At 55.1% G+C, this 57,671-nt stretch carries 48 protein-coding genes and 1 pseudogene (1 of these 49 running past the window's edge); 34 read left to right on the forward strand and 15 right to left on the reverse strand.

Going from position 1 to position 57,671, the window contains the following annotated elements; translation table 11 throughout:
• The 5 genes and pseudogenes from FEF65_RS13415 to FEF65_RS10435 form a co-directional block, all read left to right on the forward strand.
• Nucleotides 1-173: pseudogene (locus FEF65_RS13415) on the forward strand (IS256 family transposase); the annotation flags it as partial.
• 219 nt (nucleotides 174-392) lie between these two features.
• On the forward strand, nucleotides 393-638 hold the full coding sequence (locus FEF65_RS10420) for a hypothetical protein (RefSeq protein ID WP_161595229.1): 246 nt from the start codon (nucleotides 393-395) through the stop codon (nucleotides 636-638).
• 539 nt (nucleotides 639-1,177) lie between these two features.
• The gene (locus FEF65_RS10425; RefSeq protein WP_138239762.1) at nucleotides 1,178-1,672 is read left to right on the forward strand and encodes a MarR family winged helix-turn-helix transcriptional regulator; all 495 of its coding nucleotides are present in this window, start codon (nucleotides 1,178-1,180) and stop codon (nucleotides 1,670-1,672) included.
• Complete coding sequence (locus tag FEF65_RS10430; RefSeq protein ID WP_138239763.1) at nucleotides 1,642-2,697, forward strand: HlyD family secretion protein; 1,056 nt, start codon at nucleotides 1,642-1,644, stop codon at nucleotides 2,695-2,697. Before FEF65_RS10425 ends, FEF65_RS10430 begins: the two co-directional genes overlap by 31 nt.
• 22 nt (nucleotides 2,698-2,719) lie before the next feature.
• Nucleotides 2,720-4,231 carry a DHA2 family efflux MFS transporter permease subunit gene (locus FEF65_RS10435; RefSeq protein WP_138239764.1) on the forward strand — a complete coding sequence of 504 codons (1,512 nt, stop codon included), beginning with the start codon at nucleotides 2,720-2,722 and terminating at the stop codon, nucleotides 4,229-4,231.
• Between the two features lie 592 nt (nucleotides 4,232-4,823).
• On the opposite strand, the gene FEF65_RS10440 is transcribed toward FEF65_RS10435, so the two are convergent.
• The 4 genes from FEF65_RS10440 to glgC form a co-directional block, all read right to left on the reverse strand.
• Complete coding sequence (locus FEF65_RS10440; protein ID WP_238701342.1) at nucleotides 4,824-5,954, reverse strand: lytic transglycosylase domain-containing protein; 1,131 nt, start codon at nucleotides 5,952-5,954, stop codon at nucleotides 4,824-4,826.
• 209 nt (nucleotides 5,955-6,163) lie between these two features.
• Complete coding sequence (gene malQ / locus FEF65_RS10445; RefSeq protein WP_138239765.1) at nucleotides 6,164-7,654, reverse strand: 4-alpha-glucanotransferase; 1,491 nt, start codon at nucleotides 7,652-7,654, stop codon at nucleotides 6,164-6,166.
• 111 nt (nucleotides 7,655-7,765) lie between these two features.
• On the reverse strand, nucleotides 7,766-9,463 hold the full coding sequence (locus FEF65_RS10450) for a glycoside hydrolase family 57 protein (protein ID WP_138239854.1): 1,698 nt from the start codon (nucleotides 9,461-9,463) through the stop codon (nucleotides 7,766-7,768).
• 93 nt (nucleotides 9,464-9,556) lie between these two features.
• Nucleotides 9,557-10,843 carry a glucose-1-phosphate adenylyltransferase gene (glgC, locus tag FEF65_RS10455; RefSeq protein ID WP_138239766.1) on the reverse strand — a complete coding sequence of 429 codons (1,287 nt, stop codon included), beginning with the start codon at nucleotides 10,841-10,843 and terminating at the stop codon, nucleotides 9,557-9,559.
• 134 nt (nucleotides 10,844-10,977) lie between these two features.
• Between glgC and FEF65_RS10460 the strand changes: the two genes are divergently transcribed.
• Entirely contained in the window at nucleotides 10,978-12,609 is a 1,632-nt protein-coding gene (locus tag FEF65_RS10460; RefSeq protein ID WP_138239767.1) for an alpha-D-glucose phosphate-specific phosphoglucomutase, read from the forward strand.
• 61 nt (nucleotides 12,610-12,670) lie between these two features.
• Nucleotides 12,671-14,863 carry a 1,4-alpha-glucan branching protein GlgB gene (gene glgB, locus FEF65_RS10465; RefSeq protein ID WP_138239768.1) on the forward strand — a complete coding sequence of 731 codons (2,193 nt, stop codon included), beginning with the start codon at nucleotides 12,671-12,673 and terminating at the stop codon, nucleotides 14,861-14,863.
• A gap of 356 nt (nucleotides 14,864-15,219) precedes the next feature.
• Here the strand turns inward: glgB and FEF65_RS13420 are convergent, their stop codons facing one another.
• Nucleotides 15,220-15,369: a hydrogenase maturation nickel metallochaperone HypA gene (locus tag FEF65_RS13420; protein ID WP_138239769.1), complete on the reverse strand. Its 150-nt coding sequence runs from the start codon at nucleotides 15,367-15,369 to the stop codon at nucleotides 15,220-15,222.
• A 328-nt stretch (nucleotides 15,370-15,697) separates the two neighbouring features.
• On the opposite strand from FEF65_RS13420, the gene ectA reads away from it, so the two are divergent.
• The 5 genes from ectA to ubiA are packed head-to-tail and all read left to right on the forward strand — an operon-like array spanning nucleotide 15,698 to nucleotide 20,165.
• A complete protein-coding gene (gene ectA, locus FEF65_RS10475) occupies nucleotides 15,698-16,201 on the forward strand; it encodes a diaminobutyrate acetyltransferase (protein ID WP_238701344.1) in 504 nt (167 codons plus the stop codon).
• Nucleotide 16,202: 1 nt separating this feature from the next.
• Nucleotides 16,203-17,480: a diaminobutyrate--2-oxoglutarate transaminase gene (gene ectB, locus FEF65_RS10480; RefSeq protein WP_138239771.1), complete on the forward strand. Its 1,278-nt coding sequence runs from the start codon at nucleotides 16,203-16,205 to the stop codon at nucleotides 17,478-17,480.
• On the forward strand, nucleotides 17,477-17,878 hold the full coding sequence (locus FEF65_RS10485) for an ectoine synthase (RefSeq protein ID WP_138239772.1): 402 nt from the start codon (nucleotides 17,477-17,479) through the stop codon (nucleotides 17,876-17,878). The genes ectB and FEF65_RS10485 overlap by 4 nt, the downstream gene beginning before the upstream one ends.
• A 33-nt stretch (nucleotides 17,879-17,911) precedes the next feature.
• Nucleotides 17,912-19,288, forward strand: a complete 1,377-nt coding sequence (locus tag FEF65_RS10490) for a sodium/proline symporter (protein WP_238701345.1) — start codon at nucleotides 17,912-17,914, stop codon at nucleotides 19,286-19,288.
• Nucleotides 19,278-20,165, forward strand: coding sequence for a 4-hydroxybenzoate octaprenyltransferase (gene ubiA, locus FEF65_RS10495; protein WP_238701346.1), 888 nt, complete (start codon nucleotides 19,278-19,280; stop codon nucleotides 20,163-20,165). Before FEF65_RS10490 ends, ubiA begins: the two co-directional genes overlap by 11 nt.
• Before the next feature lie 54 nt (nucleotides 20,166-20,219).
• Here ubiA and FEF65_RS10500 read toward each other — a convergent pair whose 3' ends face one another.
• The 5 genes from FEF65_RS10500 to panB form a co-directional block, all read right to left on the reverse strand.
• Nucleotides 20,220-20,819: an HD-GYP domain-containing protein gene (locus FEF65_RS10500; protein WP_138239774.1), complete on the reverse strand. Its 600-nt coding sequence runs from the start codon at nucleotides 20,817-20,819 to the stop codon at nucleotides 20,220-20,222.
• A 113-nt stretch (nucleotides 20,820-20,932) separates the two neighbouring features.
• Complete coding sequence (locus FEF65_RS10505) at nucleotides 20,933-22,543, reverse strand: NAD(P)/FAD-dependent oxidoreductase (protein ID WP_138239775.1); 1,611 nt, start codon at nucleotides 22,541-22,543, stop codon at nucleotides 20,933-20,935.
• Nucleotides 22,544-22,555: 12 nt separating this feature from the next.
• Entirely contained in the window at nucleotides 22,556-22,933 is a 378-nt protein-coding gene (gene panD, locus FEF65_RS10510) for an aspartate 1-decarboxylase (protein ID WP_138239776.1), read from the reverse strand.
• A complete protein-coding gene (gene panC / locus FEF65_RS10515) occupies nucleotides 22,930-23,781 on the reverse strand; it encodes a pantoate--beta-alanine ligase (RefSeq protein WP_138239777.1) in 852 nt (283 codons plus the stop codon). The genes panD and panC overlap by 4 nt, the downstream gene beginning before the upstream one ends.
• The gene (panB, locus tag FEF65_RS10520) at nucleotides 23,778-24,566 is read right to left on the reverse strand and encodes a 3-methyl-2-oxobutanoate hydroxymethyltransferase (protein ID WP_138239778.1); all 789 of its coding nucleotides are present in this window, start codon (nucleotides 24,564-24,566) and stop codon (nucleotides 23,778-23,780) included. The genes panC and panB overlap by 4 nt, the downstream gene beginning before the upstream one ends.
• 175 nt (nucleotides 24,567-24,741) lie before the next feature.
• On the opposite strand from panB, the gene FEF65_RS10525 reads away from it, so the two are divergent.
• From FEF65_RS10525 to FEF65_RS10580, 12 genes are all read left to right on the forward strand, one after another.
• Entirely contained in the window at nucleotides 24,742-26,028 is a 1,287-nt protein-coding gene (locus FEF65_RS10525; protein ID WP_161595230.1) for a PAS domain S-box protein, read from the forward strand.
• 63 nt (nucleotides 26,029-26,091) lie between these two features.
• Entirely contained in the window at nucleotides 26,092-26,766 is a 675-nt protein-coding gene (locus FEF65_RS10530; protein WP_138239780.1) for a winged helix-turn-helix domain-containing protein, read from the forward strand.
• A gap of 89 nt (nucleotides 26,767-26,855) precedes the next feature.
• Nucleotides 26,856-28,232 (forward strand): sensor histidine kinase, encoded by a 1,377-nt coding sequence (locus FEF65_RS10535; protein WP_138239781.1) that lies wholly within the window; start codon nucleotides 26,856-26,858, stop codon nucleotides 28,230-28,232.
• A 225-nt stretch (nucleotides 28,233-28,457) separates the two neighbouring features.
• Nucleotides 28,458-29,093, forward strand: coding sequence for a lysophospholipid acyltransferase family protein (locus tag FEF65_RS10540; protein ID WP_170304444.1), 636 nt, complete (start codon nucleotides 28,458-28,460; stop codon nucleotides 29,091-29,093).
• Nucleotides 29,090-30,655 (forward strand): PHP domain-containing protein, encoded by a 1,566-nt coding sequence (locus tag FEF65_RS10545; RefSeq protein ID WP_138239782.1) that lies wholly within the window; start codon nucleotides 29,090-29,092, stop codon nucleotides 30,653-30,655. Before FEF65_RS10540 ends, FEF65_RS10545 begins: the two co-directional genes overlap by 4 nt.
• The gene (locus tag FEF65_RS10550; RefSeq protein WP_138239783.1) at nucleotides 30,645-31,751 is read left to right on the forward strand and encodes an LptF/LptG family permease; all 1,107 of its coding nucleotides are present in this window, start codon (nucleotides 30,645-30,647) and stop codon (nucleotides 31,749-31,751) included. Before FEF65_RS10545 ends, FEF65_RS10550 begins: the two co-directional genes overlap by 11 nt.
• 74 nt (nucleotides 31,752-31,825) lie before the next feature.
• Nucleotides 31,826-32,491: a hypothetical protein gene (locus FEF65_RS10555; protein ID WP_138239784.1), complete on the forward strand. Its 666-nt coding sequence runs from the start codon at nucleotides 31,826-31,828 to the stop codon at nucleotides 32,489-32,491.
• Nucleotides 32,492-32,712: 221 nt separating this feature from the next.
• The gene (locus tag FEF65_RS10560) at nucleotides 32,713-33,402 is read left to right on the forward strand and encodes a hypothetical protein (RefSeq protein WP_138239785.1); all 690 of its coding nucleotides are present in this window, start codon (nucleotides 32,713-32,715) and stop codon (nucleotides 33,400-33,402) included.
• Between the two features lie 35 nt (nucleotides 33,403-33,437).
• Nucleotides 33,438-34,829 (forward strand): TolC family protein, encoded by a 1,392-nt coding sequence (locus tag FEF65_RS10565; RefSeq protein WP_238701347.1) that lies wholly within the window; start codon nucleotides 33,438-33,440, stop codon nucleotides 34,827-34,829.
• Nucleotides 34,826-35,890, forward strand: coding sequence for an efflux RND transporter periplasmic adaptor subunit (locus FEF65_RS10570; RefSeq protein ID WP_138239786.1), 1,065 nt, complete (start codon nucleotides 34,826-34,828; stop codon nucleotides 35,888-35,890). Before FEF65_RS10565 ends, FEF65_RS10570 begins: the two co-directional genes overlap by 4 nt.
• The gene (locus FEF65_RS10575) at nucleotides 35,887-38,961 is read left to right on the forward strand and encodes an efflux RND transporter permease subunit (protein WP_138239787.1); all 3,075 of its coding nucleotides are present in this window, start codon (nucleotides 35,887-35,889) and stop codon (nucleotides 38,959-38,961) included. The genes FEF65_RS10570 and FEF65_RS10575 overlap by 4 nt, the downstream gene beginning before the upstream one ends.
• A gap of 293 nt (nucleotides 38,962-39,254) precedes the next feature.
• Complete coding sequence (locus tag FEF65_RS10580) at nucleotides 39,255-41,762, forward strand: plasma-membrane proton-efflux P-type ATPase (RefSeq protein ID WP_138239858.1); 2,508 nt, start codon at nucleotides 39,255-39,257, stop codon at nucleotides 41,760-41,762.
• A gap of 144 nt (nucleotides 41,763-41,906) precedes the next feature.
• Here the strand turns inward: FEF65_RS10580 and FEF65_RS10585 are convergent, their stop codons facing one another.
• Nucleotides 41,907-42,491: a transglutaminase-like domain-containing protein gene (locus FEF65_RS10585; protein ID WP_138239859.1), complete on the reverse strand. Its 585-nt coding sequence runs from the start codon at nucleotides 42,489-42,491 to the stop codon at nucleotides 41,907-41,909.
• Nucleotides 42,492-42,693: 202 nt separating this feature from the next.
• Here FEF65_RS10585 and FEF65_RS10590 point away from each other — a divergent pair, with 202 nt between their 5' ends.
• The 9 genes from FEF65_RS10590 (at nucleotide 42,694) to sucB (ending at nucleotide 51,697) form a co-directional block, all read left to right on the forward strand.
• Entirely contained in the window at nucleotides 42,694-43,611 is a 918-nt protein-coding gene (locus FEF65_RS10590) for a transposase (RefSeq protein WP_274595452.1), read from the forward strand.
• Between the two features lie 312 nt (nucleotides 43,612-43,923).
• Nucleotides 43,924-44,673, forward strand: coding sequence for a DUF1538 domain-containing protein (locus tag FEF65_RS10595; RefSeq protein WP_138239788.1), 750 nt, complete (start codon nucleotides 43,924-43,926; stop codon nucleotides 44,671-44,673).
• Nucleotides 44,670-45,455, forward strand: a complete 786-nt coding sequence (locus tag FEF65_RS10600; RefSeq protein ID WP_138239789.1) for a DUF1538 domain-containing protein — start codon at nucleotides 44,670-44,672, stop codon at nucleotides 45,453-45,455. Before FEF65_RS10595 ends, FEF65_RS10600 begins: the two co-directional genes overlap by 4 nt.
• Before the next feature lies 1 nt (nucleotide 45,456).
• Nucleotides 45,457-45,807: a P-II family nitrogen regulator gene (locus tag FEF65_RS10605; RefSeq protein WP_138239790.1), complete on the forward strand. Its 351-nt coding sequence runs from the start codon at nucleotides 45,457-45,459 to the stop codon at nucleotides 45,805-45,807.
• Nucleotides 45,804-46,211 carry a CBS domain-containing protein gene (locus tag FEF65_RS10610; protein ID WP_138239791.1) on the forward strand — a complete coding sequence of 136 codons (408 nt, stop codon included), beginning with the start codon at nucleotides 45,804-45,806 and terminating at the stop codon, nucleotides 46,209-46,211. The genes FEF65_RS10605 and FEF65_RS10610 overlap by 4 nt, the downstream gene beginning before the upstream one ends.
• Before the next feature lie 165 nt (nucleotides 46,212-46,376).
• Complete coding sequence (locus FEF65_RS13500; RefSeq protein ID WP_170304445.1) at nucleotides 46,377-46,535, forward strand: hypothetical protein; 159 nt, start codon at nucleotides 46,377-46,379, stop codon at nucleotides 46,533-46,535.
• A gap of 215 nt (nucleotides 46,536-46,750) precedes the next feature.
• A complete protein-coding gene (locus FEF65_RS10615) occupies nucleotides 46,751-47,530 on the forward strand; it encodes a YdcF family protein (protein WP_138239792.1) in 780 nt (259 codons plus the stop codon).
• A 177-nt stretch (nucleotides 47,531-47,707) separates the two neighbouring features.
• Nucleotides 47,708-50,527 carry a 2-oxoglutarate dehydrogenase E1 component gene (locus FEF65_RS10620; protein WP_138239793.1) on the forward strand — a complete coding sequence of 940 codons (2,820 nt, stop codon included), beginning with the start codon at nucleotides 47,708-47,710 and terminating at the stop codon, nucleotides 50,525-50,527.
• Nucleotides 50,528-50,560: 33 nt separating this feature from the next.
• On the forward strand, nucleotides 50,561-51,697 hold the full coding sequence (gene sucB / locus FEF65_RS10625) for a dihydrolipoyllysine-residue succinyltransferase (RefSeq protein WP_138239794.1): 1,137 nt from the start codon (nucleotides 50,561-50,563) through the stop codon (nucleotides 51,695-51,697).
• Nucleotides 51,698-51,773: 76 nt separating this feature from the next.
• On the opposite strand, the gene FEF65_RS10630 is transcribed toward sucB, so the two are convergent.
• The 4 genes from FEF65_RS10630 to FEF65_RS10645 all read right to left on the reverse strand — a co-directional run bounded on the left by FEF65_RS10630 (nucleotide 51,774) and on the right by FEF65_RS10645 (nucleotide 56,573).
• Nucleotides 51,774-52,940, reverse strand: a complete 1,167-nt coding sequence (locus FEF65_RS10630; protein ID WP_138259899.1) for a hypothetical protein — start codon at nucleotides 52,938-52,940, stop codon at nucleotides 51,774-51,776.
• 242 nt (nucleotides 52,941-53,182) lie between these two features.
• Nucleotides 53,183-54,073: a transglutaminase family protein gene (locus FEF65_RS10635; protein ID WP_138239796.1), complete on the reverse strand. Its 891-nt coding sequence runs from the start codon at nucleotides 54,071-54,073 to the stop codon at nucleotides 53,183-53,185.
• Between the two features lie 15 nt (nucleotides 54,074-54,088).
• Nucleotides 54,089-55,087 (reverse strand): alpha-E domain-containing protein, encoded by a 999-nt coding sequence (locus tag FEF65_RS10640; protein WP_138239797.1) that lies wholly within the window; start codon nucleotides 55,085-55,087, stop codon nucleotides 54,089-54,091.
• Nucleotides 55,080-56,573, reverse strand: a complete 1,494-nt coding sequence (locus tag FEF65_RS10645; protein ID WP_238701350.1) for a circularly permuted type 2 ATP-grasp protein — start codon at nucleotides 56,571-56,573, stop codon at nucleotides 55,080-55,082. Before FEF65_RS10645 ends, FEF65_RS10640 begins: the two co-directional genes overlap by 8 nt.
• Before the next feature lie 424 nt (nucleotides 56,574-56,997).
• On the opposite strand from FEF65_RS10645, the gene FEF65_RS10650 reads away from it, so the two are divergent.
• On the forward strand, nucleotides 56,998-57,671 hold the 5' portion of the coding sequence (locus FEF65_RS10650) for a GFA family protein (protein WP_161595231.1). It continues 145 nt past the right edge of the window; only the first 674 of its 819 coding nucleotides appear in the window; its start codon is at nucleotides 56,998-57,000; its stop codon lies off the right edge, out of view.

The raw sequence follows: 57,671 nt of genomic DNA on the forward strand, positions 1-57,671 counted from the left end.
TGCGTAAAATCACCAAGAACCGGGGCTCATTTCCAAGCGATGATGCATTGACCAAGCTCTTCTATCTGGCGCTGAGAAACATCAGCAAGAAATGGACGATGCCAATCCGGGATTGGAAATCGGCACTAAACCGCTTTAGCATTCAATTTGACGACAGAATGCCAAGGCATTGAACCAAACTCCGTTTACACAAAAATTCTTACACCCTCGACTTGTCTGGTCTTTTGATACACTTATCGGAGCTAATGTTTGAAAATGCAGCTAAATAGTATTTCCCCCAAAATAGTGATTGCGACAGGGGTCGTATGCATGCTGCTTGGTGCTTATATGTATAAATTGCTGGTTGGCCAGACAATGTGGGGGATTCTGCTAATGCTGGCGGGGGGGCAAATATGTCGTATCGGTTGGGAAAATTCATGACTTTATCTGAAAAGAAATCGCTGTATCGGAGCATATTTGGCGTTGTGTTAATTTTAATAGCCTTTTATTTATTAACCAGTGTTGTGTTTATGTGTCATGAAAATGGCCTGTGTATTCCTCTGGTTGGCGGCACAGGTTTTGTCCTTATGCTTACTGGCATCAAACTGGTGTTTTCTTACTTGGAGTATTTAGAAGGCCAAGACCCTACTAGGCTGTAGTGCTGCCCGCCTACCATTCAAGCCGGGTCCACGCATATATCGTCAAAAAGGTCCGGCCTGATGTATGCTGATGCCCTGGTTGGCCACAGCAGGTAGCTTCGTCGCTTTTTTGATCGTGCCTCCTGAATGATTTCAGTCCTGAATGTACTCTTCGGCACGCATCTTTTTTTGGTCGTACCTTTCATCTTTACGCTCTTTCATGCGCGCCATAAGCGAAGCATCCATGCTACCAGACGTTGAACGCTATTTATAAAAATGTCGGACTGCTTATACCAATGTTCAGGGTATAGCTCAGGCAAGGGAATGCACCTTCAGCTTGCATGTGAAAATGCCGGAATTTGACAGTCGCTGAATTTCAATCGCTCCATTTGAATCTGCTGCGTAAGTTTTACGAGAATGTGATGTGCTATTTGCTGGCGGCATGATGAAAGCATGGCCGGTGAAAGGTCTGTATGGGGGAGTCGATGCGTCACGAGTGCAATTAGGATGCGGGCTTAATATAAGCTTGCTTATGATTGTTTGGGCATGAGTATGGCGCCATGCCCCATGATCCCTATGCCCGAACATTTGGTTTTTTATTGCATGACGTGGCTCGTCTGCTGCGTCGGCGCTTTGATCGCCGTGCCGGTACACTCGGTTTGACGCGGGCGCAGTGGTCGGTGTTATTCCATATACACCGTAATGAGGGCGTGACGCAATCCTGTCTGGCCCAATTGATGGAGCTGCAACCGATTACCCTGGCGCGACTGGTGGATCGGCTTGAGCAGGATGAGTGGGCCGAGCGCCGTGCTCATCCTACCGATCGGCGAGCTAAATGCCTTTATTTGAAGGAGAAAGCCATGCCGGTGCTTGAGCAGATGCAGACGATTTCTGCCGGTATCCGGGCCGAGGCCATGCATGGGCTTTCACCGGAAGCATGCGATGCACTGCTCGATGCGCTGCTGCATATCAAGGGCAATCTGCTGTCGCTTGAAGGGGCAGAGCGTGATCAGGACGGGGCGGCATGTCCGAAATCAATGATACCAGGGGAGTGATGACTTCGATGAAGCGGATTGTGTTGCTGTTTATGATACCACTGCTGGCCACTGCGATTGCCGTATGGTTTTATCTGCAGAGCAGTCGTTATGTCAGCACCGATGATGCGTATGTTCGGGCCGACAGGCTTTATGTCGCTGCGGAGGTGAGTGGACGCATCAGCTCATTGCCGGTGCATGAGCACCAGCAGGTGCATGCCGGCGATCTTCTTTTCACCATTGATGAGCAGCCATACCGTTTGGCGCTGGATGCAGCTGAGGCCAATCTCGCACAGGTTGCCAATGATATTGAGGTGCTTAAAGCCTCATACCGGCAAAAACAGGCATTGATTGCCCAGGCAGCTGATGATGTCAGCTATTTTCAGCGGGCCTATGAGCGCGCACGCAAATTTGCCCGTAGCGGTGCCTCTTCCGAAACAGCACTCGATGATGCGCAGCACCGCCTTGATGGCGCCCGTTTGCGTCAGCAGGTTGTGCAGCGTGAGCTGGACCAGTTGATGGTACAGATGGGAGCCCCGGATCGCCCGGTTGAGAGCTATTTCCGTTATCGCAAGGCAAAGGCGGATCGGGATCGGGCTGCACTTGAATTGCAGCACACGCGGGTATACGCCGGTTGTGATGGCGTCATCGGGCCGCTGAATGTGGTGGATGGAGATTATGTGCAGGCGGGTAAATCGCTGTTTGCTGTGGTCTCTGCCGATTACTATATCGTGGCCCACCTGAAAGAGACGGCACTGACCCATGTACAGGCAGGGCAGTTGGCGGAGCTCCGTATCGATACCTATCCGGACAGAATTTTTCAGGGGAGGGTCGAGAGTATCAGTCCGGCAACAGGGGCTGAATTCAGTCTTCTTCCGGCAGAAAACAGCTCCGGTAACTGGGTGAAAGTGGTGCAGCGGGTCACGGTAAGGCTTGCTTTTGACAAGAGTGAAAAGCTGCCTGCACTTCGCAGTGGTTTGAGTGTGGATGCCCGCATTTTTATTGCACCGGTTGCTGATGCCTTGTCGGCGTCAGGCAGTCACTGACCGCTTGTAGCCGGACAGCGACATGGCAGATCATGGCGAGTCCAGGGTTGCGCATCCGGGCCTGATTACCTTTTCGGTGATGCTGGCCACGGTGATGCAGGTGCTGGACACCACGATTGTGAATGTTGCCCTGCCTCACATGCAGGGTGCTCTCAGTGCAACGCAGGATCAGATCGCCTGGTTGCTGACCTCCTATATCGTGGCGACAGCGATTGCCACACCGCTGACCGGATGGGCCAGCGGTCGGCTGGGGCGCAAGCGGGTATTTATGTGGTCGGTGGCAGTCTTTACGCTGATGTCACTGTTCTGCGGTATTGCAGGCTCGCTGAGCGAGATGGTGCTTTTCCGTGTTCTACAGGGGATTGCCGGGGCGGCGCTTGTGCCACTGTCACAGTCGATTTTACTGGATGCCTATCCGCGCGAAAAGCATGGCAGTGCGATGGCTCTCTGGGGTGTCGGTATTATGATTGGCCCGATTCTCGGGCCGACGCTGGGTGGTTACCTGACTGAATATGCCAACTGGCGCTGGGTCTTTTTTATCAATCTTCCGGTCGGTGTGCTTGCATGGGTTATGATCGGTTCATTTGTATCTGAGACCCGTCGCCATCGGGATATTCCGTTTGATATGATCGGCTTCGCCTTCCTCAGTCTCGGTATAGGTGCATTGCAACTGATGCTTGATCGCGGGGAGCGGCTGGACTGGTTTGATTCCGGTGAGATTGTTGTCGAAGCAGCACTTGCTCTGCTGGGATTTTATATTTTTACCGCTCATGCGGCCACCACTCAGCATCCGTTTTTGAGCCTGAGGCTGCTGGCTGACCGCAACTATGCCACTTCACTGCTGTTTATTTTTATTGTCGGGATCATTCTTTTTGCGACGCTGGCGCTGATGCCCCCCTTTATGGAGCAGCTGTTGGGGTATCCGGTGTTGATGACCGGTTTGCTGCTGGCTCCACGCGGACTTGGTACCATGATTTCGATGATGGTGGTGGGGCGGCTGATGGCCCGTATCGATCCGCGCTGGATTATCATCACCGGTTTTCTGCTGACGGCCGAATCGTTGTGGGAGATGAGCGGCTTTAACCTCGATGTCAGTGACTGGGACCTTGTGCGCACGGGGATTGTGCAGGGGCTTGGGCTTGGGGCGATTTTTGTGCCGCTCAGTGCTATTGCCTATGCCACCCTCGAACCGGAATATCGTAATGAGGCAGCATCGGTGTTCAGTCTGTTGCGTAATCTGGGCAGCAGTGTCGGTATCTCCATCATGGTCGCCCAGATCTCGCGCAGCATGCAGGAAAATCATCTGACGATTGCTGAATCGATCAACCCGTTCAATCCATGGTTCTGGCAGCAAGGCATGCAACCGGTGCTGGACCCGGCCAGTCAGAGTGGGCTGGCGGTGCTCAATGCCATGGTGGTACGGCAGGCAGGCTTGATTGCCTATACCAATGATTTTGTAGTGATGATGTGGCTGGCGCTTCTGACTGCGCCGCTGGTGCTGATGCTGAAGGGACGCCCGGCTGGCGGTAAGTAGAGAAGAAAAAAGCAGGCGCCTTCAGGGAGGAGGGAGGAAGGCGCCTGCTTTTGCTCCCGTCTGCTTTCGGAAGCTTCTTTCTGCTATATGGATATAAGCAATGGGTGTGCCAAAAAAAGGTCTGGCGCAGGATGGTGTGTGTTCCTTCGTTGCTGCCGCCCTGTACGGAGAGGCGCAATGATTCAGGATTGCCTTGTTTTTCTATGGAGATGCTGATTGATAGCTCTGGCAAAAACAGCCCGCAAAGGAAAAAACGTGACAAAGTGGCAGGAAGCCGATTGGACGGCCAACGGCCGCCGCAGGGCGAGGGCATGATGTCCGAGTCATTTTAACTTTGCTTACAAATCAGATGCTTGCGTGTCTGATTTGACTCGCTGCATCCTGCCGCTCACCGGGCTGAAAGGCTGCCCAATCCGGCTATCCTGCCGGATTGGGGTGGCCGTCCATGGCCCGCACGGAAGCACTGACACTTCAGCGTGTCCCAATTTATGCCGGAGATCTCTCCTGTTCACACGAGGTCATAGCATGATTTGCTTGATATCCGGGGATGTGGCGGTGTCATGCTGTCGGCTATCCATCGACTGCCTGTCGTTTAATCGTTGTATGCCTGTAATATCGGCATTTCGTCCTGTTGTTCTGTGCCGGTAGATGTGCGGGTAAGCAGTGGGTTGTCGCTTACCTTGATGCGGGTAAGTGCGCGCAGGGGGATTTGCAATACCATGCCGGGTTTGATGTCACGATTCATGTTCGGGTTGGTCCGCTTCAGTTCGTTGACGGACACCTGATAGTGCCTGCTGATATCGCGGATGGTTTCACCCTGGCCGACGCGAATGGTCAGATGATCGGCGGAATCCTGCACCATGGCCTGGCGCAGGCGATCGATGCGTTTCTGGCTGATGCGCAGTGATATGGTTGCCGGACTGTTTTGAAAGTACTGCATTTTTCCCAGTTTCGGATTAAGCAGGAAGAGCTGGTTTTTTGGCAAGGCGACGACTGTGTGAAGGCGCTCAAGATCAACAGGGGTTTGAACCTCGATGGTTTCTGTCGGATACGGGGCGGGAAAGTTGATGCGCCCCTCCTGTTGCAAGGCGATCAAACCGAGAATATGGCGTATATAGGTTTTGGTGACAGGCGGCAGGGGGAGTCTTTTCAGGCCATCGCCATCATGCCACGGGCGACGCTGGAGCCGTCTCTGCACAGCGTTGGGGCCCAGGTGATAGGCGGCAAGCGCCAGTGGCCAGCTGCCGAAACGCTGATGCTGTTTTTTCAGAAACTGTGCCGCACCGTGTGTACTGCGGCTGACATCCCGGCGCCCGTCAAACTGATGATTGCTGACAATGTGTAGGTCGGCAGCCGTTTCCGGCATCAGTTGCCACAAGCCGGTGGCCCCCACATCCGATTGCGCATAGGGATCATAACCGGACTCCACGGCCGGGATAAGCTGCAGCTCAAGCGGGGCATCCGCCTGACTCAGTGCCTCAAGCACGGTCTGTCGCACATAGCGGGAACGTTTGGCAATGCCGGGCCAGCGCGGCTGGTAGGCACGCAGTGCTTCGGCCTTTACCGCGCTCAGCTCTTCTGCGGATAAGCCGGCAAGCAATGGCGTGGCTGGTGCAGCCGGTACTGCGGCAGCCTGTTCATGATCGGTAGCGGTGTGATGTGAAAACAGTGAAGGGATGTCTGTATGAAGAAGGGAGCAGCCATTCAGCAGGCTCAGCAACATGACAACCATGAGAAGGCTGTGGCGTGGTATGGTGGGGGTGGGGGTGGGGTGCATGCGGCCAAGTATGCAGGGGCGTAAAGATCAAACTATGACAGGTGTCACGTCTTGTGAAGGAGAGGCTGATGGATTGCCATCCTGGCAGAAATCAGTTGATTGCGGGTGATTCGTTGGCAGTGAAAGAGGCCTCATTCATTGCCAACGAACCATATTCACGCTGCCGTGGTAAGAGTCCGCCGATGTTTTTGATTCAATAGCAGTGCCTTGTGCCAGCACGGAGCCTGTGGATCGGGTAGTCGCTCCAGTCGCCAGCACCAGTTACCGACGGCCGTGCCGGGGGTATTGAATTTTGCTACGCTGCCGAGCTCAAGAAGATCCTGCATCGGGATGACCGCGAGCATGGCCGGAGATTGCAGGGCTGCCTCGATCATCGCCCATGGCATGTCCTCAGCTTGTGCCTGCAGTACAAACAGGGCATGTGCTTTCGTGTGCTCATCCAGTGCGCTGAACCAGCCTGCTGTCGTATCGTTATCATGGGTGCCGGTGTAAACCACACTGTCCTCCTCATGATTGCAGGGGAGGTAGGGGTTGCTGTTATCGCCGCCAAAGGCAAATTGCAGAATCTTCATGCCAGGAAGCGCGAAGGTCTTGCGCAGCCGATTGACCTCATCGGTGATGATGCCGAGATCTTCTGCAACCAGTCGCAGTGAGCCAAGCTCCTGTTGCAGTGTTTGCAGCAGCTGCTCACCGGGCGCCTTGCGCCACTCACCGATAATGCCATCCGTGCTTTCACCCGGAATGGCCCAGTAGGCCTCAAGGCCACGGAAATGGTCGATACGCAGGATGTCCATGCGCTCCATCTGATGGCGTACACGTCGAACCCACCATTCGAAGTCGTTTTTCGCCATGCGATTCCAGCGATAAAGGGGGTTGCCCCAGCGTTGACCGGTGGCAGAGAAGTAGTCGGGCGGTACGCCGGCAACCTCGTTGCACAGGCCATTGTCGGTGACGGTGAAATAGCGGCGGGCTGCCCAGACATCGGCGGAGTCATGAGCCACATAGATCGGAAGGTCGCCGAACAGCTGTACCTGACGATTTCTCGCATGGGACTGAATGGCTGACCACTGCCGCTCAAACATGAACTGCTCGAAAATTGCCTGTTTGATGCGATCCTGGTTATAGCTGCGGGCTGTTTCCAGTGAGCTGGCATCACGATCACGCAGAGGATGTGGCCACTGCCACCAGGCGCGGTTGGCGAACAGCGATTTCAGGGTGGAGAAGAGGGCGTAGTCCTCAAGCCAGCTGATGTGATGTTGCTCGAACAGTTCGACGGCTCGTCTCAGGGATTCATCGGTTGCCACCTGTTGCCAGAACAGGTGGGAAGCCTTCGCCCGCAGTGAAGCATGGCTGGCGGCGCTATGCGGGCCGGCCAGATCTGTAATATCGAGCCAGCCATGGCTGACAAAGTCACGCAGATCGAGCAGTTCCGGGTTACCGGCAAATGAAGAGAGGGATTCGTAAGGGGAGCCATGTCCATGGGTGGGGCCCAGTGGCAGAAACTGCCAGACACTGAAGCCAGCTGCTGCAATCCTGTCGATGAATGCAAATGCCTCTTCGCCAAGAACGCCTTTGTGGAACGGGCCGGGGAGCGATGTGATATGCAGCAGAACCGCCGCCGAGCGACGACTAATCCAAGAAGACATGGGGATTTCCTTTATAAATGTTTACCGAACCCGTTGGGTGCAGATGATGAGCGCGACGGTAGAAAGACATGGCCCCGTGTATGCAAGCACGGGGCCAAATGTTGTGTCAGTTTACGAGCCAGCGCCGCCTCTGCGCATGGTGCCGCCGCCTTCCGCATCGCCACCGCCGGTTGAGATGGAGATGTTCAGCGATGGCGGTACCGGACAGCAGAGAAGCTGATAGAGCTTGCCCAGATGATGACGATAAAGGTTGTCAAAATCACGCACTGCTTCGCCCGGGTTATAGTCACCAAACCACCAGCACCAGTCAGAACCTTCACAGATGCGCAGCTGTTCCCTGGCGGCTTCCTGCTGGTTAGGTGCCAGTTTGCCGATATGGGCGTCAAAGGCGTGTTTCGCCTCGATCAACAGCTCCCAGCCGCGGGTCTTGGCCTTGTCGCCGATCCAGGTGGAAAGGTTGCCGTAAACCCATGAGCCGGGTACCAGATGTCCGAGTTTCGAGCTGGCCGGATGCTCAGCCAGATAGTCGCTGAAGGTGGTCAGGTTGTAATCATCATGCTCGGCAATGGATTGATAGAGCCGGGTCAGGAACGGCAGGGCATTCTGATGGTAGTGTTCCCATGCATTTTCACCATCCATGATGATGGCGACAACCGGTGCCTCCATGCCCTGGGTGCGGTGATGGATGCCGGCCAGCTCATGCATGAAGTTGTTGACTGCATCACGGGTTTGCCAGCGCGAATACTCAAAGCCGATCAGGTCGGAAAGGCGGTCGTCACGGAAGAAGCAGGTGATCTGCTCATCGCCTTCCCCGACCAGCCATGGCCGATAGAGATCGCGATTTCCCTGTTGTTCACGGACATTGTATTGCAGGGAGTGATGCAGGACCGCTTCACCGGTCGCACACCACTTGAAGCCGGCCTTGCCCATAAGAGCCAGTGTTTCATCGGATACGGCACCTTCAGCCGGCCAGCAGCCGGCCGGTGTTTCGCCGAACAGACGTTCATGGTTGCTGCGTGAGAGGGCAATGTGTTCCTCTGCCCGCTCACGTCCGCCCGGATATGGCTCTTTCGGCAACTCGGCATCGTGCACGGTGGCACGGGCTGAGTTGAAATCAAGCATGAGCGGGATGATCGGATGCGCATATGGCGTAGTCGTCAGTTCGATTTTTCCATCGGCAACCAGTTTGCGGTAAGTGGATGGGATATGATCGAGCAGGGAAGCGATCAGCGTCAGCAAATCGCGCCTGTCCTGATAGGAGAAGCCCTTGCCTTTTTCGATCAGGCGGCGGGCAACAAAGTTGTGTTCGCGTACCGTTTCACCAAGCCATGCCAGATGATACCAGGTGACGAGATCGGTGAAGTAGCTGTCTCCGAGGTATTCAACGGCATGGTGGTGCTTGGCATGTTCGGCCATGGTCCACAGCAATGAATAGGAGGGGTAGCGGTGCATGTTGCGTTCATGATTCAGGCGGAAGCAGGACTCCAGTAAAAACTGGCGCTCACTTTTGGTGAATTGTCCGCTTTTTTCCGCCAGTGATGCCAGCAGCGGATCATTGATCTGCTTGTGCTTGCCATCAAGAAAGTCACGTAAATGCTCGGCGTAATCCTCGATCTGGGCCGTCAGGGAGGGGACATAGTTGACGACAGCGCGGGCACCCGGCAACTGGGAGATGATCTCGGCCATATCGGTGTAATCCTTGATGGCATGTAGATACACCCAGGGCAGATGATAGCGCCCTGTATCGGCCTCACAGTAGAATGGCTGGTGCATGTGCCAGTAAAAGATAACGGAAAGGGGACGGGTCATTGATTCTCCTTTGGTAGCCGACTGATCGGCAGTTGCATTGTGGGTGTCATCCGGGTGGTCGGGTTTCAACATGTCCTCCTCCGGAGTGACGCTTTACAGTTCATGCAGGCTCTGGCCAAGCATTTCAGGGGTAACGAGGACAATGCCGCCTTCGGAAAGGTGGAAGCGCCTTGCATCCTCGACCGGATCCTCGCCGATAATCATGCCATCGGGTACAACAGAGCCCTTGTCGATGACGCAGCGTTTAATCCGGCAGTTGTGGCCGATTTCAACATCCGGCAATACAACGGAATCTTCAACCAGGGTGTGTGAGTGTACGCGTACGCTGGAGAAGAGTACCGAGTGACGAATGGTGGCGCCGGTGATCAGGCAGCCGCCTGAAATCAGTGAGTCAATGGCATGGCCACGGCGATCATCGTCATCGAATGCAAACTTGGCCGGTGGCAGCTGCTCCTGATAGGTCCAGATCGGCCAGTTTTTGTCATACAGATTCAGGTCCGGTGCGATGTCGGCCAGATTGATATTGGCTTCCCAGTAGGCATCAATGGTTCCGACGTCACGCCAGTAACCGGATACACTGGTGTTACCTGCCATGAACGGGAAGGCGAAGGCATTATCATTGGCAATGGCATGCGGGATGATGTCATGGCCGAAATCATGCGAGGAGTCACCGTTGGCAGCATCGGCGACAAGGCGGTCGCGCAGGTATGAGGCGCTGAATACATAGATGCCCATTGAGGCAAGTGCCTGCGACTCATCAGCCGGCATCGGCTTCGGATTTTTCGGCTTCTCGGCAAACTCAACGATGCGGGAGTTGCCATCAATGGCCATGACACCGAATGCTCTGGCATCGGCAATCGGAACAGGGATACAACCGACGGTGATGTCGGCACCCTTGGCAACATGGGCGGCAATCATTTTGCCGTAATCCATCTTGTAGATGTGATCACCGGCCAGAATGATGACATACTTAGGGTCGTAATAACGGATAATATCGAGGTTCTGGTAAACAGCATCGGCAGTGCCTGAGTACCATCCTTCGCCCATACGCTGCTGAGCCGGCAGCACTTCAACAAACTCACCGAACTGACCGGACATGAAGCTCCATCCGCGCTGGAGGTGGCGCTGCAGGGAGTGTGATTTGTACTGGGTGATCACAGAGATACGGCGAATGCCCGAATTGATGCAGTTGGACATCGGGAAGTCGATGATGCGGAACTTGCCGCCGAATGGTACGGCCGGTTTTGCACGCCAGTCGGTAAGCTGTTTCAGACGGGTTCCGCGTCCGCCTGCCAGCACCAGAGCCACTGTATTGGACGTCAACTTACTGATGTTGCGTTCCATTTGCGGGCCCATTGAATCATCAATATGTGGAGCCATTTTCTTATCCCCCCTCGTTGGCGATGTGATATTCCAAAACGCATGCTATCATCTTGCTTATCGTTCTGCCATGTAGTGATTTAAGGGTACATTAACGCTAGTATGGCCGCGCACCAGGGGGGATATAAGCCATTATGCGAATTCAAACTGTTTCAACAGAACCCTTTGAGGGACAGCAGCCGGGTACATCCGGACTGCGTAAAAAGGTAAAGGTTTTCCAGCAGCCACACTATCTGGCCAATTTTGTGCAGGCTGTTTTCGACTCGATTGGCGACTTTGCCGGTCAGACACTGGTGGTCGGTGGTGACGGGCGCTTTTTTAACCGCGAGGCGATTCAGATGATTCTGAAGATGGCCGCGGCCAATGGCTTCGGCCGAGTGCTGGTAGGTCAGGGCGGTATTCTCTCCACACCGGCGGCCTCCTGTGTGATTCGTAAAAATAAGGCATTCGGCGGCCTGATCCTCTCCGCCAGTCATAATCCCGCCGGTCCGGATGAAGATTTCGGTATCAAGTATAACATCGGTAATGGCGGGCCTGCTCCTGAAGGGGTAACCGAAGCGGTGTTTGCGCACACGCGCAATATCGAGTTCTATAACATCGTCGATTGTGCAGATCTGGATCTGGATCATGTCGGCTCATTTGAACTGGCGGGTATGCAGGTCGAAGTCATCGATCCGGTCAGCGATTATGCGGAGCTGATGGAGTCACTGTTTGATTTCACCGCCATTCGTGCGTTGCTCGCTTCCGGCTTCACCATGAAATTCGATGCCATGCATGCGGTGACCGGCCCTTATGCGAAAGCCATTCTCGAAGGTTGTCTTGGTGCACCTGCCGGTACAGTGATGAATGGCGAGCCGAAAGAGGATTTCGGTGGCGGTCATCCCGATCCGAACCTGACCTATGCCCATGATCTTGTTGAGATTATGTATGGCGATGATGCCCCCGATTTTGGCGCGGCCTCCGACGGTGATGGCGATCGTAATATGATTCTTGGAAATCACTTCTTTGTCACACCGAGTGATTCACTGGCTGTACTTGCCGCCAATGCCACACGGGTGCCGGGCTATGCCGGCGGGATTGCAGGTGTGGCGCGCTCGATGCCGACCTCGGCGGCTGTCGATCGGGTGGCTGCCTCTCTGGGGCTGGATTGCTATGAAACACCGACCGGATGGAAGTTTTTCGGTAATCTGATGGATGCCGGCCGGGTGACTCTGTGCGGTGAAGAGTCGTTCGGTACAGGTTCCGGTCATGTGCGTGAAAAGGATGGTTTGTGGGCTGTGCTCTTCTGGCTCAATATCCTTGCCGACCGCAAGGAGCCGGTAGCCGATATTCTGGTTGATCACTGGAAGCAGTTCGGTCGCAATTATTATTCGCGCCATGACTATGAAGGTGTGGATGCGGCAGCCGCAGCTGCGGTGCTGAAGCGTGTACGCGATCAGTTTTCCACCCTGCCGGGAACAGAGCTTGCCGGCCGTATGGTTTCGCTGTGTGACGATTTCTCCTATACCGATCCTGTTGATGGCAGTGTCAGCCGTAATCAGGGGGTACGTGTGCTGTTCGAGGATGGTTCGCGCATGATTTTCCGTCTCTCCGGCACCGGTACCAGTGGTGCAACCATTCGTATTTACCTTGAATCCTACGAGGCGGATGCAGGCAGGCACGGTCTCGATGCCCAGGTTGCTCTTGCTGACATGATTGAGGCGGCAGCTTCTGTTTCACAGTTGCAGCCGCTTACCGGTCGCGATAAACCGACTGTGATTACCTGATACGCCTGTGATGATCACGATTCGCAACAGATAAACCAAACAGCCCAATGAGAGGTCTTACATGAAATCAGACATCAAGCTTAGCAGTGACGCATGGGCTATCCTGGAGGCGCGTAGTCACGATCCGTTCAGCTTTCTCGGGCGCCACAGTGCGGGCGACGGGATGATCTTGCGCGCCTTCAAACCAAGAGCCGAACGTATGTGGATTCTGCCCGTCGATGGTGATCCGATTGCCATGACCCGCATTGCAGGTACCGATTTCTTCGAGGGCCACTGGCATCATGTGAATTTTGGTCACCCGTATCGTTTCCGTCTCGAGAACAGTGCCGGTCACAGCTGGGAGGAGGAGGATGTATATCGCTTCCTGCCGCTGCTTGGTGAAATGGATCTGCACCTGATCGGGGAGGGCAACCATTTTGAGAAGTACCGTATTATGGGCGCTCACGTTTGTGAACATGACGGGGTTTCCGGTGTAGGTTTTGCTGTCTGGGCACCATCAGCAGCGCGGGTATCGGTGGTAGGTAATTTCAACCACTGGGACGGGCGTGAGCATCAGATGCGCGTACGTGGCTCCTCCGGTGTCTGGGAGCTCTTTATTCCCGCTCTTTGCGAAGGTGAAGTCTACAAGTTCGAGATACGGGCCCAGAACGGCAGTGTGTTCCAGAAAGCGGACCCTTATGCCCAGCAGATGGAGTTGCGGCCGGCAACAGCGAGTGTCGTGCATAACCGTTTTGTTTATCAGTGGGGGGATGCGGCCTGGATGAATGGCCGCGTCGAGCATCAGGCTGCGGATCGGCCGATGAGCATCTATGAGGTGCATCTGGGCTCTTGGCGACGTCCGGACAGCGATGACAGCTGTTACCTTGATTACCGCGAACTGGCGCATCAGCTGGTGGAGTATTGTCAGTGGATGGGTTTTACCCATATCGAGTTGATGCCGGTCACCGAGCATCCGTTCGATGGCTCATGGGGTTATCAGACCGTTGGCTATTTTGCACCGACCAGTCGTTTCGGCAGTCCGGATGATTTCCGTTATTTTGTCGACTACTGTCATCGCCATGGTATCGGTGTGTTTCTTGACTGGGTGCCGGCCCATTTTCCCAAGGATGCACACGGGCTGGCCCGTTTCGACGGTACGCCGCTGTACGAGCATGAAGATCCGAGGCTTGGTGAGCACAAGGACTGGGGCACCTATATCTTCAACTTCGGCCGCAATGAGGTGCGCAACTTCCTGATCGCTTCGGCACTGTTCTGGCTTGATGAGTATCATCTCGATGGCCTGCGTGTGGATGCAGTGGCCTCGATGCTCTACCTCGACTATTCACGCGAAGAGGGTGAGTGGATTCCCAATAAATACGGCGGGCGTGAGAATCTCGAAGCAGTTGAATTCCTCAAACAGTTCAACTGTCTGGTGCATGAGCGCTTCCCCGGTGCCGTGACCATGGCGGAGGAGTCTACCTCCTGGCCGATGGTCTCCCGTCCGACATGGCTGGGCGGGCTCGGTTTTACGATGAAGTGGAATATGGGCTGGATGAACGACACGCTCTCCTATTTTGAGAACGATCCGATTTATCGCTCCTATCATCATCATGCACTGACCTTCTCGATGGTCTATGCCTTTACCGAGAATTTTATTCTGCCTTTCTCACACGATGAGGTGGTGCATGGCAAAGGCTCGATGCCGCAAAAAATGCCGGGGGATGACTGGCAGAAATTTGCCAATCTGCGCCTGCTGTATGCATATATGTACACCCATCCCGGCAAGAAGCTGCTCTTTAACGGTCTTGAGTTCGGTCAGTGGCCGGAGTGGAATTACAACGCTTCTCTCTCCTGGGATCAGGCGCAGTTTATGCCACATCGTGGTTTGCAGCTGATGATGCGCGATATGAATCACCTTTATCGGGATGTACCTGCGTTGCACGAGGTTGATTTCGATGGTGCCGGATTCCAGTGGATTGACTGCAATGATTCTGGCCACTCTGTTCTCAGTTTTATCCGTCGTGATAAAAACGGCGGACAGGTGGTGATTGTGCTGAATCTGACGCCTGTGCCGCGCGAGGGTTATCGTCTGGGGCTGCCTGTCAGCGGTCATTATGACGAGATCCTTAACACCGATGCGGAAGTCTATGGTGGTGCCAATATCGGCAATGCCGGTGGTGTAGTGGCGGAGGAGCATGGATGGATGGATCAGCCGTATTCAGCCGAACTGGTACTGCCGCCGCTTTCATGCTTGATGTTCAGGCCTGAGGTATAAGGAAGTACTGATCTGTTCAGTATTTCATGCGGGACATGGAGGCCACAATCCGGCGATCCTGCCGGGTTGTGGCCTCCATCCATGACTCGCCCGGAAGCGCAGGATGAATCAGCGACTCCTTAAGGAGATGCTGATTTATTGCCCTCCTGGCAAAAATCAGTTCGCAAAGACAAAAGCGTGACAAAGAGGCAGGAAGCCGATTGGACGGCCAAAGGCCGCCCGCAGGGCGAGGGCATGATGCCCGAGTCATTTTGTCTTTGCTTACAAATCAGACCTTACGCGTCTGATTTGGCGAGCCGTCCATGGCTCGCCCGGAAGCGCCGAATGAATCAGCGCTTCCTTAAGTCACCATCTGCTCAGGCTGGTTGGCTGCCAGGGCGAATCATTTTTCCGCAAAACGGGCATTTGAAAGGAAATTTGACCGGATAATGCTTGCCGGCAATCTCCTTGCCGCAATCAGGGTTGGAACAGACAACCGGAACAAGCTTGTCGGGATCGATGCTCATGTAGACTCCTTATGACTTAAATGTCGAACGCATGATATCAATAAGTGGCTATGGATGTAGCCGAAAAAAGACCGTCCATGGCAAGTACACGCATGCACGCCCGTCCATGGGCCATGCCTTGCTGCAGGTGATCAATATTGTCTTACATGTTCTGTGACTTCAACCTGTGCAGGTGAGGGCGAGCCGGGCTGCAGATGCAGGGGAAGGTGACGGGTGAGATGGTGAGTGCAGATGCATGTCACCGGAGTGACGTTTGCAATCTGAGTCTGAGCGCCTAGGGTCCCCCGCAATGCTTACCAGAGAGAAAGAAACGAAGGAAGCAGGCCGTTTGTCTTTCCGCGCCCCTGTTGCGGTTGATGGTCCGGCTATGTATGCGCTTGTCGAGCGCTGCCCGCCACTAGATCTGAACTCCCGGTACTGTTATCTGATTCTTTGCGACCATTTTGCATCCACATGTGTGGTTGCAGAGCAGGATCGTGAAGTACTTGCCTTTGTGACCGGTTATATTCCTCCTGATCGTCGTGATACGTTGTTTGTCTGGCAGGTTGCCGTTGATCACCGTTTGCGTGGTCAGGGTGTCGCCGGAAAAATGCTGAGGAGCCTGCTGGAACGACGCGGGCTCAAGCGTATCCGTTACGTTGAGGCTACGGTTAATCCATCCAATGATGCTTCACGCGCTCTGTTCCGGGCGCTGGCAAGGGAGAGTAACTGTCATTTTGATGAATCGCTTCTGTTTGATGCTGCGCTTTTTGGTGCCGGCTCTCATGAACAGGAAAACCTTGTGCGTGTTGGTCCTCTCGATGCGGTAAGTAAAACCTTAATCGGGAGATAATATGAGAATTTTTGAAGAGATGGAGTCTGAGGTACGCGGTTATATCCGTTCCTTCCCTGCTGTGTTCGATGTGGCCAGAGGTTCGGAGATGTATGATGTGCACGGCAATCGCTATATCGATTTCTTTGCCGGTGCGGGCTCACTCAACTACGGTCATAATAACCCGGCGATTCGCGATGCCCTGATCGAATATCTGCAACGCGATGGTATTGTACACGGACTGGACAAGGCCACTGTTGCCAAGCAGGCCTTTCTGACCAAATTCCGTGATACGATTCTGGCTCCGCGCAATCTGGAGTACAAGGTGCAGTTCACCGGCCCGACCGGTACCAATGCGGTGGAGACGGCGCTGAAGCTGGCGCGCATGGTCAAAGGGCGCTCAAATGTGATTGCCTTTACCAACGCCTACCATGGCCTCTCGATGGGCTCACTGGCTGTGACCGGCAACTCCTTTTACCGCGATGAGTCCTATGGTGTTCGTGCCAACAGTGCCTTTGTTCCCTTTGACGGCTATCTGGGCAGCGGCTTTGACAGTATGGCCTATTTGCGCCGGTTGCTCTCTGATCAGAGTAGTGGTGTCGATTTGCCGGCAGCCATTATTGTGGAGACCGTACAGGGCGAGGGTGGTATTCATGTGGCGCGTGACGCATGGCTGCGTCAGCTGGCCGATATCTGCCATGAGTTCGATATTCTTTTGATTATTGACGATATTCAGATGGGCAACGGGCGTACCGGCACCTTCTTCAGTTTCGAACGAGCCGGTATTACACCGGACATGGTGACCGTATCCAAGTCGATTGGTACGGGGTTGCCGATGTCGCTGCTGCTGATGCGGCCTGAACTGGACCAGTGGAAGCCGGGAGAGCATACCGGCACCTTCCGTGGCAATAACCTGGCCTTTATTGCAGCGACGAAGGCGCTCTCCTACTGGGATACGCCGGATTTCGCCGCCGGCATCGCTGACAAGGGCAAGTTGTTTGAGCAGGGGTTAACGGCGATAGTCGAGAAGTACAGCCAGACCCAGGGGCGCTTGCGCGGTGTCGGCATGGTCTGGGGCATCGACTTTGCTGATCCGGGCCTTGCCGGTTCAATTTCCGAGGAGTGTTTCAAGCGCGGATTGATCATTGAAACGGCCGGTGCCAACGGTCAGGTGCTTAAATTTCTGCCAGCACTGACGATCAGTGAGGAACTTATCGCTGAAGGGCTGACGATGATCGATGCGGCAATCGGGGCCGTGTTGAAAACCCGCCAGGATCTGCGCGAGGGGGTGCTGGTATGATTGTGCGGCGCCTGGACGAAATTATGAATGGCGAGCGTGATGTGCGCGCCGCCAACGGTAACTGGGAGAGTCGCCGGCTGATTCTCAATGACGATGCGGTCGGATTTTCGCTGCATGATACGGTGATCCATGCCGGTGGCGAAACCCTGTTGTGGTACAAACATCATATTGAGGCTGTCTACTGTATCGAGGGTGAGGGCGAGGTGGAGACGACCGCTGATGGCAAGGTGTATCCGATTAGTGCCGGCACCGTTTACCTGCTTAATGGCAATGAGCGCCACTGGCTGCGCGCACGCACGACCATGCGCATGGTTTGTGTCTTCAATCCGCCGGTGACCGGTCGCGAGGATCACGATGCCGACGGGGCTTATCGCCCGGGAGCTGAATACCGGTCGTAAGCCGCAATGGCGGTCACAAGCTTTATTGCTTTCATGCTGATCTTCGCACTGATTGGTGTGGCCTCGATGTTAAGGCGGCAGGCGACGACGACTGATTATCTCGTCGCCGGTCGCAGTGTGCCGGCATGGCTGGCCGGGCTTTCTGCGGTGGCTACCAACAACAGCGGCTATATGTTCATCGGCATGATCGGTATGACCTATTCGACAGGTCTCTCTTCGGTCTGGCTGATGATCGGCTGGATCGCCGGCGATTTGATGGCTTCGCTGACCATCATGAAGCCCTTGCGCCAGGTATCGGAAATGCGCAACGTCCATTCGTTCGGTGGCTTGCTGGCTGACTGGCATGGTCATGGCTTTATACATCTGCGCCGGATCACCGGTGTGCTGACGATCCTTTTTCTCGGTGCATATGCTGCAGCCCAGTTGACTGCCGGTAGCAAGGCACTGTCGGTGTTGTTCGACTGGCCGCTTTCCACCGGTGCATTGATCGGTGGCGGACTTGTGCTGCTGTACAGTTACAGTGGCGGTATCCGTGCATCGATCTGGACGGATGCCGCGCAGTCCTTTGTGATGCTGGGGTCCATGCTGATACTGATGATGGCGGCTGTGCAGACAGCAGGTGCTGACGCCAGCATCCCAGATGCACTTGCCTCGGTTTCACCAACCTATATGCAATGGTTTCCGGGGCAGGGGTGGAGTGGTGCGCTGCTGTTTGTCGGTGGCTGGATTGCTGCAGGCTTCGGTGTCGCCGGCCAGCCGCATATTGTGATTCGCTATATGGCGCTGGATCGGGTTGAAAACCTGGGCCGTTTTCGAATTTATTACTATACGTGGTTCACTCTTTTCTATGCGGCGACGATTGCGGTGGGGCTGATGGCGCGTCTGCTGTTGCCCGATGCGGGTTCATTTGATGCGGAGCTGGCTCTGCCATTGTTATCGCAGCAATTGTTACCGGCTCCGCTGGTCGGCTTGATGCTGGCTGGCCTGTTTGCCGCCACCATGTCAACGGCCGATTCGCTCATTCTCTCCTGTGCCGCCTCATTCACACGTGACCTTCTGCCCGCACACAAGCCGGGATATGCTGCGACCAAACTGGCTACGGTTGCTGTTGTGATCGTGGCGCTGCTGTTATCGCTGTCGGGGAATCAGAGTGTATTTGCGCTGGTGCTGATCGCCTGGGGGCTGCTGGCGGCTGCGTTTGCACCGCTATTGCTGGTGCTGGCACTGGGCTGGCAGCCATCCGAGCGGGTGGCACTGCTGGCGATGGGCAGCGGGGTGGTGACGTTACTGCTCTGGCGCTGGAGCGGATTGGGCAGTGTGGTGTATGAGTTGTTGCAGGCTTTGCTGCTGGCATTTTCTGTCTTGGTGATCGACCATCGTAGCGCTACAGTCTCCTGCCGTGAGCCATGAACCATTGAAGCAACGACTCGACAGTTATGCCCGTATGATGCGGCTTGACCGTCCCATTGGTACGCTGTTGCTGCTCTGGCCGACGCTGTGGGCGTTGTGGCTGGCCGGTGATGGTCATCCGGATGGTCAGCTCGTGCTTGTTTTTATGCTGGGCGTATTTTTGATGCGTTCGGCCGGTTGCGTGATCAACGACTATGCCGATCGCAATATCGATGGCTTTGTCGAACGGACCAGAAGCCGGCCACTGGCTGCCGGTGAGGTGAGGCCTATCGAGGCGCTGTTACTGTTTGCATTTTTATCGTTTGTCTCTTTTCTGCTGGTTTTGATGACCAATCAGCTGACGGTCGAACTTGCATGTGTTGCCGTCGCTCTTGCTGCGCTTTACCCGTTCATGAAACGCTATACCTACTGGCCGCAGGTCTTTCTTGGTGCCGCCTTTGGCTGGGCGATTCCGATGGCATTTGCGGCTCAGACCGGCCATGTCCCGGCGGCATCATGGCTGTTGTTTCTGGCCAATATCTGCTGGGTGGTGGTCTACGATACGATGTATGCCATGGTTGACCGGGATGATGATCTGAAGATCGGTGTGAAGTCCACGGCTGTGTTATTCGGAGCGCTGGATCGTCATATGATCGGGTTGTTTCAGCTTTTCTTTGTGCTGTTGATGGCAGCGGTCGGTGTTTCATTTTCTGCCGGGCTGTTCTTCTATGCCGCATTGCTGCTGGCAGCACTGCTCTCGTTATATCACCAGAGTCTGATTTTCGGGCGCGAGCGTGATCACTGCTTCAAAGCCTTTTTGCATAATAATTATCTGGGAGCGGTCATTTTCGGCGGCATTGTCATCGATCATATGCATCCGTTTTTTCTGCAGGGGTAAGAGAGATCAGGCGGAGGGGGACAGCTACTGTGGCGCCTCAGCGCCGGTTCCTGGTTAGCCCATGCGGCCTTCGCGTGCGCACAGCAGTGTTGCAGCCGCCTCGGCAATGGTCGGATCAAACTGTTTGCCACCATTATTGCGCAGCTCCTGCAGGCAATAGGAGAGGGGGCGTGCACGGCGGTAGGCGCGGTCACGGGTCATGGCATCGATCGCCTTGGCTACGGCAATAAAGCGTGAGCCGATCGGTATGTCGCGCCCCTTAAGTCCGTTCGGATAGCCATTGCCATCCCACCATTCACTCTGATGCAGGATCATCTCCCGTTCTGCAGACAGTGATTTGACATGTTCGAGAATGTTGGCTGCGACCAGTGGCGCCTGTTCAACCACTGTTCTCTCATCAAGGCTGAGGCGACCGGGTTTGAGCAGAATATGATCCGGCACACTGATCATGCCGATATCATGGATCAGTGTGGCATTGCGAATCTGCTGTTGTACTTCAGGCTCGATCTTGAAACGCTTGAGCAGCTTGGTGACAAAAAGTACCTGATTGGTGCGGGATGCGTGGTCGCGGTTATAGGCATCCCTGGCATGCAGAGCTCCGATAAGAGCGGAGAGGGTCTCATTCTCGTCCGGATTGCCGGCAAACCGATCCATTTACGATATCCTTAAGTCTTTAGTTATGGCCACCATCAGCTTGGCCAACTGTAGCGAATTCATGATGGTTAATGAAGATCGGGCAAGCAATACTGCGGCCATACGAACGGGCTTTAATGCAGACCGATGATGGCTGCGGCTGCCTTCATGCCATCCACTGCGGCCGATACGATGCCACCGGCGTAACCGGCTCCTTCACCAACCGGATATAATCCTGCGGTGTTGATACTCTGCATCTGTTCATTGCGTTCAATACGGACCGGTGAGCTGGTTCGAGTCTCCGATCCGAACAGATTGGCTTCATCGGTGAGATAGCCGCGCATCTTGCGGTCAAAGCCGCGAAATCCTTCCGCCAATGGTTTGGCGACCCAGTCAGGCAGCACTGTATGCAGATCGGCCGCGACAGCTTCAGGTTTGAAGCGGGTGGCAGCCAGTGTGCCGGTTGCCTTGCCATCGACAAAGTCGGTCAGTCGCATGGTGGGGGCGGCATAGCGGTGACCGGCAGCCTCGAATGTGGCGACCTCAAGCTGCCGTTGAAAGGCAATGCCCATCAGCGGGTGGGCCGGGATACCATGGCGCTCAAGATCTTCCGGGGTGATTTGTACCACGATGCCTGAGTTGGCCCATTGGCCGGCACGCTTGGCATTGCTCATGCCGTTGACGGCCATGGCTCCTTCCTCGGTCGGGGAGGGGACGATCAGGCCACCCGGACACATACAAAAGGAGTAGATGCCGCGCTGACCAAGGTGGCGGTCCTCCGCCTGATAGGTCAGGCTGTACTCGGCTGCTCCCAGTTTCGGATGAGCAGCACCTGAACCGAACTGGATGCTGTCGATCAGTGCCTGCGGGTGTTCAGCTCGTACACCGACGGCAAATGATTTGGCTTCCATGCGGATGCCCAGTTGTTGCAGTCGTTCAAACGTATCACGGGCCGAGTGGCCTGTTGCCAGTACAACATGGCTGGCAGTTATCTCCTCACCGTGTGCCGTGCGTACCCCCGTGACGTTACCGTCAGCAATCAATAGATCATCGACCCGAGTTTCAAAACGATAATCGACGCCGAGATCGATCAGGTGATGACGCATATTGCGCACGATGCGCACCAGTTTATCCGTTCCCAGATGGGGGTGGGCATCGACAAGAATCTCCGGCGAGCCGCCAAAGCGGACAAATGTATGCAATACCTGGCGCAGGAACGGATGCTTGATGCGCGTATAGAGCTTGCCATCTGTATAGGTGCCGGCACCGCCTTCACCAAAGCAGACATTGCTCTCCGGGTTCAGCTCGCCGCGTGAGCGCAGGCGACCGATATCCCGCATCCGGGTCTCCACCGGCCGGCCTCGCTCAAGCAGGGTGACCCGGATGCCGGCTTCTGCCAGGGCAAGGGCGGCAAACAGGCCGGCCGGGCCTGCGCCGATCACCACAACATGCTCATGTTTGCGGTGGCTGTCAGTCTGTAATGCTGCCGTTTGCGGTTGCAACGAGGAGTGCTCGATATATCGTACATGGGCGGGCAGGGGCTCGCTCAGCGGCTGATTCAGTTCGACTTCGTAGTTGCAGACAAAGTGGATACTGCTTTTTTTGCGTGCATCAATGGCGCGTCTGGCACAGCGACAGCTGCGCAGTGCACGGGCAGGAAGCTTCAGCTGCCTGAGCAGGCGCTGACTGACCGTGCTTTCAGGCTCATCAAGCTCAACCCGGACGTTGCTGATCAGATACAACACGGACGGCTATGGTCAGACAGCCGCAAGGTGGCCGTGGCTGGTGTGGGTGATCGCATTATTGCGATTGACGTAGACCAGCTGCGGATTGAAACACTCAGCCTCTTTGGCTTCAAATTCGGCATAGGTGCAGATGATCAGCAGATCGCCCGGGCTCGCTTTATGCGCTGCGGCACCATTCACGCCGATTGTACCGGAACCGCGCGGAGCGGTGATCGCGTAGGTGGTAAAGCGCTCGCCATTGTTCACATTATAAATGTGCAGTTGCTCAAACGGCAGGATGTTGGCCTTGTCCATCAGATCCCGGTCGATGGCACATGAGCCTTCGTAGTCGAGTTCGGCATGCGTGACCGTTACCCTGTGTATCTTGGACTTCAGCATGGTCAGTTTCATTGTGTAAGCTCCAGCGGCATATTATCAATCAGGCGGGCCGTGCCGACTCTTGCCGCGATAAAGGCGCGTGCAGGTCGCAGGCTGTTCAGTTTACGACGGTTTTTCAGTGAGGCGGGGTGACGGATATCGAGGTATTCCGGGGTGATACCGGCGTTTGCGAGGATCGTCAGCGCCTCCTGCTTAAGGGTATCAATATCGCTTTCCCCACTGGCTGCCAGCCGCTGCATGCTGCGCAGCGCCTGTGAAATGGCGATTGCGGCAGTACGATCATCGGCCGTGAGGTAGCGGTTCCGGCTGCTCATCGCCAGTCCATCCTTTTCACGAATGGTTTCAGCAGCAACCACCTCGACAGGCATGTGCAGGTCACTGACCATGCGGCGAATGACGGTCAGCTGCTGCCAGTCCTTTTCACCGAATACGGCAATGTCCGGCTGGACGATGTTGAACAGGATATTGACGACCGTGACGACACCATCGAAGTGACCGGGGCGACTTGCACCGCACAGGCAATCGCACAGTGAGGCTGCAGCCTGCAGGGTGATGGCCGGTCCGTTTTTGCCGTACAGCGTGGACGGATGAAAAATAAAGTCGACGCCGGCCTCGGCACACAGCTTGGCATCTGCTTCAAATGTGCGCGGGTATTTATCCAGATCCTCGTTGGCACCGAATTGCAGCGGGTTGACGTAAATGCTGACCACCACGATGTCGGCCAGCGCCTTTGCTTTTCTGATCAGGCTAAGGTGTCCGTCATGCAGGCAGCCCATGGTCGGAACAAAGGCAATGCTCTGGCTCTTGCGCAGCGACTGCAGCTGGCGGCGGATTTCATCCGCACTGTGGGCGACTCTCATTGAGGAAATACTCCGGATTTTACATCGCTGGCCCAGCGCGAGATTGCCGCACTCATCATGCTGCGCAGGTCGCTGTAGGCCGGGGCAAACGGTGGATTGGTGGCAGAAATGCCGAGCAGGTCGTGAAATACCAGTACCTGGCCATGACAGGCAGGACCGGCACCGATGCCGATAACGGGAATCTCGACCATGGCCGAAATTTCAGCGGTCAGATCGGCCGGGATATTTTCAACCACCATGCAGATGGCGCCGGCTTCACTGACAGCCTTTGCATCCTGCAGCAGTGCTGCCCGTTCGCTTTCGCTCTTGCCGCGCTTGCCATAGGAACCGAATTTTTTTACCGATTGCGGAGTCAGACCGATATGGGCCACCACGGCGATACCGCGCTCGGCAAGAAAAGCGATGGTCGGTGCGATATGTGTGCCGCCTTCTATTTTGACAGCATCACAACCACTCTGTTGCAGTACGCGTACGCTGCTGGCAAATGCCTGTTCAGGGCTCTGCTGATAGGTGCCGAAGGGAAGGTCACAGACGACCCAGGCGTGTCGGCGTCCGCGTACCACTGCGGCTGTATGATGAATCATCTGGTCAAGGGTGACGGGGATGGTGGAGTCAAGGCCAAGGCATGTCATGCCGAGAGAGTCGCCGACAAGCAGTACATCACATCCGGCATCCTCGGCAATTCGGGCGGAAACAGCGTCATAGGCTGTCAGCCATACGGTTTTTTCGTCACGTAGTCTGGCGCGTTGCAGCGTTGCAGCGGTGACGGCTCTCTTTTCGGTCATCGTATTCCTTTCTGCTTCGGTCCGCTTTGTCTGCGGTACCGTCTTTCAGGATGGGGCCATGCTAGGTTTTTGCCATCATGCACGCAAATGGCTGCAGGCAAACGGGCTTTGGACATAAGCGCCGGAGGGTTATTTTGCCTCGTTGTTGGCATTGTAAATGCTCCCTGCTTTGACTATGAATGATAAACCGCAGATAAGCCATCCGGTCCATACGCTTTATCTTGTTCTAATTATGGCGACTGTGGCGATGATTGTGCTGTCCACAGCGATTGCCGTGTTATATCGGGTTGCATTTCAGGAAGAACAGAAACGGCTGATCGATACAGCGCAGAGTCGGGCGAGGTTGATAGAGGCGGTTGCCCGTTTTGATCTGCAGCACTCAGGGCCCGATGCTGCTTTTGAGGCAACGCTTTCCCAGATCAGGGAGGCGCATCAAAACTTTCCCGGTTTTGGAGAAACAGGCGAATTCACGCTGGCGCAGCGTCAGGGTGACAACATCGTATTTCTGATTAGTCATCGTCATCATGACCTGAGTCACCCGCATCCGGTTCCCATGTATGGTCATGAGGCTGCTCCGATGCGGCAGGCTCTGCAGGGGAAATCAGGATCGATTGTGGGGCCTGATTATCGCGGCGAGCAGGTATTGGCAGCCTTTGAGCCGGTGGCCGAGCTGAATCTCGGGGTGGTGGCAAAAATTGATATGCGTGAGATCCGGGCGCCGTTTATCCGGGCGGGGCAGGAAATCGCCATAACAGGGCTGTTGCTGGTGCTGCTCGGAGCATGGGCATTCCGGCGTATTACGATTCCTATGGCCCATAGTCTGGAGGAGAGTGAGGAGCTGTTTCGCAATACCTTTGCCCATGCGGGCATTGGTCTGGCTCATGTTTCTGTCGACGGAGCCTGGTTACGGGTCAATCCTGCCTTGTGTGATATGCTCGGATATACGCATGAGGCGCTGTTGCAGCTGGCCTTTCAGGATCTCGCGCATCCGGAGGATATAGAGGCCGATTTGCAACTGTTGCGCAGCACACTTGCCGGAGAGCGCGACAGCTATTCGATACAGAAACGCTATATCCGTAAAGACAGCTCGGTGCTGACGGCGAACCTGACGGTGTCACTGGTGCGGCGGGCGGATGGTTCGGCTGATTATTTTATTTCGGCCATTGCCGATATCGGTGCGCTTAAAGAGGCCGAGTCCGCGCTCAGGGAGTCAAACACGGCGCTGTCGAAGAAGAATCAGGCCCTGCATGAGGCGATGAAAACGATTAAAACTATCAGTGGGGTGGTGCCCCTCTGTGCATGGTGCGGTAAGACGATTCGCGATGATCATGGCGAGTGGGTGAAAATCGAGACTTACCTTGAAGAGCATACCGATGCCAATATCAGCCATGGCATGTGTCCCGAGTGCAAGGGTGCTTTTACTGCGGCGCGGGGCGGGAGTCACGGTCACGCTTCCGGATGACAGGCCCGCCGGTGGCCGGTTTTCAGCATGCATCAACGTCTTGTTTCAGGCACAATGGGCCGCATGCGTATTTTACTGGTAGAGGATGACCACAGGCAGGCGCAGTTTATTGTTCGCGGGCTGCAGCAGGAGGGGGCCTGTGTCGATCATGTGGCAGATGGTGAATCCGGGCTGCATCAGGCACTGGCGGCTCCCTACGACCTGTTTGTCTTTGATCTGATGTTACCGCACAGGGATGGCATTTCGATGATTCGCGAATTGCGCGGGCGGGGGGTTACCACGCCGATTCTGGTGCTCAGTGCGCGCAACTCGGTTGATGATCGTGTGCACGGTCTGCGTGCCGGTGGTGATGATTACCTGGTCAAGCCGTTTGCATTTTCAGAGTTGCTGGCTCGTATCTATGCGCTTTACCGTCGCTCTACCGGTATGATGGAGCCTGCTGGTATCGAAGTGGGTGAGCTGCGCCTGGATCCCCAGCGGCGCAAGGCCTGGCGCTGTGGTCAGCAACTTGAGTTGCAGCCGAAAGAGTTCGCACTGCTGGAGTATCTGTTGCGTCATGCCGGTCGCGTGGTTTCCAAAACTATGATTATGGAACATGTGTGGGATTATAATTTTGATCCGCAGACCAATGTGGTGGAGGCCCGGGTTTCCAGATTAAGGGACAAGGTCGACCGCCCGTTTGACCGACCTCTGATTCATACGATTCGCGGTATCGGCTATGTTCTGGAAGAGCGCTAGGCATTGCTGATGTGCCATCAGGATGAGGAATGACAGTTGCCTGTTTCTGAACGGGTTCATGCCATGGCAACGGTTATGAACCGGTGCTGATGTTTCAGACGCTTCGCTCCCGACTGGCATTCTGGCATGCACTGATTTTTGCCGGCATGGCTGTGGTGATTTTTGTGATTGCCTATCAGACGGTGGCCAATCAGCTGCTGGCATCGCTGAGTGAGGAGCTGCATGACACGGCCGTCGAATTTTCCGACCTCTATCGCACCGGTGGTATCCGCGATTTGAGGGAAGAGGTGGCCAGTGAGTCACTGTCTCACGATGGAGACAGGTTTTTTGCCCGTTACCTCGATGCTGCGGGAAACACCCTGATGGTGAATCACCCGCGCACCTGGACGCATCCGTTACCGCTTCCCGACCTGCAGGGCGCTGCATTGCAGTGGTTTGATATCATCATCAACGATGGTGGTGAGCGGGCGCGGATGCTGGCCTTGCGCAGTCATGACGGTGGCTGGATACAGGTCGGTATGTCACTGCAGACGTATGATACCCAGCTGCGCCAGATCATCAGGATTTTTGTCTGGTCACTGCTGGTGCTGGTGCTGGTCGGCATGCTGGTCGGCTGGTTGCAGGTGCGGCACGTACTGGCAGGCGTGGACCAGATACGGCGCACAGCCATGGAAATAGGCGAAGGCGATCTCGACCATCGTCTTGTGCTGGACCGACATGGTCGGGAACTGGTGGAGCTGGCGGATGGTTTTAATACGATGCTGGATCGTATTCAGCGGTTGTTGGGGGAGATGCGCGATGTCAGCGATCATATCGCCCATGATCTGCGTACGCCCGTTGCCCGTATTCGTGGTATGGCTGAAAGCGCATTGATGACGCGGGGCGAGTATGCGCCGGATGGTGAGGCACTGGCGCTGATTATCGAGGAGAGCGATCGTCTGTCCGCAATGATCAATACGATGCTCGAAATTGCCCAGACCGATTCAGGTGTGACGACATTGAAAAAGCAAACGGTCGATTTTTCCGGCTTGTTGCAGGATGCCTGTGAGCTGTTTCTGCCTGTGGCTGAGGATGCCGGGATTGATGTGACCCTTGTTGCCGGTGAGCAGCCATTGCTGATTGACGGGGATGCAGGGCGATTACAGCGGTTGATTGCCAATCTGCTTGATAATGCCATTAAATTTACACCGCGTGGCGGCAGGATTGCCTGTGCGGCCGGCATCGTCGATGGCTGGATCGAACTGGTGATCCGGGATAGTGGTAGCGGGATTTCGGATGAGGCACTGCCGCATATTTTTGATCGCTTCTATCGTGCCGACCACAGCCGAAGTACGCCTGGTAACGGGCTGGGTTTAAGCTATGCACAAAGCATTGTCCGTGCGCACGGAGGCGGCATAGAGGTTACCAGTGTTTATGGAGAGGGCACGACGGTTGTGGTAAGACTTCCTGCCCCTCATCTTGTGTGAGTCCTGATGAAGTGTCCTGTTGTCCGTCAGGGTTAAGGCATCGCTGATGTGTCAGCGATTCCGGGCGAGCCATGGGACGGACGCCACAATCCGGCCGGATCGCCGGATTGGATGGCTTTACTGCCTATATGACGGCTTTCGAGGGGGGCATGTGTATGACCACTGGATTCTCCTTCTTTGGCGGATGGTTGTGTGGCGATATGGATCTATTTGAGAGTTGCCGATATGAAATTACAATTGATAACCTGGTTGATTCCCCGTCTGATCAGGATCGCAATCTACTGTCTGAGCAGTACGATCCGCTGGGAGGTGGTGGGTGAGCGCTTCCGGCCGGGGACATCGGATCAGCACATATTTTCGTTCTGGCACTCACGTCTGCTGATGATGGGGGTTGGCCTGAAAGGCTGCAAGGGCTATACCCTGATTTCGACGCATCGGGATGGCGGCTTTATTGCCGATACGCTTCAGCTGCAGGGGTTCAGGGCAATTCGGGGGTCTTCGACGCGAGGTGGTGGCAGGGCTCTGATTGAGATGATTCGAAAATGCAGGGATGAAGGGGCCGATATCGGCATCTCGCCGGATGGTCCCAAAGGTCCACGTGAAAAGGTGAAGCCCGGTATTGTCCTGCTGGCAAAAAAATCCGGTGTGAAAATTTATCCGGTGATTTGGGCAACACGCAGCAGCTGGCGTATCAGCTCATCGTGGGATCACTTTTATATTCCAAAGCCTTTTACACGCGGGGTTTTTGTGTTCGGGGAGCCCCTGTTTATTGCATCGGATGCAAGCGATAGTGGCAGCCTTGTGCGCGTGCAATCGGCAATGGATACAACCTGTCAAATTGCCGACAGCTATTTTATATGAAGACGGATGGGAAAAGTGCCGCCAATATTCCCCCCGCTATGATTGCCCTCTATGCATGGATTGCCCTGATAACATTCATTTCTCTTGTCTTTGGCAGAGGAGTGTTTGCCCCTGTTGATCCGAGAACGGATCTTCCTGTGCAGGGGCTTCATCTTGCCTTTTCTGCCCGGGATAGCGTTGTTGAGCCGTTTACCGCACTTTTTCATTTGCTTGAAACGCTGCCGGATTATAAGTCGGGAATTGTTGTTTTTCTGATCTGGATTGTTGTTGGAGTATCACTGTTTTTCTTTCTGGCTGCGCGCAGGAGAGGAGAGCAAACCGGTGGGGCGGTCAAGTCAGGCATCAGGGCTGCCTGTGTTGCGTTGATGTTATACGGGATTTATATCTGCACCGCACTGACCAGCCATTTCCCGAACTGGACCATTGTAAAGGATGACCCGGCTGTGGTGGTGGCTGATCTTCATACCCATTCGATCTATTCCCACGATGGGGTGATCGCGGCAAAGGCAAACATGCGTTTGCACAAGTTGCGGGGCTATGATCTGGTCGCCTTTACCGAACATGTGAATCCATGGGGGCCCTACTCAGTCCACTACAGCAAGGGAGAGGATCTGGCCGTGGCATTGGCCGGCATCGAAATTCCCGCCTATTACGGGGGCAATTTTTATCTCATTGCCATTGGCATGGAGCGCAATACGCCACTGCCCAATGGATTGGCCTGGAGCAAGGGAACAAGGCAGCCGATGGCCCCGAAGTATCTGCCACCCTACTTGTGGAATATCGATAAGTTTATCGCCACCGTACATGCCCATCATGGGATTATCTTTACGGTTGCCTTTCATCTGAATGCCAGCGATGTAACGGCTCTGGCTGAAGCCGGTGTCGATGGTTTCGAGTATATTAACTTCGGTCACCCGCCCCTGCATGATGATGTTCGTCAGGCTTTGCTGAATGCACAGCAGCGCTTCGGGGTGGCACTGCTGGCTTGCAATGACTGGCATGGCTGGACCGGTGCGCTGAACGTATGGACGCTGATTTATCCGCCAGCCGGTTCTGCTCCATCAACGCCCGAGCAGGTTACGCTTGCGGCACTGCGTGCGCATGATGCGCGTGATATCGTGCCGGCCGTTGCCTACCCTGTGCACCCGATGAGCTGGCAGGAGCTTGTTGTTGCACCGTTTACTGCTGTTTATTCATATGGAAAGACGATTTCCGGCTGGCAACTGCTCTCCTGGTGGTTGTGGGCGGCCTTGCTGGTAGCGATGACGAAGTTGTGGCGCCAGCGGGGATATGCTCCGGCGCAACTTGCCTTGCGGTTGTATATCGTCATTGCAGGACTGCTGGCGTTGATCAATGGCGCCACCATGCTTGTGAACAGTTATCCGTATCTTTTCTCGTCACCGCTGAATTATAAAACCGGCTGGTGGAGTATGATTGCTGGTTTGATGTTGTTGCTGATTGAGCGGGTGATCGCATTTTGTAACAGGGCTGCTACCGACCAAACCGGGAGTGCGATACCGTCTCATTCGCGCCAGCAGCTGAGTCGATCCGATGACGATTGATCGTTATCTGTTACGGCTCTGGATCGGGCCATTTATGGGCGGTATTTTCTTTGTCCTTGCCGTGATGCTGGTTGCGCGTGCGCTGAAGTTACTGGGGGCCTACTCGGATAATCCTGAAACATGGTCACTGATTGCCAGCCTGTTGCTGCTGACGATGCCATTTTTTCTGCTTCAGATTGTTCCGGCCGCGTTCTTTTTATCCCTGCAAAACACAATATCAGGGCTGCAGCAGCACAGTGAAATGGATGCCTTACGGGCATCCGGCCTCTCCTATCGGCGCATGTTCCGTGCCTTCTTTGTGGTAGCAGCATTGCTCTGGGGCGGGTTGACCTATATCTCCATGGTGATGATGCCGGAGGGGCAGCTTGGGTTTAATAATATTATTGCCAGAATTTATGCCATGCAGGGCTCCATCAGTTTTGCCCCCCAGCGTTTTACCCAGGGACTGGGCGGGGTCTCCGTTTATGTGGATGGAGAGGATGAACAGGGCGTTTATCATGGCGTGATTCTGGAAGATCACCGCAATGGCAGCTCGGTCATTTACTCGGCCCGCTCGGCCCGATTTGAAATGGGGGCCAGCTATCTGCTGTTGAAGCTGAGTGACGGGGTGCGACTGGAGGGCGAGGGAGCCGATCAGCGCATGCTGGCCTTTCAGCGCTATCAGGTCAGTATCCCTGTACCGGATGCGACCCGGCGGGTGCTTCACTCTTTTGACCACGTGACGATGATGACGGTATCGGAACTCTGGCATAAACTGCAAAGCGGTGATAATCATGCCGCAGCCGTGGCGGAGTGGAATCGTCGTCTGCTGTTACCCTCGACAGTGCTGGTGCTGCTCTTCTTTGCGCTGCCTCTTTCATTGACCCGCAAGCGATCGGGGAAAGCCGGCGCGATGATTGCCGGTATTGTTCTGCTTTTGCTCATTTATAATATGCAGCTGGTGCTTCATCAGCAGGTCAGTCAGGGAACATTCCCGGGCTGGACGATGTGGCTGGGACAGTGTGTGGTGCTGCTGATCGGCCTGTATCTGAGCCGACGGGCGGAAGAGGATCGACTACCGGCGCTGTTTATGCGGCTGGTCAATCCGGCCGGTTGAGTGCACACTGTCTGTGGTTGCTGTCTGCGCATCGGCTGGGATGATATCGATGCTGTCAGGAGGATGTGATACAGATGAAATGCTATCAATATGTTTGTGCACTGGCGATGGCTCTGATGCTGTCGACTCAGCCGTCGATGGCCGACGATAATGTGCCGGCGACCCTGGCCGATATGGAGCAGCATGCCGAGCAGATTGTCGGAGCCCTGCTGGCCCGGGATGAAGCCACATCACGTGCACTCTATTTGCAACTGACGCGTGAAATGAATCTGCTGGACCGGCAGGCTTTGAATAACCCGGCGGATGAACGACGGTCACGTGAGCTGTTGATGGCTCACTCATGGATGCGTGTGATTGCGATTGAGACGGGTGATAAGTCGTGGATTGAGGCGGCTGTGGCAGCCAATCAGCTCAGTGGTATGATTATCCAGGCGTCCCATTTCCCGGGGCTGATGCAGCGCGATGTAGCCTGGCTTGCCTATCTGGCGCGGGAAATGGAGCTGTTGACGCTGGAGGATCCGGTCGCCAATGCCGATTTATTGAATCTGCGCCTGCTGACGCTGGAAAGTACGTGGCAGCGGGTCGGCAGTGAGCTGATTAAAAACTTCAAGAACAAGCCGTTGTTGATGGAGGGGGACAGCCTGGTGGCAGCGATGAAGGCGTCGAAGTCTCCGGCTGAGACGGTAGTGCTGGCCAGGAAGATGCTTGCCTTTAATGGTCTGGTGGAGAAAGCACTGTAGTATTTCTTATCCCGAGACAAGGCTGCTCTCCCCGATGGGGCGCTGTGATCAAGATGATCATATGGCAATGTTCAGGGCAACTCCCGGCAAGGTTGTGCTGATAGCCTTCCACCTCAGGTAGATGCTGATTGATTGCCACCCTGGCAAAAGTCGGCACCTCCTCAGCGTGATCTGTTTCTTTCCCGGCGGATGGAGGCAGGCGCAATCAGGAGGCAGCTGGTATGATCAGAATGATAGTATGGATGATGGTATGCGGGCTGGCTGCGGCCCTGTCACCGCCTTTGTGGGCAGCGCCGGTTGCGGATCGAGATATGCTTTCGGCGATCAAAAGCATGGAGTCCCCTGCGGAAGATATGTTCGATGCGATTGCCGGCAAGGATATGCAGCAATTAAATCGTTTGTTTGACGCGCTTGCAGCTTCCATGGCGACCCTGAATCGCTCCCGTACAGATTTGAGTGATGAGCAGGAGCGAAATATCGCCATGCTCAACTCATGGTTTGATATCGTCGCGCTGGAGATGCAGGAGATGGATGATTTTCCTGCTCTGGCCAGTGCCATCAATCAGTTTACCGCCCAGATGATCATCTCGATGCCGGCTGAGCATGCGTATGAGAAAAATGTTGCGTGGATGGATTATCTCGGGCGCGAGTTGTTGCTGCTGAACCAGTATCCGTCCGACTCATCGAATCGTACAGCCTTGCAACGCGCCAGAAAGCGCGATCTGCAAGCAAACTGGCTGGAAATCAGTGCCATGATGAACACCACTCCGCAAGGGGCACAGCTTGTTGCCAAAGCTGATCCGGTGATCCATGGTTTGATGGCGGAAAGCAGTGCGGTGAAGATGATGGTGCTGGTACGCTCGGAGCTGGAGTGGGTTGATCAGATCGAGCACTATTTTCATATGGATTAAAGGTCGGGAAAAAGGGGGCGTTTGTGTACAGGCACATGCATATGATATGGCTGCCGTTGTTGCTGGCTTCCTGTGCCGGCTGGCAGCCGGAGGCGCTCGATTCATCTGCCGGGCTGGCCCCGTCGCTGCAGGATTTGCAGGCGAAGATTGATCCATTATCTCACCCGGAGCTGCCTGAAGTCTGGCGGTCACTTAAGGTTGTGGTCGATGACGGACTGGATGAAAATGAAATGGTGGTGTTGGCACTGCTCAACAGCCCGCAGCTGAAGGCTGCCCGTTCACAGACCGCTGAGTCTGCCGCATCGCTCTATGCAGCAGGCCTGTTGCCCGATCCTCAGGCGAGTGTGGCCGTGGATGTGCCGAAAAGCCGTGACCCGGCGCTGAAAACGGGTGAATCATTTGGTCTCGGCATCGATCTGCAGCAGATTCTTACCCGGGGAGCCCGCAGGGATGCTGCACTGGAATCGGCTCGAGCGACCTATCTGAATGTCCTCTGGCAGGAGTGGCAGGTGATTCAGCAGGCGCGCATGCTCTGGCGTCGTGCCATCATTCAGCAACAACAGGTCGATATGTTGCAGCAGCAGCTGAACCAGACAACATCGATCTGGGATGGTCAGCATGGTGCCCTGAAAGAGGGCAATGCCACCCTTGATCAGGAGGGGCTGGCACTGGCGCCATTGATGGATGCCGAGGCGGCTCTGCTTGAGGGCAAACGCCAGCTGAATACAACATTGCATGATATGAGGCTGCTGCTGGGGGTTGAGCCCTCGCTATCGCTTGTTTTTACACAGCCTGCCGGAGGCGCAGCAACACTGGTTGTGAAACCGGATGCAGCTGATTCGCTGCAGGGCTCTGCCATGGCCCGGCTTCGCCCGGACCTGCTTGCACTGCAGGCTGGTTATATGAGTCAGGAGAGCAGGGTACGCGAGCAGATCCTGGCGCAGTTTCCCTCCTTTTCAATCGGTGCCAACAGTACGCGTGATACGGCCGGTTTATGGACGCTTGGGCCTTTTATCAATCTCGGCTTGCCGCTGTTAAATGGAAATCGGGGCAATGTGGCCATCGCTCGCGCCACGCGGAAACGTCTGGCTGAAGAGTATCATTTCCAGCTTGTTTCAACCCGTTCGCAATGGATAAAAATTGTCCGTGATCAACAGCTGGCCTATGAGGAGTGGCAGGCTTTAACAGCGCGATTGCCAAGGCTTGAGTTGACGGTTGACCGGATGGCGCATGCGCTCGGTGCCGGAGAGATCGATATGTTGACCTTTACCACGCTGCGGACGGCCTGTTTTGCCCAGCAGGCACGCGTGCTGGTTCTGACTCAGCAATTGCTGGAGCAGCAGGTTGCCCTGGATACCCTGAGCGGTCATACCATGCCGGACTCCGCCCGTTATCTGACATCATCACTACAGGGGATTCACCCATGAAACAGACGCGAATGCTGATATGGCTGATGGCAGTGATGCTGTTTGCAGCACCGGCGATGGCTGAGGAGGAACAGGCGGCTCCGGAAGAGGCGGTGACGCATCAGGTCAGGGCCGTTACCGTGACTCGTCAGGATGTGAAAGAGTCATTACACGCCTATGGTAAAGTGAGCTTTGATGATGGCTGGTTGCAAAATATCAGTCTGGCTTATGCCGGGCAGTTGCTTTCTTTGCCGGTTGTTGCCGGTGAAGCAGTCGCGAAAGATCAGATGCTGGCTGAAATGGCGGCCGATCCTGCTGCTGCTGCCACCTATCAGCAGGCTGATTCGGCAGTTCATTTTGCGGCCGCCGAGGTTGCCCGTGTACGCCGGCTTCTGGCCGATCAACTGGCGACCCGCTCACAGCTGGCAGCGGCGGAGAAGGTGCTCGCCGACAGTCAGTCTCAACTGCAGCAGCTGAAACAGCAGGGGCTCGGGCACGGTATGATGGAGATAAAAGCCCCGTTTGATGCGATTGTTGCAGCGGTTCCCGTACAGGCCGGGCAGCGCCTTGCTGCCGGAACGACGCTGATGCAGTTGGGGAATCCGGATCGACTGAAGGTATTGCTCGGCGTGGAGGCTGAAGATCTGCACCAGGTGGCGGTTGGCAGTGATGTGGTGATTCATCCATCCATGGATGCATCGGTGAGTGTTCATGCCACCGTGAGCAAGGTGCTGCATGCTGTGAATCCGCAGACGCGTCTGGCCGATGTACTGGTCCGCCTTTCCGGTGAACAGACGATGCCATTTATTCCCGGGATGGCTGTATCAGCCGAGATATCGGCTGGCAGCTTTCACGATGCACTGCTGATACCGCGGCAGGCACTGGTTTATGATGCGGATAGTCACGCCAGTGTGATGGTGATCAGAGAGGGGAAGGCCGTGAAGGTGGCGGTCGAGGTGGCGCTGGAGAAAGAGCAGGATGCCGTGGTGCGCGGAGCACTTGAGGCCGGTGATCAGATCGCCACGATCGGTGTGGCCGAGATTGAAGATGGTGATGCCGTTGAGGTGGTGGCTGCACCATGAATGTATCGCACTGGATTCAGCATCACCGGCGCTCGTTGTTGTTGCTGCTGTTGTTTTTTGCTGCGATCGGTGCGATGCGGGCATTTCACATGCCGGTTGGTCTGTTTCCGAACGTCACATTTCCCCGCATTGTGGTCACGCTGAGTGCGGGAGATCAACCGGCTGAACAGATGGAGATTCAGGTAACCCGCCCGTCGGAGATGGCGGTGCGATCGGTCCCCGGTGTGGTCAGCCTGCGTTCAACCACCAGTCGGGGCAGTGCGGAAATATCGGTCAATTTTGATTGGGGAACCGATATGGTTTCGACCACCCTGCAGGTCAGTGCGGCGCTGACCCAGATCCAGTCGCAGTTTCCGGCGGGTACCACGTTTACGGTCCGGCGTATGGATCCGACGGTATTTCCTGTGCTGGCCTACAGCCTGACCTCAGCCGTGCAGTCGCAGACAGCATTGCGGGATTTCGCCATGTTTCAGCTGGTGCCTCTGCTCTCCGGTATCGACAGTGTGGCAGGGGTTCATGTGCTGGGCGGCAATCAGGAGGAGTATCAGGTAACCCTGATGCCGGGAAAATTGCAGGGATTCGGCATCTCGCTACAGCAGGTGGTCAATGCACTGGCTGCCTCCAATGTGCTGACAGCCGTAGGCCGGATTGAAGATCACTATAAACTGTTCCTGACCCTTTCGGATACCCGCTTTGATACGCTGGATGCCATTCGCCATACGGTGCTGACCAGTGGCGCGGATGGCATTGTCGAGCTTGAGGATATTGCGGTCGTTGAAAAAGGGGTGAAGCCGCAGTGGTTGCGTACAACCGCCGATAACAGGGATGCGGTCCTGTTCATGATCTATCAGCAGCCGGGAGGCAATACGGTGCAGATCGCCAGGGATGTGCGGCAGCGGCTGGCTGAATTCAACAGCAAGCTGCCACCCGGTATGGTGATCAAAAACTGGTATGACCAGAGTCAGCTGGTGGTTGCTTCGGCCAACAGCGTGCTCGATGCCATTTTGATCGGCGTGGCGCTGGCGGCACTGGTGCTGTTCGCATTTTTACGCCATTTGCGTATTACGCTGATTACGCTGGTGACGGTGCCGGCGGTGTTCGCAATTACCCTGCTATTGCTGGATCTGTTTCACTTCAGCTTCAATATTATGACGCTGGGTGGCATGGCGGCGGCGGTCGGACTGGTCATCGATGATGCCATTGTCATGATTGAGCAGATCATCCGGCGGCTGCGCGGGCAGGGGGATACGGGGGCCACGCATGAACAGAATATCATGCAGGCAGCAACCGAGTTTTTTCAGCCTCTGCTCGGTTCATCGCTGGCCACCACGATTATCTTTTTGCCACTGGCATTCCTCGATGGGGTCACCGGTGCCTTTTTCAAGGCGTTGTCGCTGACTATGGCCAGTGCCCTGATCGTTTCATTTTTGATTGCCTGGCTGGCGGTGCCGCTACTGGCCACCCGTCTGTTGCGCCGGGAGGATGCCGAAGAGGAAGATGAAGGACCTTTGCAAGCCCGTTTTCTGGCCCTCTATGCGGCTGCGCTGAATGGTCTGTTGCACCGCCCAGTATGGTTGCTGCTGGTCGGTGCGCTGTTGCTTGGCGGTGGTTATGCCGGTTATCGCGCGGTTGGCAGTGGTTTTATGCCGCATATGGATGAGGGCGGCTTTGTTCTCGATTATGTGGCCCCAGCCGGTATGTCGCTGACTGAAACCGATCGTCTGTTGCAACAGGTGGAGAAAATTTTACATGCGTTACCGGAGCTGGATACCTATTCGCGGCGAACCGGTGCCCAGTTGGGCGGTGGATTGACCGAGGCCAATCAGGGTGACTTTTTTGTGCGGCTGAAACCGTTACCCAGACGCGATATTGAAACGATCATGGATGAGGTGCGGGAGAAGGTGCATGCGGCCGTACCCTCGCTTGATATCGATATGGTGCTGTTGATGGAGGATGTGATCGGTGATCTGACCTCCAATCCGCAGCCGATTGAAATCAAACTGTTTGGTGATGACGCGCAGGGGCTGATTGAGCTGGCACCGAAAGTCGCGGATGCCATTGGTCATATCGATGGCGTGGTGGATGTACTGGACGGTGTGATGATTGCCGGCGATGCCGTGTCGGTCCGGGTGGATCGGGCCAAAGCCGCCATCGAAGGGCTGGATCCTGATCAGGTCACCCGGCAGGTGAATGCGCTGCTGGCAGGGCAGATTACCACCTCGGTGCAGCAGGGACAGAAAATGGTTGATGTGCGTCTCTGGTCCGGGGTCAATGAGCGCGATGCGATCTACAAACTGGGGCAGCTGCAGCTGCAGGCGGCCGATGGCCACTGGTTACCGCTCGGTCGTATCGCCACCATTCAGACGATTACCGGTCAGCCGCAGATTACGCGTGAAAACCTTAAGCGTATGGTGGCTGTAACCGGCCGCATCAGCGGGCGTGACATGGGTTCGGTGATGCGTGAGGTCAAAACGTTGATTGCCTCTGATCTTATTCCATCCACTGTGCGGGTGGAGCTGGGCGGCCTTTATCTGCAGCAGCAGAAAGCCTTTGAAGGGTTGATGCAGGTTTTTGCTGCAGCGGTTGTGCTGGTGTTTGTACTGCTGCTGTTCCTGTACGAGCGATTCCGGGCAGCACTTGCCATTCTCGCCATGCCGCTGCTGGCGATCGGTGTCGTCTTTATGGGACTGGCCATCACCGATACGGAGTTGAATATCACCTCGATGATGGGGCTGACGATGATTGTCGGTATCGTCACAGAAACGGCCATTTTTTATTACTCGGAATTCAGGCGGGTAAGTGCAACCGATTGCCACTGTCTGGAGGATTATATCCTGGCCGGGCGTAACCGCTTCCGTCCGATTGCCATGACCAGTCTGGCGGCGATTCTGGCGCTGATGCCGCTGGCTCTGGCGTTCGGTGAAGGCTCGGCGATGCTGCAGCCGATGGCGATTGCCATTATTTTCGGGCTGATGGCCCAGTTTCCTCTGGTGCTGCTGATTTTGCCGGTACTGCTGTTCTGGCTTGACCGCAAGGCAGGCATGATCGTTGCAAAGCAGGGCGGGGAGTAATTTTCTCAGCCAGCCGGGTTGATGATGTTTGTTGACGGCTATCCACGTTCCTCTGGTTTCGACACAGGTCGGGGAGTTGCGGCAATATCACACATACATGTGAACAGAGCTGGCTGCTGCATGGATTTGTGATGATTTCCGTATATTCTTGAGATAGTCGCAAAAAGTCCCTCGCGCTCTTTTTGCTCTCCTTGCGAATCATGTGGTTGCGACACAGCTGCATGGTTTGTGTGCTTATCCATGGTGCGGTGATGGCTTTTGACAAAGCCAACACCGGCAAAGGATGGTTACATATGGTGCAGCAAGCCGGGAATCATTCGATTGAGGACATATTATCCGACCTGCATGTGGATATCGAAACAGGACTTTCTGCTGAAGAGGTGCGGCTGCGGCGCGCAAGGTATGGGCCGAATAGCCTGAAAGAGACACAACGACATCCGTGGCTACATTTTCTGGCTTATTTTTACGGGCCGATCCCGTGGATGATCGAGGCGGCGGCACTGTTATCGGCGTTCAATCGTCACTGGGCGGATCTGGCGATTATTCTGGTGATGTTGTTGTTTAACGCCGGCGTGGGCTTCTGGCAACAGAGCAGGGCGGCCAGTGCGCTGGAGGCATTAAAGAAGCAGCTGGCTTTAAAAGCCCGTACTCTGCGCGAGCGGGAGTGGGCTGAAATCAGTGCATCTGAACTGGTACCGGGCGATATCATTCGCTTGCGTATGGGGGATATCATTCCTGCCGATGCCTGCCTGCTGCAGGGCGATTATTTGTCCGTCGATCAGTCTGCGCTGACCGGGGAGTCTCTGCCGGTGGAGAGAACGATCGGGGAGATGATCTATTCCGGTGCCATTGCCCGTGAGGGTGAGATGGTGGCGGTTGTGACATCCACAGGTTCGGATACCCTGTTCGGCCGCACCGCCCGGCTGGTGGATGAGGCGGGAGCTGTTTCACATTTCCAGAAGGCCGTGCTGCAGATTGGCGATTACCTGATTTATCTGAGTCTGGTCCTGGTGACTTTACTGGTGCTGGTGCAGCTGGCGCGTGGTGCACCGCTGTTTGAGCTGATCCAGTTTGCCCTGATCCTGACGGTTGCATCGATTCCTGTGGCCATGCCGGCAGTGCTTTCCGTGACGATGGCGACAGGTGCACAGGCACTGTCGAAAATGCAGGCCATTGTCACCCGGCTTGAGTCGATTGAAGAGATGGCCGGCATCGACATCCTCTGTTCGGATAAAACCGGAACACTCACCGAGAACCGGTTGACGGCCGGTGAGCCGCTACCGTTTGACGACTGTACGGCAGAGACGTTGTTGCTGGCGGCAGCGCTGGCCTCAAAGGCCGAGAACAGGGATGCCATTGATCTTGCAGTGATCGGGGCAGTGGCGGAACCGGCGCAGCTTCATGGCTGGGTATTGAAACATTTCATGCCGTTTGACCCTGTGCATAAGCGGACCGAATCCGGGCTGGTTTCTCCACAGGGGGAGGAGGTGCGTTTCAGCAAGGGGGCGCCACAGGTGATCCTTGATCTGGTTGCACACGATAACGGTTATGATGCCATGCGCCATATCAGGGAGAAGGTCGATGCACAGGTTTCAGCCTTCGCATTGAAAGGCTACCGTACGATTGCTGTTGCCGGAACCAATGCCAGTGGACGCTGGCAGTTTCTAGGACTGTTACCGCTGTTTGACCCGCCGCGCCCGGATTCGGCCGAGACGATTGTGCGGGCGAGAGAGCATGGCATCGCTGTCAGGATGGTCACAGGTGATAATGTGGCGATTGCCCGTGAGACAGCAGGTCGGCTCGGCCTTGGCGCCCGCATCGCTGAGGCTGACAGTCTGTTCGGTGAAGGGGTCGATATGCATCATCCCGGCGAGGCGGTGACGGAGCGCATTGAGCAGGAGGATGGTTTTGCCCAGGTCTTTCCCGAACACAAATATGCCATCATCCGGGCTCTGCAGGCACGGGGGCATCTGGTCGCCATGACCGGCGATGGAGTCAACGATGCACCGGCACTGAAGCAGGCCGATGTGGGTATTGCCGTCAGTGGAGCGACCGATGCCGCCCGCGCCGCAGCCGATCTGATTCTGACAGCTCCCGGGTTGTCGGTGATTATCAGTGCGGTGGAGGAGGCGCGCCATATTTTTGAGCGGATGAATGCCTATGCCATTTATCGCATCACTGAAACGATCCGTATTATGTTTTTTATGGTGCTTTCGATGCTCATTTACGGGTTTTATCCGGTGACGGCGGTCATGATTATCATGCTGGCCCTGTTTAACGATATCCCGATTATGATGATTGCCGGTGATCATACCCGCCTTGATCCGAAACCCGTTCGCTGGGAGATGCACCGGGTGCTCACGATTGCAACGGTGCTGGGGCTGGTCGGTGTGGCAGAAACATTTCTGCTGCTGGTCATTGCCGATACGTGGCTGGCGATGGATCAGAGCGCCATACAGACGCTGATCTTTCTCAAGCTTTCCATTGCCGGCCACCTGACCCTGTTTGTGGCCCGCAGCCGTTACTCGATGTTTGCCCGCCCTTATCCATCGCGATGGCTGATGGCGGCCGTTTTCACTACCCAGCTGCTGGCTGCCATCATCGCCGGTACAGGCTGGCTGGTGACACCGATCGCCTGGACATACGTCGGCCTGGTCTGGCTGTATTGTCTGCTGTGGGTATTGATCGAAGACAGAATCAAACTGGCTGTATATAAACATCTGGAGCTGACAGGCAGCCATCATCAATCGTTTATCCGGCTGCTGGGAAAGTCATTGCATCCGCATCAGCGGGGTCGATAACCCGCACAGGTTTAAAATCCCTGCTTTACAGGTGGTGCAGCAGACCGCTGATGAGTAAGTGCGACAGCCTTGCGTTTGAGCTCACGGCTATACTTTCTTCGTTGGGTCATTCCGAATGCTCTTTATCGGCATACTATGCCTCTGTTAGATCCCCCGGATCAGCTCGATGTCGGGAAGGTTTTCCAGCACCTCCTGCCATGTGGCGCAGGTTTCCAGTACATCGGTGACGATTTTCAGTGGTTCGAGCCATACCTCCGGAAGGTCGGCTTCTCCTTTGGTAATAATCGGAAAGGCAAGCTTTGCGGCGGGAGGGCAAAACCCGGCATCCACACTCGATTTATTGCCTCTCGCATCGATCCGGTACCAGCCGTAATGGTCCAACCAAACCGCATTCAGCCCATGCAGACAATAGGGTGGTTCATTGTTGTCAATGGTAAGCCGTTGATAGCAAAGGCCTGCCGGAATGTCGTTAGCCCGTAGCAGTGCCGCTAGCAGATGACTTTTGGCATAGCAGTAACCGGTGCCGTGTTTAAGTACATCAGAGGCTATGCAGGTAATCGGATTCAGATGAAAGTCAGAGCTGTGCTTGATTTCGTCGCGGACAAACTCGAAGCAGGCTTTGGCGATGGTCTCTTTGCATGTATTGCCATCGGCCAGTTCTATGGCCTTGGCCAGAACGGACGGGGATAGCCAGTCGATGTAGTGGCTTGATTCGAGATATGCATCCATGTTCATGATACTTTCTCCTGCTTGTTTGGAAATGGTGCCAGGCTTCGGTATTGGAAATGGTGCCAGGCTTCGGTATTGTGGTAATTGATGAAATGGTGCCAGTGCCAGGCTTCGGTATTGTGGTAATTGATAATCAGGTTTATCCTGTTTTTCTATGGCCAGGAAGTCACGCATTCATGTTCCGGGCGGCATTTATCATGTCATGATGAGGGGGAATGCCGGACAGGAGATTTTCCTCTCCGATGAGGAGAGCTGTCGTTTTCTGTGGCTTTTACAGGAAGCTGTGGAGCGTTTTCGGTGTCGGATACACGCTTTTTGTTTGATGAGTAATCATGTGCATTTGGCCATTCAGGTCTCGGATATTCCTTTGTCCCGAATCATGCAGAACATCACTTTTCGATATACCCGCTGGTTCAATCGTCGTCACAAGAGAATCGGTCATTTGTTTCAGGGCCGCTATAAGGCGATTTTGGTGGATAGCGATGCGTATCTGCTGGAGCTGGTTCGTTATATTCATCTCAATCCGATTCGGGCGGGTATTGTTCATCAGGTTGAGCAATATGGCTGGTCTGGCCATCGCGCTTATCTGGGCCTGGAAGTTCTGCCGTGGCTATCGGTGAGTGAGGTTCTTGGCCGTTTCTCAGAGGAGATGAAGCAGGCAAGAGAACGCTATGCCGATTTTGTTGGCGACGGACTGGATGAGGGATATCGGTCTGACCTTCATCAGGGCGAGGAGGACTCACGACTTCTCGGAGATCATCGTTTCGTCGAAGCTACCATGCTTCAGTTGCAGCTTGCGCCGGAGATTGCCCCCGGTTTGGATGAGATTGTTTCGCGAGTGTGCGATGTAAATCAAATCACCGAAACAGAACTGATTGCGAAGGGGCGAACTCGTTATATGGCAGAGCGGAGAGCGATCATTGGGTATCTTGCTGTCGAACTGAGTAGCTGCTCAATCAGCGCGGTGGCCTGCCGATTTCATCGCGATATTGCGACACTGAGCGGAGCGATAAGAAGAGTCCGATTGAAGGCAAATGCGGATGAAGCCTTTGCTCGGATGCTCTCGGAGCTAAAGGCAAACATTGTGGCTGGTTCGGGTTCATCGATGAAGAGTCAATAAATAACAACAATACCGAAGCCTGGCACCGCTGCGCAATAAATAACAACAATACCGAAGCCTGGCACCGCTGTGGAACAACAATACCGAAGCCTGGCACCGCTGTGCAATAAATAACAACAATACCGAAGCCTGGCACCGCTGTGGAAGCCTGGTACCGCTGTGCACCGCTGTGGAAATGGCACGCATTCTCGCTTGGAAACATAGGAATTCATGTAATGACCTGTGCCGGCAGGGGCTTGTTCTTGCGCATATGTGTGCTTCAGATAGCCTGTCTTGGCATTACAATTTTCAATCAGAGGTGGTGCAGCAGACATGAATGGTATACTGGTATCACTGCAACAGATGGTGCGTCCGCTGCTCGGGGCGTTACGTGATCTTGCGCCGATACTGGTTGTTATTGTTGTGTTTCAGACGCTGGTATTACAACAGCCGATTCCGAATCTTGGCGGTATGATCGTCGGCTTTCTGTGTGTGCTTGTCGGGCTGGCACTGTTTGTTCAGGGACTGGAGAGCGCCCTGTTTCCGATCGGAGAGAACCTGGCACGTGCATTTGCCTATAAGGGCAGTGTGTTCTGGTTGCTGCTGTTCTCGTTTCTGTTGGGGTTTGGTACGACAGTGGCGGAACCTGCGCTGATCGCGATTGCCGGCAAGGCCGCTGATATTGCTGCATCGGCAAGCCTGATCGACAGTGATCAGGCGGCACGGGGAAGTTATGCCAACGGATTGCGCTTGAGCGTGGCGTTGTCGGTCGGGCTGGCCATTCTGATTGGTGTGATTCGAATTTTGCGCGGCTGGCCGCTGCCGTGGCTGATTGTCGGTGGCTATCTGCTGATTGAAATCATGACGCCGTTTGCGCCGGAGGAGATTATCGGCATTGCCTATGATGCCGGTGGTGTGACGACCTCCACGATTACCGTTCCACTGGTAGCGGCTCTTGGCGTAGGGCTGGCCTCATCGATTGAGGGACGTAATCCGGTACTCGATGGCTTTGGTCTGATTGCGCTGGCATCGCTGCTGCCGATGGTGTTCGTCATGATTTACGGGTTGGTGGTGCTCGGATGATGGAACTGCTGATGGATATTTTCGATACCTTCAGGGCGACGATCGATGATGTTGCTCCGATTATCGGAACCCTGTTTTTCTTTCAGTATGTGGTATTAAAAAAGCCACTGGTCAATTTTGAGCGCATTTTAATCGGACTGTTTATGGTGGTACTGGGGCTGACCCTGTTTCTGGTGGGGCTGAAAGAGGCGATCTTCCCGCTCGGGGATGCCATGGCCCGGCAGTTAACGGCACCGGAATTTCTCTATGGTGAGGGGCAGACCCCCACCTATCTGTGGAATGATTATCTGTGGGTGTATGTCTTCGGTTTTATGATCGGATTTGCCACAACCGTGGCTGAGCCGGCACTGATTGCTGTTTCAGTCAAGGCGGAGGAGATATCCGGTGGTGCCATTGCTGCCTTCGGCTTGCGTATGGCCGTGGCGCTTGGGGTGGCCATCGGTGTTTCCATCGGCTGCTTTCGTATTGTCAGCGGTACCACGCTGTGGATGTATATTGTGGTCGCCTATGTGGTGGTTTTGCTGCAAACGTTGCGGGCGCCGAAAATGATCATTCCGCTGGCTTATGATTCCGGTGGCGTGACCACATCGACGGTGACCGTGCCACTGCTGGCGGCACTCGGGCTCGGGCTTGCCAGTACAGTACCCGGGCGCAGTCCGGTGATTGACGGATTTGGATTGATTGCGTTTGCCAGTGTGTTTCCGATTATGACCGTGCTGGCCTATGCACAATTCTCGGAGTGGATGGTTCGACGTCAGGGCAAAGCAACAGCGGAGGAGTGAAATGCATTTTAAACTGATTATCGCACTGGTAGATGATGCGAATACAAAAGAGATCATGCGCGCTGCCCGTGAAGCGGGCGCAACCGGTTCCACGGTGATTGGCTCGGCACGCGGAGAAGGGTTATCGCCGAAGAAAACCTTCTTTGGTCTGAACCTGGAGTCGCAGCGTGATATGCTGATGTTTATCGTTGAGGAGCACTTGAGCCGCGAGGTGCTGGAGCATATCGCAGCCGTAGGCGGCTTTGATGAAAGTCCGGGCAGTGGCCTGGCCTTTCAGCTGGATGTGGACGATGCGATTGGTTTGAAAAGCCAGATCAAATCGATTGTGGATGAAGTGGAGGACAATCTATGAGCGAACGCAAGATTATCCGCGTCAGTGATGTGATGAAGTTGAAATATGATGTGATGGACGGGCTGAGTACGGTCAGGGATGTACTCGAGCATATGCAGCATGTTGAAACCAAGTGCATCATTGTCGATAAACGGGACAGCAATGATGAATACGGTATCGTGGTGTTGTCTGATATTGCCCGCCATGTGCTGGCGGTGAACAAATCGCCGGAGCGGGTGAGCCTGTATGAGGTGATGACCAAGCCTGCTGTCACGGTGAATCCGGAGATGGATATCCGTTATGCCAGTGCACTGTTTACCAGGCTTGGCTTGTCGCGTGCGCCGGTGGTCGATGGCAGTGGTGCAATCATCGGCATCGTTAGTCAGACCGATATGGTCATCAAGGGGCTGTTGCGCCTGATTTAAGGAAGCGCTGATCAATTCAGTGTTGCCATGCGGGCCATGGGTGGCCGCCACAGTCCGGCAGAAGAGTGGGGATGGTGTCAGGTTGCATCACTGCAGTCACTCAGGCTTCCCCTTACAGCTGCCAGCTTTTAGGGTGGGCGGATCTTTTTCAGAGAGGTGTCGCCCATGCGTTTGATGTTGATGCTGTTCATGTCGCTGTTTTTTCTGGCTTCATGCAGTGTAACGCGGACGGTGATGGTGACTGCCATGGATGTCGTGACCTCACCGTACAAATGGTATCATGATGATGAAACGTATGATGAAAAGGATGACACGATTAACTGAGCAGGGTCGCCCATCGCTGTATTCCGATCCTTGTTGCCCGTCCGGTCGACATTTCCGGATATAAACACAACGTTATTTTTCCGTTTTCTGTAAAAAAATATGGCCCCGTCTTCGCCTCATCGCAGTGGATGCCGCGCTTGCCGTTCAGGCAGATCAAATACATGGCGAGCCATGAAACGAGAGCACGGGTCAATCATCATAGTGGTGGAGGAGCCATGGGGTTGCTGATCAGTAAGGTGGTGGCGCAGTTACTGCTGCCGCCTGGCGGACTCGTGCTTGCCGGCGTGCTTGGCTTTGTCTTACGCAGACACCTTGCCGGCAGAATTCTGTTGTCGGGATCATTTCTTCTGCTCTGGTTGCTGTCGACAGAACCTGTACGGGATATGTTGCTTCACCCGCTGGAGCAGCGCTATGCGGCACTCGCTGATCAGCAGCTGGCATCCCTTGCCGGCAGTGAGACCGCCATTGTGGTATTGGGTGGTGGCTTGTATGAAAAGGCGCCGGAGTACGGCGGTCGCGATATGCTGCACAATGAGGCCTTGATGCGAACCCTGTATGGTGCGGACCTGGCTGTTAAAGGCGGGCTCGACATCTATGTGACCGGTGGTGTGCTGGAACCGGATCGCAGTGAGCCGGAAGGCGCGGTCATGGCCCGGATGCTGGTCCGCTTCGGTGTCGATTCACAACGTATTCATGCTGAAAGTCAGGCGCTGACCACGTGGGAAAATGGCACCTATATCCATGATTTGACGACGAAGGCGGGGGTGAAGCAGATCATCCTTGTGACCACCGCCTGGCATATGCCCAGATCTGTATGGGTGTTTGAATCCCTTGGTATGCATGTGATTGCAGCTCCCTGTGATTATGTCGCAAAACAGACGCCCTATGATGTGCGAAGTTATTTTCCCCGCTGGAATGTGCTGGCGGATTCCGGCAATGCACTGCATGAATATCTTGGTTTGTTGTGGTACCGTCTTTCCCGTCATTCACAGTGAGGGTGATGGCTGTTGCGGTGCTGGTCAATGCCATGAAATGAGGCTAGAAATGGCAGTGATGCTGTCGTGATGATGCATCTGTCTGAGGCGCTTTAACAACGCTTAAGGAGGCGGGCTGGCCATGGCCCGCATGGGAGCACTGACACATCAGCGCTTCCTTAGCCGTTTGGGGGTGGTGTGAATCATTCAGTCTCGAATCCGTCTTTGCAAGACGATGCACTATTTGCCGCCGGTGGCTCTTATCTGGAAGAGCTGTTCGATCAGTACAAACGTGATCCCGCCAGTGTCGGGACGGAGTGGGCTGATCTCTTTGCCTCGCTCACTGCTGAGCGGGAAGCCGGGCCAACCCATCAGCAGATGCTGGAGCGCATGACACCGGTCACGCAGGTGAAGGCACAGCTTTCCTCTTCTCATTATGCCGATATCGAATATCCGTCCCGGGCGATCTACCTGATCCATGCCTATCGGGTACACGGGCATCTGCATGCGGATCTGGACCCATTGAAATTAAACCCGCGTGCGGTTGCACCCGAACTTGAACTTGCATATTACGGCCTCTCTGAAGCCGATCTTGATCAGGTGTTTCCAACCGGTGATCTGACCGGTGGCCGTAGTATGAAACTGCGGGATATCCTGGCACTGTTGAAAAAAACCTACTGCGGTCATATCGGGCCGGAGTTCATGCATATTACCGATTCGGCCCGCAAACACTGGATTCAGACGCGTCTGGAGCGCATTGCCGCCCGGCCCGATTACGATGCCGATACCCGCCGCCATATATTCGGCCGTATTATGCATGCGGAGGAGTTTGAACGATTTCTGCATACACGTTATGCCGGGCAAAAGCGCTTCTCACTGGAGGGTGGTGAGAGTCTGATTCCGATGCTGGATGCACTGATTCAGAGTGCAGGCAGCAATGGAACCCGGGAGATTATTCTCGGTATGGCCCATCGCGGACGCCTGAATGTGCTGGCCAATATTATGGGCAAGTCGCTGGCCGAAATTTTCACCGAATTTGAAGGTACGCAATTGCAGGAGGAGGCGCACGGCCAGGGCGATGTAAAATATCACCTTGGTTTTTCATCCGATGTGCGGACTCCGGGCGGTGTCGTCCATCTTTCTCTCGGCTTTAATCCCTCCCATCTGGAGATCATTACACCGGTGGCCATGGGCAGTGTGCGGGCCCGTCAGTGTCGGCGTGGCGATACCGACCGGCGTGAGGTGATGAGTGTGCAGCTGCATGGCGATGCTGCATTTGCCGGTCAGGGGGTGGTGGCTGAATCGCTGGAGCTCTCCAAGCTGCGTGGTTTCCGCATTGGCGGTTCCATTCATATTGTTATCAACAATCAAATCGGCTTTACAGTCAACCCGCATGATGCCCGCTCGACGACCTACTGTACCGATATCGCCAAGATGATTCATGCACCGATCCTGCATGTGAATGGTGATGATCCGGGTGCCTGCTGTCTGGCGGCCGAGATAGCGGTTGAATACCGTAATACCTTTCATGAAGATATTGTCATCGATCTGGTCTGCTATCGCCGGCATGGCCACAATGAAGCGGATTCCCCGGAAGTGACCCAGCCGGTCATGTATCGTCGCATTGCTGCTCACCCGACGGTTGGGCAGATCTATCGTGAGCGGTTGATTGGCGATGGCATTATCAGCGGTCATGATGCCGATGCGATGGTTGAGGCCTACCGTGATTGCATGGAGAAGGTGAGACGAGCCAAAAACAGACCAGCCCCGAATGCGCTGAACAGTCTGCAGGGGCGATGGCAGTCATATATGTCTGTGGGCGAGGATGAACCGGATACAGGTGTGACAGCAGATGATCTTGCCATGCTGGTGCGCAAGGTGCATCGATTGCCGGCTGATTTTTCACTGCACCCCCGGGTGGAAAAGATTTTTGATGCCCGGATCTCGATGATGGATGGCGCCATGCCGGTGGATTGGGGCTGTGCCGAGACCATGGCGTATGCCTCATTGATTCATGAGGGGGGATGGGTCCGGATTTCGGGTGAAGATTCCGGGCGCGGAACCTTTTTCCATCGCCATGCCATTGTCTATGACCAGCAGACGGGGCGCAGTATGGTGCCACTCAAGCAGGCCAGAAATGGTCCGCTCTCCCATTTTATTGTCGTCGACAGCATGCTCTCCGAAATGGCTGTGATGGGTTTTGAGTATGGTTATTCTGTTTCCGAGCCCAGGGCACTGGTGATCTGGGAAGCGCAGTATGGCGATTTCGCCAATGTGGCGCAGGTGGTCATCGACCAGTTTATTGCAGCCGGCGAATCGAAGTGGAAGCGGTTGTCAGGAATTGTGCTCTGGTTGCCACACGGCTACGAGGGGCAGGGGGCTGAGCACTCTTCAGCCCGGCTGGAACGGTATCTGCAGCTGTGTGCCGAGCGTAATATGCAGGTGGCTTACCCGACAACGCCGGCTCAGCTGTTTCATCTGTTACGGCGTCAGCTGATTTCCAGATTACGTAAGCCACTGATTTTAATGGCACCGAAGAGCATGTTGCGCCAGAAGCTCTCATTCTCGCCACTTGAGGCCTTTACGGCCGGTCGCTTTCAACCTGTTTTGGCGGAGGAGCAGGTTGTGGCTGCAGCCGCCAGACGGGTGCTGATCTGCACCGGCAAGGTTTATTATGACCTGCTTGGTGAGCGTATGCAGCGCGAGATTGATGATGTCGCCATCATCAGGGTTGAACGACTCTACCCGTTCCCGGCCAGTGAACTGAAGCAAATACTGGCGCAGTACGAAGGGGTCAGAGAGGTGGTATGGGTTCAGGAGGAGCCGGAAAATCAGGGTGCGTGGTTGCACCTCAACAGCCCGATCAGACAGATTCTTCTTGATGAACAGAAAATTTACGGCTTGACCCGCCCCGAGGCGGCAGCCCCGGCGGTGGGGCTTGCCCGGCGCCACAAGGAAGAGCTGCGGGTATTGCTGGAGCGAGCCTTTGCCGAAGGTACCGAGGGCATGCTGGTGTGATGCAGTCATTGAAAAAATGTTACGGGGTGATGGATGGATATTGAGATCAAGGTGCCGAGTCTGGGTGAGTCGGAGAATGAGGCGACACTGATCAGCTGGTTAAAGCAGGAAGGGGATATTGTTGCGGTTGATGATGTCCTGGCTGAAATCGAGAGTGACAAGATTACCATGGAGATCCCTGCGCTCGATGCCGGTGTATTAAAGCGCATACTTAAACCGGTTGACTCCACCGTTGAGCCGGGGGAGGTGGTCGCCATACTGGATGACAGTGTACCTGTCGCTTCCGATGCAGCGGTCGTGAAGCAATCGGATGCGACGATTGAGGAAAAGGCGGTGACCACTGTTCTCCCCGATACGGAAGCCACTGAAGAGGCGCCTGTTGCCGAAGTGCGCGAAGAGCAGGTGCGTTCGGAAGATGCAGCCGAATATGTTGTTCACAAGCCGGCTGAAGTGAGACCGGTGGAGAGCGGCAGGCATGAAGAGCGTATCCCGATGAGTGGTTTGCGCCGGCGTATCGCGACACGACTGAAGCAGGCGCAGAATACAGCGGCAATGCTGACAACGTTTAATGAGGTGAATCTGCAGGCGGTGAGCGATCTGCGCAGTCGATATGGCGCAGCCTTCCAGCAGAAGCATGGTATCAAGCTCGGCTATATGTCCTTTTTTGTGCGGGCGATCTGTCAGGGACTGGTCAAATATCCGGCGCTGAATGCATTTATCGATGGTGATGAGATTGCCTATCACAACTATGTCGATGTCGGTATTGCTGTCAGTACCGACAAAGGGCTGGTGGTACCGGTGCTTCGTAATGCCCATCTGATGGGTTTGGCCGACATTGAGGCCGGTATTGCCGAGCTTGCCGAGCGTGCGCGCAATGGTCGTTTGATGCCGGACGATTTGAAAGGGGGCACCTTTTCGCTGACCAATGGCGGGGTGTTCGGTTCAATGCTCTCCACACCGATTCTGAATCCGCCGCAGAGTGGCATTCTCGGTATGCATACCATTCAGCAACGTCCAGTGGCCGAGAATAATGCGGTGGTCATTCGTCCGATGATGTATCTCGCACTTTCATATGATCATCGCCTGATCGATGGCGCGGAAGCGGTGCGCTTTCTGGTGGCGGTAAAAGAGACGCTGGAATATCCGGGTAGTCTGACGCTGGATCTGTAGAGATAGCTGTAAACGAATATATCTGCAATGACGGGGGAGGGCAGGAAGCCTCCCCCGTTTTACGGTCGCAAAGCCGTTATGATGGCTGATCTTCTGTAATGTGAATTCTTACTGTTTCATCGGCTGTATCGGCCGGGATATCGATGCCGATATGCTCCATACCGGTGTCGCGGTACAGTGCCGCCACGGTTAACCGGATCAGGTTGCGTGTTTCTGATGAGTTGGGCATATCGAAAAACTCTCGCAACTCCATAATAATGGTATCGGTCGAGATCTGCTGATTGCCGGTCACTTCAAAGCGGTTGATCAGCGGGGTGCTGTCTGCCGTCGGTGATGCGGGTGCATGGGCCGCTTTTGCCGGGGAAGTAAATATGATTTCGGGAAAGTGATCCTGAATATCCGGGTTTTTGAAATCTGCCGGGGATACTGCCAGCAGTTTGCTGCTAATGTGGGCTGCCTGCTTCAGCTCGGCCAGCGCCGTCTGGCGTGCCTGGACATCGGCCGGAACGGGAAGGGCGCTGAGCACATAATAGAGCGCTTTTCCGCGCTGGCGCAGGGCGATAAACACCTGTTGTTCACGTCCGATCTGTTTGATCTTGGTCAGTGCATTTTCCTGTTTCGAGAATACGCCGAGGCTGGCCAGCAGCCGGTGGTCATCAAGAGCATTGATTCCCTGCTGCCAGGTGCGCAAAGCCTCGTCGGTATTGAACTGGTCAATCTGTTCCCAGCCTTTGAGCAGCCATGCATTGTCTGCCTGTGAGCTATGCCCGGCGGAGGCAGGGGTCTCTAAAGTGGTGAGATCGTCGAGCTTGAAGCGGGATGCAGCACTGGCCAGCACCGAACCGCTGATTTCTGCTGCCTGTTGAAGGTCAGCGAGCTCTTTTCTGCGCTGTTCACGATTTTCCGGTACATAGCGGGCACTCAATACAAAATAGAGTGGCTGGCCGGCCTGATTGCTCGTGCGAGTGATAAAGGTTTGATAGGACGGGCCAATCTGTTCGAGTTTTTGCATGGCATTGGTGAGCAGACTGTAGGCGCCGAGTACAGCGAAGAGGTGGCTGTCCGGCTGGCTGTTAACGCCCGTTTGCCAGATTTTCAGTGCCTGATCGGGATGGCGCAACACCAGTTGCTCCCAGCCCTGATTGACCCAGTCGCCCTGAGGGGCAAGTTCTTCGGCATGGGCCGGCATGGCCATGATGAGCGAAGAGCACAGCAGCCAGTATATTCGCCTGATTCCCCTCATACTCCCCCCGTTCATGCATACGCCTGATTAAGGATGCTGCAGTGATTCAGCTCATCCTGATAGCACGTTACCGCTAACACGCCAACATTAACATATTCGATGCTAATGTTGAAAGAAGGGGGATGAGCTGATGACTGTTGCGAGAGTATGGTGGATGTCCGGGGGAGAGGGCCAATGACCCGTTCGCGCAGGTAAAACGTGGTGTTTCTTTCGATGATATATCCATCACATCCGGACTCGCTTCATTCCGGGGCAGTAACGATGCTGACATGTACCGATACATCGAGTTGCTGCTCGGTCTGTCCGGAAAATAGTCCGCGTAACGGTTGTACATCGAAGTAGTCCCGGCCCAGTGCCGTACGCACATATTGCCAGTCCACCAGCTTGTCATTGGTCGGGTCGATACCGATCCAGCCGTGACCATCGTGCCAGGCCTGTACCCACGCATGGGTTGCAGCACTGCCGCGCAGGTGCTCACCGATCTCTTCTCCTGCCGGATCAAAGATGTAACCGCTGACATAGCGGGCCGGAATACCGGCGTTACGCAGTACACCGATCATGGCGTGAGCCATATCCTGGCAAACGCCACCACCATGCAGAAAGAGATCCTTCGGACTCGAATGCACGTGGGTGACGTCGGGGTCATAGCGAAATGTCTTGAAGAAGTAATGACCCAGCTCGTAGAGACAGTGGCCGAACTCGATTTCATCCATGGCCATATCGATTTTTTGTCCCGGAGGGACACTCTCGTATTCTGCCAGCGGAGGAATGCCGGGAGACCAGCACAGGTACTCGACCAGACGCTGGTCGTAGGGGCGGGGGTCCGGGCTGGATTCGGGGCCGCAGCTGACGGCATTGGTTGTTTGTACGCGCGAGCGGGCGATAATCTCCAGTGCATCATGTGGCTCAAGAATATTGAAGTGATGTACCAGGTTGCCGAAATGATCCCTGTGGCTGAATATCTCCACGTCAGGCTGCAGGCTGATGGAGTGCTGCAGCACCTTTTGTAAACCGGTATCCACCGGTGACATGCGCAGCTCATTGTGAGAGAGAGCGACAGCGCGGCTGTATTGAAATCGGGTGCGATGAACCACCTCAAGTGTGACGTGATCACCTTCACATAATGCTCGCATGTTCAATCCTCCCCCTTATTGTTGTTGCTGGGGAATCTGGACGGACAGATGATCCCGGTTGAATTCAGTCAGGGTCACGGTCACCGAGTTGAAAAACGTCCGGTTGATCATCGCTCCGATCACCTCACATCGCTGCTGTACCGTATCCAGATAGGTTTTGAGTTGCAGGCGCATCATTTCGTCCTCGGCGGCCCCGCCGCGCAGATCATCAAGAAAGTATTCCGTTTCCTGCAGCAGCACATATTGCTCTTCGTTCATGGTGCCAATGCCTTTGAGAGCATCGGCTACCTGTCTGATGCTGTAGTGCACCGAGCGGGGAAAGCTGGGGTCCAGATTCAGCAGACGGAGCACCCTGAACGGGTCGATTCTGGCTTTGAACTGTCGACGATATGCCTCATAGCCTGAAACCGAGCGCAACAATGCCTGCCATTGATGGTGATCCAGCGGTCTGCCGACCTCCTCGTTGTCGGGCAGAAGCAGGTAGTATTTGATTTCGAGGATGCGTGTGGTCATGCGGGCCCGCTCAAGGGCCACGCCCAGACGCAGGAAATTCCACGATTCGCCGTGACTCATGGTGTTGTCGACCAGGCCGTGAAAAGCACTGCAAAACTGACGTATTTCGATCAGAAATTCGTCGTGGTTTTCCGTTTTTCCATGTTGCTGGATATCCTGATACATTTTGTTCAGGCAGAGCCACATCTCTTCACTGATGCGCTCGCGGATCGTGCGTGCCATTTCCCTGGCATGACTGAGGCAGGCCCGAATCGAATAGGGGTTGGATATATCGGAGATCAGAAAATCCATCACATGTTGTTCGGTGACGGTATCAAAAGCGGCATCGAACTGTGCCCGGGAGCGGGTGATGGCCAGCATCGGCGACCATACGTCCAGTTCGGAAAAGTAGCTCTGCTCCAGGCTCATGCGCCGGTTGACATCAAGGATGCGGGCGATGTTTTCTGCCCGCTCAATCTGCTGGCCCAGTTCATAGATATTACGGGCAATGCGACTAAGCATGATCAGACTCCGTTTGTTGGGGGTAAAGTACCCAGGTATCCTTGCTGCCGCCGCCCTGAGATGAGTTGACGACCAGACTTCCCTGTCTGAGCGCTACCCTTGTCAGTCCGCCGGGCAATACCTTTACATCACCATGAACATCGCAGACGGCAAAGGGGCGCAGGTCCACATGGCGAGGGAAAAAGGCTTTGCAGCCATCCTGCTCAACCAGTGTCGGATGGGTCGAAAGCTGCTGGATGGGTTGGGCGATATAGTGCGAAGGGTTGGCTGCTACCCGTTTGCGGAAATCGCTCAGCTCCTGCCGGCTGGCATGGCTGCCGACCAGCATACCGTAACCCCCGGAAGCATCGGTCGGTTTGATGACCAGCTCGGCCATGTGGTCAAGTATATAGCGCAAGTCACTTTCACGACTGCCGAGATGGGTGGGAATCACAGGCAGGATCGGCTCTTCATTGAGGTAGTAGCGAATAATGTCCGGAGTGTAGGCGTATAGCGCCTTGTCATCGGCGACGCCATTGCCAGGGGCATTGGCCAGCGCCACATTACCCGCCCGATAGGCATTCATCAGGCCGGCGACACCAAGCATGGAGTCGGGTCTGAATACCAGCGGGTCAAGAAACTCCGTATCTACACGCAGATATAGTACATCGACTCGTTTCAGACCACGGGTCGTTTTCATGTAGAGAATATTTCGATCCACCAGAAGGTCTGAGCCCTCTACCAGTTCAGCCCCCATCTGGTTGGCCAGAAATGAGTGCTCAAAATAGGCCGAGTTAAAGGTGCCCGGGGTTAATACTGCCACGGTTGGGTTATCCGATTTCGACAGCGAGGCCAGGCTGTTAAAGAGCATTTGCGGGTAGTGGTCGACCGGTCTGACCTTGTAATGGTTCAGTAGTTTAGGCTGGATGCGGCCCATGACCCAGCGGTTCTCCACCACATAGGAGACGCCTGACGGGCACCGTAAATTATCCTCAAGCACATGAAACGCACCGGATTCATTGCGGATCAGGTCAATGCCACCAATCTGCACATGAATATTGCCCGGCGTATGCAGGCCGCTCATTTCACGACAGAAGAGTGTCGACATCATGACCTGGGAGCAGGGGACGATACCATCCTTGAGAATCTTCTGTTCATGGTAGATATCATCCAGAAACAGATTCAGGGCGATCATGCGTTGTGCAACACCCGCTTCAATCACCGACCATTCGCTGGCGGAAATAATGCGTGGCATCAGATCAAACGGAAAAATCTTTTCAGTACCGCGGGCATCGGAATAGACGGTAAATGTCACGCCCTGATTAAGCATGGAAAGATCAGCGGAGTGTTGCATGTTCTCTGCTCCGGCAAGACCGAGAGCCTCGAAGTGGTTGACGGCCTGCTGATACAGCGGGCGCACCTGGCCTGCTGCATCATATGCTTCATCCCAGCCGGCAGCACCGCAGGTATTAAAAAATGAGGGGGGCATCATGGCGCTATGGCTCATACATCAGCCTCTGTGCCGCTCACTGTATGGCTCGTCTGCAGGGTCGTTCGGGTTGTGACCGGGGCAGCATTCCGGATCTGAATGGCATGAAACATCATCAGGGCTTCCTTCAGTAGCGATGCGCTTGCATCGGAAGTAGCGGTAGAAAAGGGCGCCTTCGGAGGAGAGGGAGGAGAGGCGCCCTTTTCATGCTCCTCTGCCCGGGGCAGAGGCCGCTTTTTTGCACTGATATGACTTCAGCAATCGAAGTGCCAATAAAAAATGGCCGAATCAGCACTGTTTGAGCGATATTGGTGGTATTTCTGGTGAGATGATGATCACGGCTGCCTTTTATATGGGCATATGCCGGTGAGCTGCATCACATCAGAGGAGATCTGTCCCTGCAGGATGTAGTGCACTGTGTCTGTTGCGGAGCGAAAAGATGATGTCAGGAAGTTGTTTATGCGGTCGGGTCAGGTATGAAGTGCGTGGCCGGACAGGAGAGATCACCCATTGCCATTGCCCGATTTGCCGTAAAGCACATGCGGCGGCATTTTCTACGCTGCTGCCCGTCGATGCTGCCGGCTTTATGCTGACAGACGGTGCTCACTGGCTCGGCCGCTATGCGCCGGAGGCCGGTCAAACCCGCTTTTTTTGCTCACAGTGCGGTTCTCAGCTCTATGTCACATATGAGCAGCAGGAGCAGATTCTGCTCTGCGTCGGTACACTCGATACGGATCCCGGCATCCGTCCTGTTTGTCATGTTCATACATCCCGGAAAGCCGGCTGGTATACGATCCGGGACGATATCCCTCTGTTTCCGGGGAGGCGATCATTGGCGGTTGAGGCAGCGGCTGAAGCTGTCGGGCTTGAGCGATGTTATCATCAGATGCAGCAGATGCTGTTGCAGGCATCCAGGCAGGAAACGGTGACCTCATTGCTGTTGCTCTGGGCGGGTGCTGAAAAAATCGTGCCTCTGGAGCGCGACATCAAAAAAAATATCCGCACCTCGGATAGAATGGAATGCCTGCCTGATTCACGCTTTGCCATATTGCTTCCATATACCGGTGCAAATGCGGCCAGAATTCTGGGGGAACGCATTCGTAACAGCGCTAAAAT

Source organism: Mariprofundus erugo (assembly GCF_005818865.1).
GTDB lineage: Bacteria > Pseudomonadota > Zetaproteobacteria > Mariprofundales > Mariprofundaceae > Mariprofundus > Mariprofundus erugo.

Excerpts from the sequence above, each read along its gene's own strand:
- FEF65_RS10630 (WP_138259899.1), bottom strand. The coding sequence starts at position 52,940 with ATGAGGGGAATCAGGCGAATATACTGGCTGCTGTGCTCTTCGCTCATC.
- FEF65_RS13420 (WP_138239769.1), bottom strand. The coding sequence starts at position 15,369 with ATGAGCATCGATCCCGACAAGCTTGTTCCGGTTGTCTGTTCCAACCCT.
- malQ (WP_138239765.1), bottom strand. The coding sequence starts at position 7,654 with ATGTCTTCTTGGATTAGTCGTCGCTCGGCGGCGGTTCTGCTGCATATC.
- FEF65_RS10530 (WP_138239780.1), top strand. The coding sequence starts at position 26,092 with ATGCGTATTTTACTGGTAGAGGATGACCACAGGCAGGCGCAGTTTATT.
- FEF65_RS10580 (WP_138239858.1), top strand. The coding sequence starts at position 39,255 with ATGGTGCAGCAAGCCGGGAATCATTCGATTGAGGACATATTATCCGAC.
- FEF65_RS10425 (WP_138239762.1), top strand. The coding sequence starts at position 1,178 with ATGCCCCATGATCCCTATGCCCGAACATTTGGTTTTTTATTGCATGAC.
- FEF65_RS10560 (WP_138239785.1), top strand. The coding sequence starts at position 32,713 with ATGATCAGAATGATAGTATGGATGATGGTATGCGGGCTGGCTGCGGCC.
- FEF65_RS10595 (WP_138239788.1), top strand. The coding sequence starts at position 43,924 with ATGAATGGTATACTGGTATCACTGCAACAGATGGTGCGTCCGCTGCTC.
- FEF65_RS10535 (WP_138239781.1), top strand. The coding sequence starts at position 26,856 with ATGTTTCAGACGCTTCGCTCCCGACTGGCATTCTGGCATGCACTGATT.
- FEF65_RS10490 (WP_238701345.1), top strand. The coding sequence starts at position 17,912 with ATGCTGATCTTCGCACTGATTGGTGTGGCCTCGATGTTAAGGCGGCAG.
- FEF65_RS10460 (WP_138239767.1), top strand. The coding sequence starts at position 10,978 with ATGCGAATTCAAACTGTTTCAACAGAACCCTTTGAGGGACAGCAGCCG.
- panC (WP_138239777.1), bottom strand. The coding sequence starts at position 23,781 with ATGAGAGTCGCCCACAGTGCGGATGAAATCCGCCGCCAGCTGCAGTCG.
- FEF65_RS10615 (WP_138239792.1), top strand. The coding sequence starts at position 46,751 with ATGGGGTTGCTGATCAGTAAGGTGGTGGCGCAGTTACTGCTGCCGCCT.
- FEF65_RS10635 (WP_138239796.1), bottom strand. The coding sequence starts at position 54,073 with ATGCGAGCATTATGTGAAGGTGATCACGTCACACTTGAGGTGGTTCAT.
- ectB (WP_138239771.1), top strand. The coding sequence starts at position 16,203 with ATGAGAATTTTTGAAGAGATGGAGTCTGAGGTACGCGGTTATATCCGT.
- FEF65_RS10435 (WP_138239764.1), top strand. The coding sequence starts at position 2,720 with ATGGCAGATCATGGCGAGTCCAGGGTTGCGCATCCGGGCCTGATTACC.
- FEF65_RS10645 (WP_238701350.1), bottom strand. The coding sequence starts at position 56,573 with ATGAGCCATAGCGCCATGATGCCCCCCTCATTTTTTAATACCTGCGGT.
- panD (WP_138239776.1), bottom strand. The coding sequence starts at position 22,933 with ATGAAACTGACCATGCTGAAGTCCAAGATACACAGGGTAACGGTCACG.
- FEF65_RS10640 (WP_138239797.1), bottom strand. The coding sequence starts at position 55,087 with ATGCTTAGTCGCATTGCCCGTAATATCTATGAACTGGGCCAGCAGATT.
- sucB (WP_138239794.1), top strand. The coding sequence starts at position 50,561 with ATGGATATTGAGATCAAGGTGCCGAGTCTGGGTGAGTCGGAGAATGAG.
- glgB (WP_138239768.1), top strand. The coding sequence starts at position 12,671 with ATGAAATCAGACATCAAGCTTAGCAGTGACGCATGGGCTATCCTGGAG.
- FEF65_RS10610 (WP_138239791.1), top strand. The coding sequence starts at position 45,804 with ATGAGCGAACGCAAGATTATCCGCGTCAGTGATGTGATGAAGTTGAAA.
- FEF65_RS10585 (WP_138239859.1), bottom strand. The coding sequence starts at position 42,491 with ATGGATGCATATCTCGAATCAAGCCACTACATCGACTGGCTATCCCCG.
- FEF65_RS13500 (WP_170304445.1), top strand. The coding sequence starts at position 46,377 with ATGCGTTTGATGTTGATGCTGTTCATGTCGCTGTTTTTTCTGGCTTCA.
- FEF65_RS10540 (WP_170304444.1), top strand. The coding sequence starts at position 28,458 with ATGAAATTACAATTGATAACCTGGTTGATTCCCCGTCTGATCAGGATC.
- panB (WP_138239778.1), bottom strand. The coding sequence starts at position 24,566 with ATGACCGAAAAGAGAGCCGTCACCGCTGCAACGCTGCAACGCGCCAGA.
- FEF65_RS10570 (WP_138239786.1), top strand. The coding sequence starts at position 34,826 with ATGAAACAGACGCGAATGCTGATATGGCTGATGGCAGTGATGCTGTTT.
- FEF65_RS10605 (WP_138239790.1), top strand. The coding sequence starts at position 45,457 with ATGCATTTTAAACTGATTATCGCACTGGTAGATGATGCGAATACAAAA.
- FEF65_RS10440 (WP_238701342.1), bottom strand. The coding sequence starts at position 5,954 with ATGTTGCTGAGCCTGCTGAATGGCTGCTCCCTTCTTCATACAGACATC.
- FEF65_RS10590 (WP_274595452.1), top strand. The coding sequence starts at position 42,694 with ATGATGAGGGGGAATGCCGGACAGGAGATTTTCCTCTCCGATGAGGAG.
- FEF65_RS10525 (WP_161595230.1), top strand. The coding sequence starts at position 24,742 with ATGAATGATAAACCGCAGATAAGCCATCCGGTCCATACGCTTTATCTT.
- FEF65_RS10430 (WP_138239763.1), top strand. The coding sequence starts at position 1,642 with ATGTCCGAAATCAATGATACCAGGGGAGTGATGACTTCGATGAAGCGG.
- FEF65_RS10550 (WP_138239783.1), top strand. The coding sequence starts at position 30,645 with ATGACGATTGATCGTTATCTGTTACGGCTCTGGATCGGGCCATTTATG.
- FEF65_RS10450 (WP_138239854.1), bottom strand. The coding sequence starts at position 9,463 with ATGACCCGTCCCCTTTCCGTTATCTTTTACTGGCACATGCACCAGCCA.
- FEF65_RS10420 (WP_161595229.1), top strand. The coding sequence starts at position 393 with ATGTCGTATCGGTTGGGAAAATTCATGACTTTATCTGAAAAGAAATCG.
- FEF65_RS10575 (WP_138239787.1), top strand. The coding sequence starts at position 35,887 with ATGAATGTATCGCACTGGATTCAGCATCACCGGCGCTCGTTGTTGTTG.
- FEF65_RS10500 (WP_138239774.1), bottom strand. The coding sequence starts at position 20,819 with ATGGATCGGTTTGCCGGCAATCCGGACGAGAATGAGACCCTCTCCGCT.
- glgC (WP_138239766.1), bottom strand. The coding sequence starts at position 10,843 with ATGGCTCCACATATTGATGATTCAATGGGCCCGCAAATGGAACGCAAC.
- FEF65_RS10565 (WP_238701347.1), top strand. The coding sequence starts at position 33,438 with ATGCATATGATATGGCTGCCGTTGTTGCTGGCTTCCTGTGCCGGCTGG.
- FEF65_RS10555 (WP_138239784.1), top strand. The coding sequence starts at position 31,826 with ATGAAATGCTATCAATATGTTTGTGCACTGGCGATGGCTCTGATGCTG.
- FEF65_RS10485 (WP_138239772.1), top strand. The coding sequence starts at position 17,477 with ATGATTGTGCGGCGCCTGGACGAAATTATGAATGGCGAGCGTGATGTG.
- FEF65_RS10545 (WP_138239782.1), top strand. The coding sequence starts at position 29,090 with ATGAAGACGGATGGGAAAAGTGCCGCCAATATTCCCCCCGCTATGATT.
- FEF65_RS10600 (WP_138239789.1), top strand. The coding sequence starts at position 44,670 with ATGATGGAACTGCTGATGGATATTTTCGATACCTTCAGGGCGACGATC.